This is a genomic window from Algoriphagus aestuariicola (genome assembly GCF_017254835.1).
Classification (GTDB): domain Bacteria; phylum Bacteroidota; class Bacteroidia; order Cytophagales; family Cyclobacteriaceae; genus Algoriphagus; species Algoriphagus aestuariicola.
On the sequence record NZ_JAFKCW010000001.1, the window covers coordinates 1,566,436 to 1,624,106 of the forward strand.

The 57,671-nt window shown below is 46.7% G+C and carries 36 protein-coding genes (2 of these 36 only partly in view); 13 read left to right on the top strand and 23 right to left on the bottom strand.

Annotated features, from left to right (window positions below):
• From madM to J0A67_RS06640, 7 genes are all read right to left on the bottom strand, one after another.
• Positions 1 to 198: the 5' portion of a malonate transporter subunit MadM gene (gene madM / locus J0A67_RS06610; protein WP_206568470.1), read on the bottom strand. Its footprint begins 564 nt before the window's first position; 198 of the gene's 762 nt are visible here — the first part of the coding sequence; its start codon is at positions 196 to 198; its stop codon lies beyond the left edge, outside the window.
• Positions 191 to 553 carry a malonate transporter subunit MadL gene (gene madL, locus J0A67_RS06615; protein ID WP_206568471.1) on the bottom strand — a complete coding sequence of 121 codons (363 nt, stop codon included), beginning with the start codon at positions 551 to 553 and terminating at the stop codon, positions 191 to 193. Before madL ends, madM begins: the two co-directional genes overlap by 8 nt.
• Before the next feature lie 17 nt (positions 554 to 570).
• Entirely contained in the window at positions 571 to 2,049 is a 1,479-nt protein-coding gene (locus tag J0A67_RS06620) for an acyl-CoA synthetase (protein ID WP_206568472.1), read from the bottom strand.
• Between the two features lie 129 nt (positions 2,050 to 2,178).
• The gene (pgl, locus tag J0A67_RS06625; RefSeq protein ID WP_206568473.1) at positions 2,179 to 2,871 is read right to left on the bottom strand and encodes a 6-phosphogluconolactonase; all 693 of its coding nucleotides are present in this window, start codon (positions 2,869 to 2,871) and stop codon (positions 2,179 to 2,181) included.
• Positions 2,872 to 4,254, bottom strand: coding sequence for a glucose-6-phosphate dehydrogenase (gene zwf / locus J0A67_RS06630; protein WP_206568474.1), 1,383 nt, complete (start codon positions 4,252 to 4,254; stop codon positions 2,872 to 2,874). It lies immediately after the preceding gene.
• 114 nt (positions 4,255 to 4,368) lie between these two features.
• The gene (locus J0A67_RS06635) at positions 4,369 to 5,028 is read right to left on the bottom strand and encodes an ROK family protein (RefSeq protein WP_206568475.1); all 660 of its coding nucleotides are present in this window, start codon (positions 5,026 to 5,028) and stop codon (positions 4,369 to 4,371) included.
• Between the two features lie 478 nt (positions 5,029 to 5,506).
• Positions 5,507 to 6,124, bottom strand: a complete 618-nt coding sequence (locus J0A67_RS06640) for an NADPH-dependent F420 reductase (RefSeq protein WP_206568476.1) — start codon at positions 6,122 to 6,124, stop codon at positions 5,507 to 5,509.
• 521 nt (positions 6,125 to 6,645) lie between these two features.
• Between J0A67_RS06640 and J0A67_RS06645 the strand changes: the two genes are divergently transcribed.
• On the top strand, positions 6,646 to 8,496 hold the full coding sequence (locus J0A67_RS06645; protein WP_206568477.1) for an FAD-dependent oxidoreductase: 1,851 nt from the start codon (positions 6,646 to 6,648) through the stop codon (positions 8,494 to 8,496).
• A 377-nt stretch (positions 8,497 to 8,873) separates the two neighbouring features.
• Here the strand turns inward: J0A67_RS06645 and J0A67_RS06650 are convergent, their stop codons facing one another.
• The 3 genes from J0A67_RS06650 to J0A67_RS06660 form a co-directional block, all read right to left on the bottom strand.
• A complete protein-coding gene (locus J0A67_RS06650; protein ID WP_206568478.1) occupies positions 8,874 to 9,737 on the bottom strand; it encodes a hypothetical protein in 864 nt (287 codons plus the stop codon).
• A 439-nt stretch (positions 9,738 to 10,176) separates the two neighbouring features.
• Complete coding sequence (locus J0A67_RS06655) at positions 10,177 to 10,785, bottom strand: DUF4468 domain-containing protein (protein WP_206568479.1); 609 nt, start codon at positions 10,783 to 10,785, stop codon at positions 10,177 to 10,179.
• Between the two features lie 237 nt (positions 10,786 to 11,022).
• Positions 11,023 to 12,315: a prolyl oligopeptidase family serine peptidase gene (locus J0A67_RS06660; protein ID WP_206568480.1), complete on the bottom strand. Its 1,293-nt coding sequence runs from the start codon at positions 12,313 to 12,315 to the stop codon at positions 11,023 to 11,025.
• A 331-nt stretch (positions 12,316 to 12,646) separates the two neighbouring features.
• Here J0A67_RS06660 and J0A67_RS06665 point away from each other — a divergent pair, with 331 nt between their 5' ends.
• Together J0A67_RS06665 and galE are read left to right on the top strand one after the other, a co-directional pair.
• The gene (locus tag J0A67_RS06665) at positions 12,647 to 15,790 is read left to right on the top strand and encodes a PKD domain-containing protein (RefSeq protein ID WP_206568481.1); all 3,144 of its coding nucleotides are present in this window, start codon (positions 12,647 to 12,649) and stop codon (positions 15,788 to 15,790) included.
• Between the two features lie 124 nt (positions 15,791 to 15,914).
• The gene (gene galE, locus J0A67_RS06670) at positions 15,915 to 16,925 is read left to right on the top strand and encodes a UDP-glucose 4-epimerase GalE (RefSeq protein ID WP_206568482.1); all 1,011 of its coding nucleotides are present in this window, start codon (positions 15,915 to 15,917) and stop codon (positions 16,923 to 16,925) included.
• Positions 16,926 to 17,046: 121 nt separating this feature from the next.
• Here galE and J0A67_RS06675 read toward each other — a convergent pair whose 3' ends face one another.
• The 7 genes from J0A67_RS06675 to J0A67_RS06705 all read right to left on the bottom strand — a co-directional run bounded on the left by J0A67_RS06675 (position 17,047) and on the right by J0A67_RS06705 (position 29,809).
• Positions 17,047 to 19,386: an ABC transporter permease gene (locus J0A67_RS06675; protein ID WP_206568483.1), complete on the bottom strand. Its 2,340-nt coding sequence runs from the start codon at positions 19,384 to 19,386 to the stop codon at positions 17,047 to 17,049.
• A gap of 437 nt (positions 19,387 to 19,823) precedes the next feature.
• A complete protein-coding gene (locus J0A67_RS06680; protein ID WP_206568484.1) occupies positions 19,824 to 23,093 on the bottom strand; it encodes a S41 family peptidase in 3,270 nt (1,089 codons plus the stop codon).
• Between the two features lie 841 nt (positions 23,094 to 23,934).
• Positions 23,935 to 25,164 (bottom strand): IS256 family transposase, encoded by a 1,230-nt coding sequence (locus J0A67_RS06685; RefSeq protein ID WP_206568485.1) that lies wholly within the window; start codon positions 25,162 to 25,164, stop codon positions 23,935 to 23,937.
• Between the two features lie 115 nt (positions 25,165 to 25,279).
• Positions 25,280 to 26,011: a phospholipase D family protein gene (locus J0A67_RS06690; protein ID WP_206568486.1), complete on the bottom strand. Its 732-nt coding sequence runs from the start codon at positions 26,009 to 26,011 to the stop codon at positions 25,280 to 25,282.
• Between the two features lie 257 nt (positions 26,012 to 26,268).
• Complete coding sequence (locus J0A67_RS06695; protein WP_206568487.1) at positions 26,269 to 27,105, bottom strand: toll/interleukin-1 receptor domain-containing protein; 837 nt, start codon at positions 27,103 to 27,105, stop codon at positions 26,269 to 26,271.
• A 233-nt stretch (positions 27,106 to 27,338) separates the two neighbouring features.
• A complete protein-coding gene (gene ggt / locus J0A67_RS06700) occupies positions 27,339 to 29,042 on the bottom strand; it encodes a gamma-glutamyltransferase (RefSeq protein WP_206568488.1) in 1,704 nt (567 codons plus the stop codon).
• Between the two features lie 107 nt (positions 29,043 to 29,149).
• A complete protein-coding gene (locus J0A67_RS06705; RefSeq protein ID WP_206568489.1) occupies positions 29,150 to 29,809 on the bottom strand; it encodes a metal-dependent transcriptional regulator in 660 nt (219 codons plus the stop codon).
• A 109-nt stretch (positions 29,810 to 29,918) separates the two neighbouring features.
• Here J0A67_RS06705 and J0A67_RS06710 point away from each other — a divergent pair, with 109 nt between their 5' ends.
• Positions 29,919 to 32,189 (top strand): TonB-dependent receptor, encoded by a 2,271-nt coding sequence (locus J0A67_RS06710; protein ID WP_206568490.1) that lies wholly within the window; start codon positions 29,919 to 29,921, stop codon positions 32,187 to 32,189.
• A gap of 170 nt (positions 32,190 to 32,359) precedes the next feature.
• Here the strand turns inward: J0A67_RS06710 and J0A67_RS06715 are convergent, their stop codons facing one another.
• The 3 genes from J0A67_RS06715 to sdaAB are packed head-to-tail and all read right to left on the bottom strand — an operon-like array spanning position 32,360 to position 35,740.
• Positions 32,360 to 33,679 (bottom strand): efflux RND transporter periplasmic adaptor subunit, encoded by a 1,320-nt coding sequence (locus tag J0A67_RS06715; RefSeq protein WP_206568491.1) that lies wholly within the window; start codon positions 33,677 to 33,679, stop codon positions 32,360 to 32,362.
• 3 nt (positions 33,680 to 33,682) lie between these two features.
• Positions 33,683 to 35,029 (bottom strand): TolC family protein, encoded by a 1,347-nt coding sequence (locus tag J0A67_RS06720; protein ID WP_206568492.1) that lies wholly within the window; start codon positions 35,027 to 35,029, stop codon positions 33,683 to 33,685.
• A gap of 33 nt (positions 35,030 to 35,062) precedes the next feature.
• Positions 35,063 to 35,740, bottom strand: a complete 678-nt coding sequence (sdaAB, locus tag J0A67_RS06725; RefSeq protein WP_206568493.1) for an L-serine ammonia-lyase, iron-sulfur-dependent subunit beta — start codon at positions 35,738 to 35,740, stop codon at positions 35,063 to 35,065.
• A gap of 165 nt (positions 35,741 to 35,905) precedes the next feature.
• Here sdaAB and J0A67_RS06730 point away from each other — a divergent pair, with 165 nt between their 5' ends.
• The 4 genes from J0A67_RS06730 (at position 35,906) to xylA (ending at position 41,347) form a co-directional block, all read left to right on the top strand.
• Positions 35,906 to 36,709 (top strand): aminotransferase class IV, encoded by an 804-nt coding sequence (locus J0A67_RS06730; protein ID WP_206568494.1) that lies wholly within the window; start codon positions 35,906 to 35,908, stop codon positions 36,707 to 36,709.
• 125 nt (positions 36,710 to 36,834) lie between these two features.
• On the top strand, positions 36,835 to 38,478 hold the full coding sequence (locus tag J0A67_RS06735) for a sodium/sugar symporter (protein WP_206568495.1): 1,644 nt from the start codon (positions 36,835 to 36,837) through the stop codon (positions 38,476 to 38,478).
• Between the two features lie 6 nt (positions 38,479 to 38,484).
• Complete coding sequence (locus J0A67_RS06740) at positions 38,485 to 39,993, top strand: xylulokinase (RefSeq protein WP_206568496.1); 1,509 nt, start codon at positions 38,485 to 38,487, stop codon at positions 39,991 to 39,993.
• 40 nt (positions 39,994 to 40,033) lie between these two features.
• Entirely contained in the window at positions 40,034 to 41,347 is a 1,314-nt protein-coding gene (xylA, locus tag J0A67_RS06745; RefSeq protein ID WP_206568497.1) for a xylose isomerase, read from the top strand.
• 170 nt (positions 41,348 to 41,517) lie between these two features.
• Here the strand turns inward: xylA and J0A67_RS06750 are convergent, their stop codons facing one another.
• The 3 genes from J0A67_RS06750 to J0A67_RS06760 form a co-directional block, all read right to left on the bottom strand.
• On the bottom strand, positions 41,518 to 44,202 hold the full coding sequence (locus tag J0A67_RS06750; protein ID WP_206568498.1) for an ABC transporter permease: 2,685 nt from the start codon (positions 44,200 to 44,202) through the stop codon (positions 41,518 to 41,520).
• A 5-nt stretch (positions 44,203 to 44,207) separates the two neighbouring features.
• Positions 44,208 to 44,549 carry a PadR family transcriptional regulator gene (locus tag J0A67_RS06755; RefSeq protein ID WP_206568499.1) on the bottom strand — a complete coding sequence of 114 codons (342 nt, stop codon included), beginning with the start codon at positions 44,547 to 44,549 and terminating at the stop codon, positions 44,208 to 44,210.
• A gap of 202 nt (positions 44,550 to 44,751) precedes the next feature.
• Complete coding sequence (locus tag J0A67_RS06760; protein WP_206568500.1) at positions 44,752 to 45,792, bottom strand: zinc-binding metallopeptidase family protein; 1,041 nt, start codon at positions 45,790 to 45,792, stop codon at positions 44,752 to 44,754.
• Between the two features lie 303 nt (positions 45,793 to 46,095).
• Here J0A67_RS06760 and J0A67_RS06765 point away from each other — a divergent pair, with 303 nt between their 5' ends.
• The 5 genes from J0A67_RS06765 to J0A67_RS06785 form a co-directional block, all read left to right on the top strand.
• Positions 46,096 to 50,193 (top strand): hybrid sensor histidine kinase/response regulator transcription factor, encoded by a 4,098-nt coding sequence (locus tag J0A67_RS06765; RefSeq protein WP_206568501.1) that lies wholly within the window; start codon positions 46,096 to 46,098, stop codon positions 50,191 to 50,193.
• A 636-nt stretch (positions 50,194 to 50,829) separates the two neighbouring features.
• The gene (locus J0A67_RS06770) at positions 50,830 to 53,985 is read left to right on the top strand and encodes a SusC/RagA family TonB-linked outer membrane protein (RefSeq protein WP_206568502.1); all 3,156 of its coding nucleotides are present in this window, start codon (positions 50,830 to 50,832) and stop codon (positions 53,983 to 53,985) included.
• 26 nt (positions 53,986 to 54,011) lie between these two features.
• The gene (locus J0A67_RS06775; RefSeq protein ID WP_241265078.1) at positions 54,012 to 55,664 is read left to right on the top strand and encodes a RagB/SusD family nutrient uptake outer membrane protein; all 1,653 of its coding nucleotides are present in this window, start codon (positions 54,012 to 54,014) and stop codon (positions 55,662 to 55,664) included.
• A 29-nt stretch (positions 55,665 to 55,693) separates the two neighbouring features.
• Positions 55,694 to 56,971 (top strand): glycan-binding surface protein, encoded by a 1,278-nt coding sequence (locus J0A67_RS06780; protein ID WP_241265079.1) that lies wholly within the window; start codon positions 55,694 to 55,696, stop codon positions 56,969 to 56,971.
• Positions 56,972 to 57,203: 232 nt separating this feature from the next.
• Positions 57,204 to 57,671: the 5' portion of a hypothetical protein gene (locus J0A67_RS06785; protein WP_206568504.1), read on the top strand. The gene runs 150 nt beyond the window's last position; 468 of the gene's 618 nt are visible here — the first part of the coding sequence; its start codon is at positions 57,204 to 57,206; its stop codon lies beyond the right edge, outside the window.

The following is a 57,671-nucleotide window of genomic DNA, read 5'->3' on the forward strand; positions in this document are numbered from 1 at the left end:
CAGTCCTTTTTCTCCCCCTCCAAAAACTCCTCCGAGATAGCCAAAGAATAGCGCTAGGAAGATGGCCAATGCAGAACCTGGAATTCTGGAATTCAGTACTTTCTTGGAAAACCAATCGGTGATCCAAGTCAAAGTTCCAACGAGCAAAAAGGCGACGATCAAGCCATTTTTATCCAGCACTTGCATCAAATCATTCATGGGCGGCTGGAAAAGATTTGGTTAAGATTTTAAAAACCCAGAATGCAAGCAAAACAGGCACAATGCCCGCCAGGATGGCCAATGTTCCAGCGGAAAGCGCCGATTTGACATTGAGGCTGGCAGCCATGGCAATGACAACGGGAATATAGAGCTTGTTCCAAAATTCGATTCCAAACTCAAATTCCTTTTTCCACCATCCGTTTTTACGAAAAGTCTCTGCCAGTAACAGAAGAAAAATCATCGCAAACCCCACTCCGCCCACATTGGCATCGATTCCCAGCCAAGTGCCAAGAAGTTCCCCAGCCCACATGCCTAGTAAAAAAGAAAAGGAAAGTACAGCAAGTCCTTGGATCATTTCGGAGTCAGTTAGGGTTAAAACAACTTTTTGAGGTCGTTTTTGACCACCTTGCCCATGGCGTTTCTGGGCAGCTCGTCTAGGACAATGTATTTTCTTGGAGTCTTATAGGCGGGCATTTGGGCTCGTAGCCATTGGTTGATTTCTTTGGGATCAGTCGATTCCTTCAGGATCAAGGCGGCAGAAACCAACTCTCCCCATTCCTCGTCCGGGATACCAACGACCCCGCAATCATTGACCGCAGGATGCTTTCTTAGGATTTCCTCGATCTCCAAGGCCGAGATTTTGTAGCCGCCTGATTTGATGATGTCTATCGAATCCCTTCCTAGGATGCGGTAATATCCATCTTCAATGACAGCCACATCCCCGGTTCGGAACCAGCCGTCCTGTGTAAATGATTTGGCGGTAGCTTCCGGCTTACCCCAATATTCTTTAAACACAGATGGACCTTTGATCTGAATTTCGCCAGGCTGACCGATTTCTATTGTTTGGTTCTTCTCATCGACTAATCTGGCTTGCACTCCAGGCAAAGGCTGCCCAATATATCCTGCGCGTCGTTCTCCTTCATAAGGATTGCTGATGGCCATTCCGATTTCCGTCATTCCGTACCGCTCCAGAAGGTAATGCCCGGAAATTCCCTTCCACTTTTCCATCACGGAAACGGGCAGGGCTGCAGAGCCTGAGACCATCAGCCTAAACTTAGCCATGCAATCCCTGAGCTGCTGCTGCTCTTCTTCTATACAGGATTCAAATTCCGATATCAGCTTGAAGTATATGGTAGGCACCGCCATAAAGACATTTACTTTTCCTTCCAAAAAAGTATCAAATACCTGCTTTGCATCGAATGGATGAAGGAATTGGAGAGTTGCACCAGCCCAAAGAGCAGAGGAAACCACATTGATAATTCCGTGTACATGATGGAGTGGGAGAAGACAAATCGTATGATCCTCCGGAGACCATTGCCAGGCATTAATCAAGGTGCTGACCTGAGATTCGATGATGTTATGAGTCGTAAGAACTCCCTTTGGCAGGTTTGTGGTGCCGGAGGTATATAGGATCATGGCACCTCGTTGACCATCTATTCTTGGAAGTTCTTTTCCGGAAGAAGCCGAATCGATCTCTTCAAAAGTCAAGAATCGAATGTTTTTTTCCTCGGCGTAAGCCTGAAGTATCTCCACATATTCTGGCCCCGCGATGATGATTTTCGTTTGAGTATCTTCGATGACATAAGCCAAAGAAGGTAATGGGTATGTGATACAAAGGGGAACGGCAATGCCTCCAGCTTTCCAAATTGCCCATTGGATTTTGACATAATCGAAGCCTGGCGAAACCATGAAGGCTACTCGTGCTTCAGCCAAATCAGATTTTTTTCCCAGGAGTATCGCGGCGATTTTGTCGCTTTCCGCTTGGAGTTGTCTATAGGAATAGCTCCCTTCCGGGTCTATGATGGCGGTTTTATCGGGAGAGGTTAGGCTTTGGGCAAATAGGTTCAGCATTTATGCGGCAATTTCCCCTTAAGATACCCATTAAATGGAATTTTGAAAGTCGAAGTAGCCAGCAGCTAGATGAAGGAAAAGTCAGGCAGTTTTCCAAAAGAAAAGGCTGCCATGTGACAGTCTGTTTGATTAATTGATAGAGACAGCAGCGCTCTCTTCGGTCAGGATGATTGTGTGCTCCTGGCTGATATTTCCCGCTGGAATGGCGGGATCTTGGTGTAGGAGTCGGTTCAACATTTCAGCTTTTTCCTCTCCGGTGATCACCCAAAGAATCTTTTCTGCTTGGTTGATCAAGGGATAGGTGAGAGTCATCCGATACCGGCCCTGGTAGGGATTGCCGGTCAAAGCTACGTCTCTATCCACCACCTGAAGGACCTCGTCACCGGGGATAAGGGATGCCGTATGCCCATCGGTGCCTATCCCCAAGTGTATCAAATCAAGTTTTCCGGTTTCCGTAATTCTTCGGATGCTCTCTGAGTACTCGAGGCAGGCTTGGTCAAGATCCTCAGCGACGACATGCATGGGGAAGATATTCAAGCGGGTAGGCAACTTGGTATCTTCTATGGATTTGAACAATTGGGTCAGATTTCGATCCGGATGCCCGTCTGGGGCGATCCTCTCATCAACTTGAAAAAGAAAAACCTTTTCCCAGGGCAAATCATGGGCAGCAAGTGCTTTGATCATTTCCCAAGGCGTTCGGCCGCCGCTGATGGCCATCGTGAAAATGCCTTTTTTTGCAATGTTTTCTCTGATCCTGTCCGCGATGTAGTCGGCTGCTTCTTTGGCCACTTCACTTGCGGACTGAAATGTTCTGATTTCCATTTATTTACTTTTTGTCACTACTGGATTGTTCCAACCACCAAGAGGCAAAATTTGCTCGTTTACTACCTCCGGTCCCCAAGAATTAACATCATATGTATAAACGGGATGGTCGGAGGATAAGTATTCATCAACGATTTTCCATGCCTCCTCTACATAATCTTGGCGTGCGAAATGGGTGGGATCGCCTGCCATTGCATCCGTGAGCACCCGTTCATAGGCTTCTTTCTCATTGGGAAAGGGAGTGGGATTTCCTTGGACCTCGGTCAGCACCGATGCCATATCTTCTCCCGGTGCCATAATTAGCATTCCAAACGCGACTTTTACATCCGGACTTATGCGAAAGCGTATATGGTTGGGTTGGGTGGCAATGGTGGAATATGCTGACGGCAAATGCTTGAATTTGACGACGATCTCGGTGCAGGTTACCGGGAGGTTTTTGCCCGCTCTGATGTAGAAAGGCACGCCTTGCCATCTGGGTGAATCGATATGCAGTCGCATTGCCGCGAAAGTCTCTGTTTTGGAGTTTTCTTTCACGGCTTTTTCTCCGAGATATCCCTCATATTGGCCGCAGATGACGTCTTGGGCTTTGAGGGGAGCGATAGCTTTCAACACCTTGACTTTTTCGTCACGGATAGACTCGCTGTCCAGAGCCTTCGGCGGCTCCATGGTCAGGTTACACAGGATTTGGAAAAGGTGGTTTTGGATCACGTCGCGAATCGCCCCGGTGACGTCGTAGAACGCACCTCGGCCTTGGATTCCAAAGTCTTCGGCCATCGTGATCTGTATGCTCTCGATGTGCTTTTTGTTCCACACCGGTTCGAGAAGTGAGTTGACAAACCGGAAGAAGACGATATTGTTGACTGGTCTTTTGCCCAAGTAGTGGTCGATCCTGTAGATCGCGCTCTCGGCAAATTTTGCCAAAAGCACCCTGTTCAATGCTTTGGCAGATTCAAAATCAGTCCCGAATGGCTTCTCCACGATGACTCGTGCGCCTTTCGCACAGCCCGAGTGGTCTAGCTGGGCGATGATGGTTGGGAAAAGAACGGGCGGGATGGCCAGGTAGTGGGTGGGATTGTTTGCTTCTCCCAAGGCTTCCCGTATTCTTCTGAAAGTCCCTTGATCCGTATAGTCGCCGCCTACGAAAGCGAGAAGACTACAGAATTTCTTGTAGGATTCCTCTTCGAATTGCCCGTGTTTTTGGATGCTTTCCTTTGCACGGGCACGGAGTTTTTCAAGGTCATATTCACCCCTCGCCACGCCAATGATCGGAGAGTTTAGATTTCCCCTCTTTACCATCATGTGAAGTGCCGGGAATATTTTTTTATAAGCAAGATCTCCGGTTGCACCGTAGAAAACCAAAGCATCTGATTTGACTTGACTCATGAATGAAAGCGTGATTAAGACTTGGAATGGGTTGAGCAGTTCCGGAATGATTTCAGAGTCCGGAATTCGATTTTATTGAAATGTGGATTTCGGGAATTTAGTTTCCAGCAGCCATCAAAACTTATAGGATTTTTCCCAAAGCCTGAAGCCACCAGTAAATGCGTTTTTGTTGGATCCAAGGCTGCAATCCTCAGGGATCTCGTCCAGCAGTTTGGAATTGCCTCCGCCCAGGACAATGTGGTCGGGCTGGAAGCAGCGTCTGAAGTGGGAGATCGACTGATATACGAGTTCTTTCCAGCGTTTCTTTCCGAGTTTTTTCAGGGCATCGTTGCCTACGTGGGTTTCAAAAGTCCCTTGCTTAAATGGGAGGTGCCCACCTTCCATGGGGAGAATAAGTTCTTCGAAAACCAAGGCTGTTCCGAGCCCCGTGCCGAATCCCATAAAAAGTAATTTGCCGCCTTCGTAGCTTCCCAAAGCTTGCATCGCGGCGTCGTTGATGATTTTGACAGGACAGCCAAAAGCAGCCTCGAAGTCATAACCTTTCCAACCTTCGCCCATATTGACGGGATTTGCGACGATTTTTCCCTGCTTGACCACGCCGGGGAAACCTATGCTGATACGGTCGTACTTCCAGTCTTTAGAGGCTTCCTTGACTAGGGGGATCATTTCTTCTGGGGTGAAATCTTTGCCTGAGGGTATCTTGATTCGTTCGGGCTGCCCCGTCGCCAGGATTTTTATGTTTGATCCTCCGATGTCAATTACGAGTACGTTCATTTTTTACAATTACAATAGGTAGTTAGGTTTGTTTGTGTTTGAAAGACAATCTCCCTCGGAAAGCGGCTTCAATCCAAAGAAAATTCCCTCCATGTGTTGATGTTTTTGATACAGCTATGCGAAATGCGGACTAAAGATAAGCAATACTTTCACTCGAAAAGGCCATTGCTTAAGGCTTTTTGACTTACATTAATTGGTGTTTTTTGGATTTTATCAGAACATTATTCTTCTGTTTGTGAGGTTTTTACATTTCGTTTCTGCTGGATTTGCCTTTTGCAATAAAATATAGTAGTGCGGAGGGAGAGGAAAAAATGGGGTTTTAACTGTAATAGCCTGTTTTTTTTGTTAGGTCGGTATCGTCCTAAAGAATTTTTTTGAAAGTGTTTATCAATCCACGGACAAAAGGAAAGTCGCCTTTTTGTGTTTTGGTTTAATGGCGTGCGAAAAGCCATTTGGAAGCGGGGATAATGAAACCAGCTTAGACTGAAATCAATTTGAAATGATAGCAAGAATTCTCCTTTTTGTTCCAGCAGATTTCCTTGCTCAGGTGATAGAATGCCTCAAGAAGGGGAGCGTTGACCATCCTTCCGACGTCAATCGCCCTAAAGCCAATAAGCTCAATCAGCCTTTTGAGTCGTAGCCTTTCCTGTTCGTGGTCTCCGCAAAAATAGGTTTCCTTGATAATGCCGAGAACGTCAGAGTTGGGATAGTCGATTCCCAGGTTATTGAAAGCTTTAAAAGTGGCTGCTTTTGGCGCGGCTTTGATGATTTGAGTTGTATTGGTATTTGCAAGTTTTTGCTTGTAGCTGGCATTGGTGCAATCTACGATGATTTTGTCGTCCAGATCCACATTTTTGAGGGCAGCGCAGATTTCAGTAAGGTGCTCGTTTTCACTGCAGATAAGAATGATTTCTGATTGGATTATCGCCGATTCAAAAGGGCAAATCCTATGGTGTAGGCGGTTCAGCGCTTTCCACTCATTGGCTTCCGTGTCAAAGTCACTGCAAACTCCGAAGACTACGGAAAGGCCCGCGTCCAGATACTTACTTCCCAAGGTTTTTGCCAGACTAGTTCCGCCAAGTATTCCAAGTTTCATACAGCTCAAAATTGTTTTTCATGAATCTGTTCAGTTCGAAGTTTTCTTGGGGAGTAAAACAGGGAGGGAGCGATAAACCAAGAAGTCGAAAAGAGCAAAAGAAAAGTAGGTTAAAAATCTATAGTGTCAAAATATAATTCCGAAAAAACTTATTAAATGAAATATTATTCATTTTACTGGTTTTGAAACACAAAAAATAGTCTTTAAAATTCTGTTTTTCCGACTTATGGTTTTTGAGCGAGAGGAAGAATATCGCAGCCAGACAATTCAACATGGGAAAACCTTATATTTTCCTTTCCAAATTCTCATAGGTAGCTTTTGGTTATCGAAGGCATTGTTACAAACTTCGACAGGAAGACAAAGCATACGGACCATTATAGTTTTCCATGCATCTAGGCATCCTTGGAGAATAGCGGAGCCTCAAAGAGGTAGCAAATCTTATACCTTGATAGATATATAGGTGTTCATCGGAGCCTGACAGTTATTTTTGTCTACAAGCCCAACTCAAACCCAAAAGAATCATGCCCAAAAAACTTCTGCTACTCCTCTTTATGGCCTTTTCCCTAAATGCAGTTGCACAGGAAGAATATGACTTGATCATCGTCGGGGGAGGAGCAAGTGGCACTTCGGCCGGGATTTCGGCTGCCAGAATGGGAGTCAAAACTATTATCATTGAGCCCGGTACTTGGTTGGGAGGAATGTTGACTTCGGCTGGCGTGTCGGCAATAGACGGGAACCATCGCTTGCCTTCCGGGATTTGGGGGGAGTTTAGATCCAAGTTGATTGAGCATTATGGTTCTCAGGCGGATTTGTCCACCGGCTGGGTTTCCAATACGCTTTTCGAGCCGAAAGTAGGAAATGAAATCTTTCAAGAGCTGGCCAGAAACGAGCAGAATTTGCAGGTTTCCTTTGAGAGCAATTGGAAGGATGCTAGCTATCAGGATGGAGTGTGGAAAGTGAGCTATGTGAAGAATGGAGCTGAGCTCCATTTGGAAGCGCCTATCCTGATCGACGCTACAGAGTTGGGGGATGTGGCCGCATCCTTGGGCTTGCCCTACAGACTGGGCATGGATGCCAGGGATGAGATAGGTGAGGAGTATGCTCCCGAACAGGCCAATGACATTGTTCAAGATTTGACCTATGTGGTGACTTTGGAGGATTTTGGGCAGGGCAGCGACCACACGATTCCCGAGCCTGCGGGCTATGATCCTGCGGAGTTTGCCTGTGCCTGTGCCCATGCCGATCCGATTTCGGACAACGATCCTACGCTGGATTGCGACAAAATGATCAGCTATGGCAAATTGCCCAATGGAAAATATATGATCAACTGGCCCAACTGCGGCAACGATCACTATGTGAATCTGGTCGAAATGACCCCAGAGGAAAGGGCAGTGGAAATCGAAAAAGCCAAACAGACCAGCCTCCGATTTGTGTATTACATACAGCATGAGTTGGGCTATAGAAATCTGGGGATTTCCGAGGACGAATATCCGACTGCAGACGGTTTGCCCATGATTCCCTACCACAGAGAGTCCAGGAGATTTTTGGGGAAAGTCGATTTTTCCCTGCCTTATGTTAGAACTCCCTACGAAGCTGCCAGTCCGCTCTATCGCACAGGCGTCGCTGTGGGAGACTATACCATCGATCATCATCACAAAAAAAATCCCGAAGCTCCGGCCATCGATTTTATCAAAATCCGGGTGCCATCCTATACCATTCCCCTAGGAGCATTGGTGCCAAAAGACCAGCCCGGCTTGATTCTCGCGGAAAAAAGCATTTCGGTGTCCAACATCGTCAATGGTGCCACGCGGCTTCAACCGGTGGTGTTGGGAATCGGGCATGCGGCTGGATTATTGGCTGCCGTCTCCGTCAAAAGTGGCAAGACCTTGGACCAGATTTCGATTCGGGAGGTACAGCAGGCGCTATTGGATCAGCAGGGGTATATCATGCCCTTTATGGATATGAATCCGGCGGATCTCCACTTTCAGGCGATGCAGCGAATTGGCGCCACGGGAATATTGAAAGGAAAAGGAGTTCCTTATCTATGGGCAAATCAAACCTGGTTTTATCCTGAGATGGAAGTGACCGAATACGAGTTGGTTTCAGGTCTTAAAAACTACTATTCCCAATTGGATGGGTTTTGGGGAGCATCTGGGGATTACCTGAGCTTGGATAGGCTTGCCGTGTTTTTGAAAATGATAGATTCTAGCCTGTCTTTGGAAAGCTTGGAAAAGAGCTGGATCCAATCGGATTTGGTGGGTGATTTTAAAGGCGAGCGGAAGCTGAACAGAAGGGAAGTTTCTGTTTTGTTGGATCGGGTGCTGAATCCCTTTGCGATTCCAGTGGATTGGGAGGGGAATCTTATTAGGTGAGCGGGAAAAGGCGTTTTACTGCCAATGGCTATCGCGGACTATGCTTAGGCAAGTGGTGAACTACGCTCAGTGGGGGATGTAAAGTGGGCATCGGGCTGGGCTGCTGAGAGTTTGCAACTACTCCCAAATATCCTTACCAATTTGTAATTGATTACTTTCCTTCTGGCTATTAGTGAATTAGAAATTCGAAGGAATAGAAAGGCGTAGTTGCAAACTACGACTAGGCCAGCGTTAAACTACGCTCAGAGGGGTTTTCAGAATTCATAATGGCGACAGCTTGGGGTAGTCCCGACGCCTAGGCAATCGCACAACCACGCCTGTTCAAGGGGCAAACCACGCGCAAAGAGGGACTTAGAATAGTTGAATACCCGCAGCAATCAACCTTCTATATGCCCGTATAGTTTGGGGAATTTTTCCGTTAGCGCTTTAAGAAAGTTGTTAGCTGAGTCCTCACGACTTGTGCTAAAAACAAATAATGCATTGGGGTAAGCGTTTCCGTAGACTATTCCTAGCCTGTATGCTTCAGCAAGGGACTGAATATGGAGCCTCTCAAGTTTGGTTGGCGACTCTCCGCCTATAACAATCTTGAAATCTGGAGAACTGCTAATTCTTGTGACTGATGATTTTCTGTTTTGAATCGCAATCTCACTTAGCTGGGATGAAATCTGATCCATCCTATCAATAATGTATTTTTCAGCGTCAGTAGCTGCTATTTGCTGCATTATAGAACTTTTTGCTGCTCGATATATTGGATTGTCGTGATTGGTGGCTTCAAAATCAATTGAGTTTACAGCGTCCAGAAATCGCGGCTTGAGGTTTTCAACTCCGCTCATTGAGTCATCATAAAACAAAGTTCTTTCCGCCTGAATATCAAAAGGAAGCTTGGTTTCATTTTCTGCCAATGAAATTACTGGAAGTCTCCTAGCATGGCGAACAGCTAATTCATACATCACATTTGGGTTCAGTCCTGTCAAATTAGCGACTACGAGGTCTGCCTCAAGCAACCTTTCAATAATCTGATTTGAAATAGAGCCGCTATCGCTTATATGATGGGCAGCTTCGACATGATATTCCAATTCTTGCAAAACCGGCTTAATTACGGCGTCAATCAATCCATTGGCTTTTATGTAAACCTCGCTCCCAACATTGCCTATGGGGGTGATTACGAAACATCTTTTTTTTGAAACTATGGATTGTAGGACGTTATTCTCGCTTTCTTCTTGTGCCGATCTCTTCGTCATATTAATACTTGGTTGAGGGTAAATCTAGCTTTTATCTTGGGAACTAAAAAACCAATCTTTCTAATTAGACTAGTCGGTCTAAGTCTAGGTATGGTACGTTAATTAGTTGATGGGATGGTGATCAATTCTTTCAAAAGAGGAAGTGAAATTGAATTAATTAAAAGATTAGATTTTAAGTGTCTTGATTTCACAAGGATAGTTCAGAAAACTCTTATTTCGGAAGATAGTACCTACGCTCTGGGGGTGGGTAATCTTTTTGGGTGAGTTCCCCCACTGGGAGTAGTTTGCAACTACTCCCTAATATCCTTACCAATTTGAAATTGGCCTTACCTTTAATTCTGATGATTTACGAATTGAAGATTCGATTGGATAAGAAGGCGTAGTTGCAAACTACGTCTAGGCAAGCGCCTAACTACGCTCAGAGGGGCATCTGCAGCTTTTACCAGTCATCACTTTTCAAATCACCTGAAACGACACCATTTCTCAGTGCGTTCTCTAAAGCTAGAAAAGTCTCATCGGCTTTGAGATGTGCTTTGACAAAGGCTTGTCCATGGAAGTTCTTTTCACCTCCCTTAGGATTGAAAGGATATGATCCACTTATTGGGTAGTTTGATGGATACATGTTGCCATCAAGATCATAGGATTTCACATCGTAGTTGGTAAGCGTAATGATTACCCTTGCTCGGTTGTCTTTAACATCAATTCTTAGGATGTGGATCACACTGAAGGATCTTGTGACTAGACCACTGCCGGTGTGCACATTTGGGAAAATTCCTTTTCCTATGATTGTTCCGTTTTCTTCGTTTTTATCCTGAATCACGGAATTTGCATCATTGTAGGTGTGAATGAAGTAAGATAAAGCTCGGTTATAAATCTCTTCCTTCGTTAGATTAATGTCTTCAATTACCGCTACATACGAGAGGTTTCCAGTATTGTCTATCTCATAAAGCCCTTGAATTTCATCAAGTTGTGTCTTGGTTTTCGATGATTGGGAATAGACAGATGTTGCTAGAAGAAGCAGGTTTGCTGTCAGTAGAAGGTGTTTCATGGGTGCATAAGAGTTTTGGGGCGATATTTCAGCAATTGTGACGTGGATTAAAATACCCAGTACTGGGTATTTTTCAAAAAAAGCCTACCAGATCGCTCCGCAGGGAGTAGTTTTTAACTACTCCCTAATATCCCTACCAATTTGCAATTGGCTATACTTTTTACTTCTGCTGATTAGCGTATTTCAAATTCGATTGGATACGAAGGCGTAGTTGCAAACTACGCCTAGGCATCTTCCTTACTTCCTCTTCCTCTGCCCAGCCATCCACTCCATGATGGTGACTGGCCTGCCTTCCAGCATGACGGGTGAGCCATCGAGGTCTTTTCTGGCTACGTTGGCATGGGAGTAGATCCAAGACCAGTGGCCTGGGTATCGGAAGTCATCCCCACCATAAAAGCCAGTAATGTCGGTGACGTTGTCGTAGTAGGAGAAATGGACGTTTTTGGCACCTGCCTTATTCAATCGCTCGAATAGAGGAACCACGGTTTCATCCGGTTTGGTGGTCATGTCGTCTTTGGAGTGCACAAACCACATCGGCACATTTTTGATTTTCTGAACCATCGCATCGCTGATGAATTCATTGTTGTAAGCCAAGGCACTGATAAAGCCTGCGGCAAAATAATCGGGATGTTCCAAAATCAACTTTAGGGACATGTAGCCGCCATTGGAGCAGCCACCCACGTAGATTCGGGTAGGATCTACATTCGGGTTTTTGGCTACAAAATCCTGAAACAGCGCAAACAAAGCCTCATTGTAGATATCGTTCGTCTGTCCTCGGGTCATGCCATCTGCGGCCTGCATCCAGAAAGTTGGTGTTTGTGGCACCAGCACATAAGCTCCCTTTCCGAAAAGGCTCTGAATCTCCGGAGAAGCATAATTGAAGGCTTTGTTTCCCAAAAGCGGAATAGTCGGGTCATTGCCTCCTTCACCGCCTCCATGTAGCCAAATGATGAGCGGAGCTTTGGCAGTAAGTCCTTTTGGCGTAAATGACGCGTAGGGCAGGGTCACATTCCCGTGGGTAAATTTCCCTGTCAAATCAAATTCATCCACGATAGGAAGGATTCTTCCTGCTTCCTGATTCCAGATCTTGCCGGATTTGGTCTCCATCACCGTCACGGCATAGTCAATCCATACATTTCCTCCTCGGTTGCCCATTCTGAGGTATTGGATCGGTGAGCCAATGGGTGCGATTGGGCTGACCGCCAAAACCAAAGTAGCGTGATTGCCTTCTTCTACGCGATTTCCATTTTCATCCGAAACGTAGGAGTAGACCACGGCTCTTTTGCCGGCAGTAGAAGCGGTCGGAATCTCTCCGTCTTTGGAGCTTCGGTTGACGTAAACCTCAAAGTCGGCGGCATTGATTTCTTTGACCGGCTGGTCTAGATCCAGGATGATTTTATTGACAGCAGGTCCCCAATCAAAGCCTTCGATAATCAGCTTGTATGAGCCCGCGGGTGGGTTGACTTCCTTTGCCAAAACGACGAGGGGCATCAGCAAAACGATCCAGAGGAAGTATAGGATTCTTTTCATATAGGTTTTTGGGTTTGAAATGATTGATACTGTATACTAGGTATTTATCAGTCCTTATTCAAAGAGAATTTATTTAGGTGGCAAAAAAACAAGCGAGGTCATAAATCGATAAGGGAGCTTTGACATAAATGCAAAGCTAAAATCAGTTTGGATCGCTGGAAGAACTCAAATCAGAGGGCTTTGCTATAAGCAACTCTGAGGCTAAAGTGCTCAATCTGACGACAAAGCCGACCGTGGATGTGGAATTTACGTTTCTGCTTTTAACATCTTTTTCAGAAGAATATTTTTTACTCTTCGCTATATTGAAATTCTTAATTCTCGTCACCCAACCATGACTAAAAAGCTACTTCGGCTTCTTCTTCTATTTTTTATGGCGAGTGCTAGTTTCTCGGCTTTGGGGCAGATTTCCACTGTTGGCAAGGAATTTTGGGTGGGATTTATGGAAAATAACAGGGTAAATAGCGGAGGTCAGGCTGGTCCAGGAGCGCCTGACTTTGCTGTTTTGGTAGTCACAGCCAATGAAAATACGACTGGCGCCATAGAATACCTCGGTCAGTCTTTGCCATTTAGCCTGAATGCAGGCCAGCAGTTTGCCGTGCGGGTTCCATCCCAAGACTTGGATTTGCTGCACCGCAATTCCGGAGTAGTCGAAAACAAGGGAATCCATATCACCGCCACTGGAAATATAGCCGTTCATGCCTTCAACGAACGGGTGCGGAGTGCGGATGGGACCGTGGTGCTTCCTGTTGGTGCACTGGGCAGGGACTACTACGTGACCTCGCACTTTGAATTGCTTACCGCACCAGTGACTTACGATGGGAACATCAACAATGAGAGCCTTCTGCTGGTCGTAGCCACAGAGGATAATACAGAAATAGAAATCACTACCAGTGTCAATACAGTAAGCGGCAATCAGGCAAATGTCCCATCCACAATTACCCTCAATCGCGGCCAAAGCTATCAGATCAAAGCCCGGGGTGACCTTACTGGCTCAAGGGTACGAGTGATCGGGGACAATGCCGATGAGTGTAAAAAAATCGCTGTTTTCGGTGGCAATAAATGGACCTCAGTCGGGAATTGCGGAGAGGCAAACGACCACCTTTTCCAACAAGCCTATCCGGTCAATACCTGGGGAACGAGCTTTGTCCACGTAGGGCTTTTGGGACGATCCTCTGGGGAGCTGGTCAAAGTCTTGGCAGCTGAGGACGGTACTGAGGTGTTTGTGAATGGAAATTCTAGAGGCACTGTCAATCAGGGAGAGTTTTTGACCTTGGAGTTTAATGCCGATGAATCAGGGAAGATCGATACCTCCAAGCCTTCATCGGTTTCAGTCTTATCCAAAAGTATGGCCTGCAACAATCCCAGTGCGCCAGGTGCTTCAACTGGCGATCCCTTCATTATCACCTACAGCCCCAGCGAGCAGTTTCTGACCAATTTGACATTCAATTCTATCGATCTTCCTTCCATTGTCAACCACTACGTGAACGTCGTGGTGAAGACAGGGACGCAAAACGGCACAGTCCTCGACGGACAGAATATAGGGAATCAATTTTCAGCCTTGCCCGGGGATGCAAGTTTCCAATTTGCCAGGATCAATATTTCCCGCGGGGTGCATAGCCTCAGAAACCCGGATGGGTTTGCCGCCTATTCTTATGGGTTTGGGGAACTCGAGTCCTATGGATACGCGGCAGGTGCTGCACTGGACAATTTGAAGTTTGAGGCGGAAGTGGATTATGACTTTGAAGTGGAAGGGGAAAAAATAGCCTGCCTCAACCACGAGGGAATCTGGGCCCTCAGCTCAACCAATCCAGATTTCACCTACTTTGTTTGGGATTTCGGGGATAGTTCTCCGACTAAAACGGGACAGGAGGTACCCCATACTTTCAACAAGGCAGGAACCTATGAGGTGAAAGTTTTAGCAGCACTCAGCCCTAATTCTTGTGAACAGCAGGAGGAAGTGACTTTCGAAGTGGAAGTGATAGAAACAGAGGCGTTGTTGGAAGGCGAACAATCCGTCTGCCCTGAAGTGGAGCAGGTGATGTACAGGGTAAGCGGGCTCTTGAATGTTGCCAGAAAAGAATTCGAAGTCGAGGGAGGTGTGATTGTCAAGGACTATGGAGACTCCGTACTTGTCAACTGGGGGCCAGCAAATTCGAATGCCAAGATTCGCCTGATTCCCTATTCTGAAAATGGTTGCCCTGGCGCAGCGCTTGAGTTGCCGGTGACGATCAATCAGAGAATAGTGGTAGGAGCAGCGAGTGGAGAGCTCGAGGTTTGCTTCGACCCTGCTGTTTCCCATAGCTACTCGGCACCGATTACTGTCTCAGGCAGAGGGTACGAATGGACTGTGACCGGTGGTCAAATTTTGTCTGGGCAGGGGGGAAGCGAGATAGAAGTAACTTGGGATCAGCCTGGTATCATCGGAACGGTCGAATACACCGCCTATAGCCTTGTAGATGCCCAATGCGAAGGGAGGGCTGAGGCAATCCAAGTCAAAGTGGCGGGTGAGTTTGTCGTTGAAACAAAGACGCTTAAGGAAATTACCTGCTCGGGTGACAATTCTGGCAGCATTGCCTTGGATGTACGCGGTGGAGTAGCGCCTTATCGATATGAATGGCTTCATGATCCGGCCCTGAATTCGGCAGAGGCTTTGGGACTGATTGAGGGTGTATACCAGGTGAAAGTAACTGACCAACTGGGTTGTACGCGTCTGATTGACAATCTTATACTCACGGCGCCGGAGCCCTTGGAAATTCTGTCTTTGGCTCCAACGGCTGTCTCCTGTTACGGAAAAGCAGATGGAACGGTAAATTTGGCCATCGCTGGAGGAGTGGGGCCTTATACGTTTGAATATTCCGGTCCCCGGGTTTTTTCTGGTCAGATTTCGCTGAGTGATATGCCATCCGGCAACTATGACTGGGAAGTAAAAGATGCCAATGGCTGCATCATTCCGGTCACCTTTGAGATCATTTCCCCCATTGCCTTGGAAGCAGATGTCCGTCTGGAAAAAGCCGCCTGTCCGGGAGGTTCTAATGGAGAATTGTTTGTCCTGCCCAAAGGCGGTTTGGGGCCCTTTATTTATCTATGGAAAGATCCCGGTCTCAGCGGAAATCTGGTTACCGGCTTGGGAGCGGGGGTCTATGAATTGGAGATAAAAGACGCCACAGGCTGCATCAGCGTTGGCAGGGGAGTAGTAAGAGAAGCCGCTCCGGAGGTCCGTATGCCCACGGGTTTTGACCCAAGACAAAGTCCCGGAGTCTATCGGGGTGTGACTTCCTGCGAAACTAACTTTCGGCTTTGGATCTATAACCGCTGGGGCCAATTGATCTACAGTGGAACAGAGGGGTGGGATGGAAGAGCAAATGGAGAGGATGCGCCAGCAGGCACCTATACTTACTTGGCGAGATACGATTTCGATTTGGAGGGAGTACCTCAATCCAGCGAATTCAGAGGTGGATTTACCCTCATCCGCTAGTCAAAATTGATTCCCTTGACGGTGATTTTTTAATCATAAGTCAGCTGCTAAAAACTCAATCCAAAAACTGCGTCTAAATTGGAGGATTTCAATAGTTTTGCTTCCGAATGATTTTTGACCTCACATGAAGAAGATTTTGATTACCGGCGGGGCTGGTTACATCGGTTCGCATTCTGCCGTTGAAATGTTGAAAGCCGGAATGGAACCGGTTATTTTGGATGATCTATCAAATTCGGACATAAAGGTCTTGGACCGTCTCGAAGAGATCACTGGAAAGAGGCTCGCTTTCTACAAAGGAGACTGCAACGACAAGTCCATGCTTGATTCGATTGCTAAGGAACATAAGCTGGAAGGTGTGATCCACTTTGCCGCATTCAAAGCTGTGGGAGAGAGCACGGCCCAACCCTTGAAGTACTACCGTAACAATGTCGGTTCTTTGGTTGTGCTACTGGAATTTATGAAAGAGCAGGGGATTAAAGACCTGGTCTTTTCATCTTCCTGCACGGTTTACGGGCAGCCTGAGGTGCTTCCCGTGACCGAGTCTACGCCAAGGCAGGAAGCGGAAAGCCCCTATGGAAACACCAAAAAGATTTGTGAGGACATCCTGGTTGATTTTGTAAAGAGCAAGCCAGGCCTGCGAGTCGTCGCACTACGGTATTTCAATCCTGTCGGTGCGCACACAAGCGCAAAAATAGGCGAACTTCCTCTGGGGGTTCCGGCGAATCTCGTTCCCTTCATCACCCAAACGGCTGCGGGGATTCGTGAGAAATTGACGGTCTTTGGAAATGATTATGATACTCCAGATGGCAGCTGTGTAAGAGACTATATCCATGTTGTAGATTTGGCCGACGCACACGTAAAGACGCTTAGCTTTCTTCAAAGCCAAGAGGATAATTTTTATGATGTTTTCAATGTGGGAACCGGAAATGGAAACACGGTTTTGGAGGTGATCCATGCCTTTGAAAAGGTTAGCGGACTAAAACTCAACTACGTGATCGGACCTCGCAGGCCTGGAGATGTGGTGAAGACCTGGGCGGATACGACCAAGATCAACAAAGTATTAGGTTGGAAGCCCAACTACTCCCTTGAGGATTCCATGCGGGACAGCTGGAATTGGCAGAAGGGCCTTGCCTAAAACCTCAGAACCGGGATAAAATCCCGGTTTTTTATTCTAACACACTTAAATGTGACCGAGGAAGTTTAGACACTTCCCAAGTGGGTAATTCATTGCCATTCCCACTAATGGACTTCCTTTTTTACTCTGCTTTTAAAACTTTTACAGGTTCAATTTGTCCTGCCCGAATAGTTTGGGATAGGACAATCATAAGCCCGAGCACAGCCACCAAAGCAAAGCCTATACTTATATTTAAAAAACTCAAGTTAACCAGATTGCTGCCCAGATCCTGTCTAATCAAATCACCGACAAAAAAGCCAGCCGGAACACCAATAAGGCCTGCAATTAGCATAAGAATGCCAAAATTTCTGGTGGCTGTCCACACCAATTTTGCGTTGCTTGACCCCATTAATTTTCTTATGCCCAGTTCTTTAGTGCGTATTTCTACGGAGTAGCTTGCTACACCTAAAATTCCCAAACCGGCGATTATATAAACAATGAGGGCAAGGCCTCCAAAAATGCCGATTCTATCACCACTGCTCGATCCTGAATAATGGTGTTCTTTTAAATTGTGAAGATTTGCTGTTTTTTCAGGAAAATTTTTATTCCATAAGGTTTGAATGGCTTCGGCCGCAACCAATTCTGTATCCGGCTTTGTTTTTATGATAAGGGTGGATATTTCATTTGGCAAATACCGATACATTAAAGGGCGTTGTTCATCAATAATTTCATTGGGCATGATACCAATAACTTGTACGTAGGCAGAATCCAGCATTAGATTTTGCCCCACTAAAGTCTCTGATTCAGATTTCAATAATTTTGCAGCTTCTTCATTCACCAACACATATTGCTCTGAACTTAGAGGCATATCATCAGGAAAATTCTCTCCTGATATTAACCTGATACCTTCAGTTTCAATTGTTTTTGGGTCGATACTTACATAATTTATTTCCAGAATTTTATCATTTAATGATACAGAAGATTTGCCCAGTTTCATGGGTTTATGATACCAGTTTGTTGCCAGAGTAGTTTCTACTTGGCTTAACCGGTTAATATCGTTTAGCAGGTTATTATATTTTTCGCCTTTCAAATCAAGTGTCAGGACATTAGCTGGCACAGTTGATTCTATGATGGCACTGCTTTTTAATTCATAATCGGCCAGCATGACCACCTGTATCATAAGCATGATGGTTACTGAAAATTGTAGGACAATCAAACCTTTGTAAACAGCTACACCCCGGAACAGCTTTATATTCTTCATTTTACGCAAAATCTGGGTTGGCCGAAACGCTGACAAAAGCCAAGATGGAAATGCCCCAGCGACGAGACCTGTGATAATTGCGTAGGTTAGCAAGCCTAGAATTAAGGTGACATCCAGAGAAAAAGCCACCTTGAAATCCGGATCTGGTATGTAGTTCATTAAAATCATAACACACGGCACTGTAAACAACAAAGCCAACAGGGAAACAAGGGTCGATTCAATTAAAAATTGACCAATGATTTGTCTTCTTGTGACTCCTATCGTTTTGCGAACACCTACTTCTTTCGCACGGGAGAAGGCACGCGCCAATGCCAAACTGATATAGTTGAAAGCAGATAAAAGGGTTATGGATAGAATCATTAAAAGCTGCAATTTTATACCCTCCCAGCTTCCTCCCGCATTGGCGTCATTTTTAATGTCTTTGTATTGAGGGGTAATATCTTCTATGGGTTGTGCCAAAAATTGAAGATTGCTCTTTTCCAATCTCCGATTATAATTTTGAAGCGTTGTATTGAGCTGCTTTACATCATTTTCTGAATTTAATCGGGCGTAAATCGTTGAACTCTTAAAGTCTCCCCAACTTTGGGAAATGTTACTGATTGCACCTTCTTTCTCCAGCATTTCAGCAGAATTAATGGATAGCATTGCCTCAAGGGGCAAATGTGTTTCTAAAGGTGGGTCCTGGATAATTCCCTCAACTGTATAAGAACCTAAATTTTCAATTTGAACAGTTTGCCCTAAAGCATTGGTGTTTCCAAATATCTTCTTTGCTGCTTTTTCAGTTAAAAATAGGCTGGTATTATTGGTAAGGCTTTGTGCATTACCTGACAACAAATTGAAGCCAAAAACATCGAAAAAAGAAGGCTCTGAAAATACAATGTCAAGAGGTACATCACCTTTATCTGTTTGCAAGTTATGTTTTCCTGCCAGTCGTACTTTTACTGTTTTTTCAACAAAAGAGATGTTTTCCAACAGAGGCGCCAATGGCAATGGAGCTGTTGCCCACTTGGTTTGTTCCCCCTCATTTGTTTCCTGCGTGAGTATCCGAACTAGGTGATTTAATTCGGGATGAAAATGGTCTGTATCGAGCGTGGCTTTGATGAATGTGAAAAGAATAACACCAACCGCCATACTCAGGGACAAACTCAGGATATTGATCAATGAAAAAAGTTTGTTTTTCCAGAGTATGCGTTTAGCGATTTTTAAATTGTTCTTTAGCATGAATCAAAGGGTGAATTTTTTATGAAAAACTGGCCAAAAACTGAAGTGGGGGATGCCTCTCAATTCCTTTGGCAAAGTTGGTGCCTGAAAACAACCCGTTAATTATCAATATTTTATAAATTTTTTTATTAAAACGTGTTCGATTTTAGACACCCTGATGTATCGATTTGATTCTGTCAAGTAAAAATGTTTTCACCCAAAAAAGAGATTACATCTGTTCAGTCTGACTACCTCTGATGCTGAACCGATCAGATGGTCCGCAATGAATTTCTTGAGTTGAGGCATCACATCTTCGCCTGGGGACTTAACCAATAGTAAATTGGTATTAATAAAAAGGCGTAGTTAAAAACTACGCCTTGGTAAACGTTCAAACTGCACCCAGTCCTAACTATCATTTGTCTACACCAAGTAGGGGAATTGGGATTGACAGATACAATTTAATTCTTCTTCATTCCTTTTGCCGTCCTGTCTTCATAAGCAGGAGCAGGAGTCATGGTAGATGGATGGGAAGGAATGAGTTTCAATACTTCTTGCACCACTCTTTCCATCTGAGGATCCCGCCCCTGCATCATCAGGTTGGGATCATCCCATACGACGATGTCAGGGCTTACACCTTCTCCTTCCCAAAACCAGTGTCCGGCATTGTCATAGAGTCTAGCGTCCGGTACAGTGATTCCTCCACCGTCTATCAACTGATGTCCCGTAGCCGGTCCAACCAAAATCCCAAGTGTATTTTCACCGACTATCGGTCCTGCCTTCAACACTTTGAAAGCCCAAGGAAGTCCATCACCGCCGGATCCTGCCCAACCATTGATCAGCATACCCATCGGGCCGGTATTGGCTTTGATCGGGTTGGTATGGTCACGGCCATGTCTCCAATGAAGGTTATAGGTTACAGGTCTTTGAAGCAATTCCAAAAATCTGTCTGCCAATTGCCCTCCGCCATTGAATCTTTCGTCGATGATAAATCCTTTTTTGTCCAGTTGGCCATAATACATGCTGACCAGTTCACGCTGACCGTCACCTCCTGTATTGGACATGTAGACATAGCCAAGCTGTCCGTCGGAAAGTTTTTCGACTAACTTCCTGTTGTTTTCAAGCCACTCCAGATACCGGAGATTTCCCTCCTCAGCAGGAGTCAGACAGGTGATGACCACGTCTTTGCTGGATTCCGAATTGCCGCTTTTCTGCCCGACCGTCAAGGAAACTGTCTTTCCGCTCAAACCTTCAAATGCCGCATACGGATCTTTGTTTGGATCGAGTTTGATGCCATTGACAGCTAGGATATAATCCCCTTCCTTCACCTCGACACCAGACCTGTCAAAAGGCGACCTTACTTCGGTATTCCAGGCAGCGGGTTTTACAATCCTCTTGATCTTATATCGGTCTCCGTCTTTTGCCCACTCGATTCCAAGAAATCCTGTCATCAATGGGGTCACTGATTCTACATCACCGCCATTGGTGTACGTGTGTCCTGCGGCAAGTTCTGCCTGCATGTTGGATTGGATGTTGGTGATGTCCCAGCGGGTTCGGGCATCTTTGATCAAGGCTCCATAACGCTTCCTCATATCTTCCCAATCCACTCCCTGCATATTGGGATCGTAGAAGAAATCCCTGTATCGTCTCCAAGTATCATTGAAAATCTGATTCCATTCTTCCCTAGCCACCCAATTCATCACAAGTCCGTTGGTAGGGATCGGCTTTTCCATTTTTTGACCGGCATTTGCAGCGATGATCCCAAATTGTCCATTGCTGGAAATCAAAATGGATTTGCCGTCAGCAGATACTTCATAATTGTTCACCTTATCCAAAATGGTTTTTTCCTCCCTCTCCTTGATATCATAAAACATCAAAGTTGAGCCATTGTCTCCCGAGCCGGTTCGAGGATATCTCATAAAAACCAGTTTGTCGTCGATGGCTGTCATCTTCCCAAAGTTGCCTGGCTTGACAGGAAGGATGACCACTCGAGACTCCAATCCATCAAAATCAATGGATACCTGAACGCCATTGGATTTCTTCTCTTCCGGTTTCTTTTCGTCGGGCTTCTTTTCCTCAACTACCGTAATGGAGTCATTTTTTGGTGCCAAAAGGGAAGCCACAGATTTGCTCAAGCTGATTGCCCCGATTTGGGTCGCATTGGGATACACCCATGTACCGTCACCCAAAGCTGAGTAAACAGGTTCCATATTCCGGTTGGTCTGGAAAAAGAGGTATTTCCCATCTTTACTAAACACCGGTGAATCATCCGAATAATAACCTGAAGTCGCCTGAGTCAATTTGTTTCCTTCTACATCATAGATGAAAATGGCCGTATTCGCATTTTCGAGTCCTATCGGAAATGTAACAAACTTAGAATCCGGAGACCAAGAGATCGGGAATCCCGGCGCTCCCCCGTGTCCAATTACCCAATGGGTATTTCCTGCTTTTTTGATCTGTCCCGAGACGGCATCTACCACTGAGATATCATGCTTTTCATCAATGAAAGCTAATTTTTTGCTGTCAGGAGACCAATGCAGGGTATATCCAAACCCACCTTTTCGGTCGGTAAGTTTTTTGGCTTCTTGATTGCCTTGGGTATTTTGAAGGTATATTTCATATTCACCTGAACGGTCGCTCCAATAGGCGATAGATTTGCCGTCAGGAGACCAAGCCGGACTGTGGTCCAAAGCACCGCTTGATTGGGTCATATTGAGAGTGAAGCCTTCCTTCGAAGGGACATTGAACAGCTCGCCTCTTGCCTGAAAAACAACCCTTTTGGCATCAGGGGAAACGGTCATATTGGTGATGTTTTTGCTCACATCTTTTTGTTGGGCCATTTCTACCGAAAGGTCACTGACCACATGGACATCTACTTTTTTGTAGTTTTTGGTAGCCAAGTCCATGAGGTAAAGGTCACCCCCCATTTCAAATACCAATTCCTTCTCACTTGCGGATAGATAGGAAATATCAAAATCCTTGAAAGTGGTCAGCTGTGTCAAAGCTTTGGTTTTGGTATCATAAGACCAAATATTCAGTCTCATATCGGGGTTTTCATCCGAAAGGAAATAGACCGTATTGCCCGACCAGGCAGGTTTGCCGTCAATAGCTATCCTGTTGGTGACATTTTCGACCTTTTTAGAAGCCATATCATAGATCAGGATATCAGAGTTGTTGCCGCTGCGGATTCTTTTGAAAGGATAATTTTCAGTGATTTTGGTGATGTAGGCCAATTGCTGTCCATCAGGTGAAAAACTTGCCAATTCGCCGTAAGGCACAGGCAACTTCTCAGGAAATCCACCTTCTTTGTTGACTAGAAAAAACTGGTTCAACAACCTTCTTCCGCCCAATTCTCCAGTCGACCCGATGAGCAATTGCTTCCCGTCTGGATGCCAGTCGATCATGCGGTCCGGGAAGGACTTGTACGTCACCCGGGTAGGTACGCCACCGGTAACCGGCATCATAAATACATCAAGATTGCCATTATAGCTCGCTGAAAATGCGATGGATTTTCCATCAGGGGAAAATCTCGGCCATGATTCTTCACCGGGCGAACTTGTCAATTGGATGGCCATGCCTCCCTCTTTGGGAACTGTCCAGATATCTCCTCCAAACACAAAGGCAATATGCGTATCGGAGACGTCCATGTAGCGCATCAATTTCGCATTAATCTGGGCGAAGGATGGCAAAACTGTACACATGAAAAAGAGTAAGGTGAAAAGGTTTTTCATAGTGGTTTGGGTTTTGTTAATTTTCAAAAGTTAAAAATTAAACCCGGCTTTTTTCCAAACCTTGTTTTGAAATAGGGTAATTCTGGGGTAGAAAAAATAAAGACCCCAAAGGGGCTCGGAACCCATAATTATCACCTCAAAGCACATAATTATCAGTTCTTAACTGAAATGCCCAGGCTAAAAGGTGAAGATGATCGGCTTGGAGATTTGAGGAATTGGTGATTGGCTGGCAGGTAGAAGATTCGCCAAATTGAAAATTGGTTAGGATAGGAGGTTGTTTTACAAACTCATCTAGTCCCGATTATCATTTGTCTACGGCCAATTGGAGATTTAGCCAATTGCAAATTGGTATGAATAAAAAGGCGTAGTTTCAAACTACGCCTAGGGCAACGTCTAAACTACGCTCAGTCGGGGGTGCCTCATCAAAAGCTTTTTGGATTTTTTCGAGACTTGCTGAATACTCATTACTTGCGTTTGAATTCATTTCGGTCTGAGTGTCACCTTGAAAATTTCTGGTTTGACATTTTATTGAATTAAATCCTGTGATCATGAAAATAAATAACAGCAATGTTTTTCTATGGAGTTTCATGGTAAACTTTATGATATTTTTCTAATTTTTAAATAGAAGATTTCGATATTAATTGCTAGGGTAGAATAGTAGGGTGTAGTTACAAACTATACCTATTCTGGATAATAATTTGTCTAAGTCCAGAAGGGGAGTTGGGCTGTTGTGGAGCCTAGAATGAGGACTTAACCAATTGCAAATTGGTATTGATATAAAGGCGTAGTTTCAAACTACGCCTAGGAAAACGTCCAAACTACACTCAGTGGGGGGTGTTCACTAAACTGTGTCAGTTTGGTTAAATCGATCTTCGAAGTAAGCAATTAGATCTTTCCGAATAGATGGCCAGGCGAATATGGTTCCGTTCCATTTTGTTTGTGCATTCATGGATGCCAGGTAAATCTGTTTCAAGATCGCATTTTCCGAACTGAATGCACCTTTGGTTTTGGTGACTTTTCTGACCATCCGATGGTAGCTTTCAATTGGGTTGGTCGTGTAGATAAGCCTTCTTAACTGGGGAGGATATTTGTAGAAGTTGGTCAGCCTGTCCCAGTTCCGATGCCATGATTTGAAAACCACCTTGTATTTACTCCCCCAGGTTCCTTCGGCTTCTTGCAGGTAATGAAGCGCCATCTTTTCATTATCGGCTTTGTAGATTTTCTTCAGATCCTTGACCATCGGTTTCATGTCTTTTTCACTGATGCATTTCATCGAATTGCGCATCTGGTGAACCAGACAGAGCTGAACGTCAGTCTGGGGGAAAACATCTTCAATGGCCTCAGCAAACCCGTTCAGGTTATCTATACAGGCAATCAGGATATCCTCAATACCCCGCTGCTTGAGTTCGTGGAGTACCTGGCGCCAGAATTTGCTGGATTCATGATCCCCAAAATAGACTCCTACCACTTCTTTTTCTCCTTGGGTAGTTACTCCAAGGATGGAGTAAACCGCCTTGGTCTTTACCGCTCCGTCTTCCCTGACTTTGAAGTGCATCGCATCCAGCCAGATCACCGGATACAGGCTCTCCAAAGGACGATTCTGCCAGGCTAATATCTGTGGGAAAATCCTGTCGGTAATTGCTGTCAGAGTCCCTTCAGAAACTTCTATCCCATACATCTCTCCAACATGATCCTGAATGTCCCGATAACTCATCCCCCGGCTGAACAGGGCAATAATCTGATGGTCAATGTCAGAACTGATCTTATGCTGTCGCTTCTCCACGATCTGTGGTTCGAAACTGGAATTGCGGTCCCGGGGAGCCAAAACTTCAAAGCCGCCCAACGAGCTTTGAAGTTTTTTGGCTCCATGCCCATTCCGCCTATTCTTGCCGGCTTTTCGGGTTCCAACCAGATGATCGTCCAACTCTCCTTCAAGAGCCGATTCGATGATCATTTTCAATAACGGGGTAAAAACTCCATCCTTACCCGCCAATGGCTTGCCTGAGCGAAGCGCATCTCCGGCTTGCTTGGCAAAAGCCTTGAAATCAAACTCTTCTTTGTCTTCTTTCATAGTCAAAATTTAATGGTTTAAATTTTGACACAGTTATTTGAACAGTCTCGGATATTAGGGTGTAGTTTACAACTACACCCTAGTCCAATGATAATTTGTCTGCTCCGAGAGTAGGTTACTTTATTTCTTTGGCGAGCTCTTCAGGCCAAACGATAAATTTACCATACTGCCCGGCTTTCGAAATTCCTCCTAATTCAATCCCTTTTTTTGTAGCAATCCAATCTTCCTCTTTTTTGTACATCAGTTTATTATCAGATAGACACTCATTGATTTTTCGACTACTCAATCCAGTTATTTCCGACAATTCTTTCGTGGTTTTAAGGCTAGTTTTTGAATAATCTTTGACTCTTTCATTTAAAGATGATTCTATTTCAATTTTTGGCTCGGAAGGTTTTTTTTCGACTTTGGTTACTGAAACTCTTATCTCCTCACTAATTGTTAACAATCTGGTAGCTTCAGTGTAAATGTCCTTATATAAATCTGGATCATCTTCTTTTCTTACGAGTATCCCCATTTCATCATTGTTCTGTTGAGAAAAAGAATACAGATTCATTGAAGTTACAATTGCTTCATTCTCATTGATATAACATTTGGAATGTAAAGTTGGGCAAATACTTGTTCTAACTCCAACCTGACTTTCTAACCAATTGCTTTCTTCTAATTGAAGTTTGCTCTCTCGATATACTATTCTGATATCTCTTTTTTGAATATTTAAGTTTTGAATATGATCTTTTATTCTCTTGTGGAATTGCAAATAGGGACTGATTAATATTAACCGATCAGAAGTCCTTTTTATTAATTCCTCAAGATGATAGGAAACTCCGGTTGTGTTTAGAAATTTGACCATTTGTTACTGTTGATTTGTTATAAAATTGAAAATTAAATATTGCGTTTATTAATTTGTGTTTAATTATAAATTAAAAAGATGTTTGGATTTCAGCTAATTGAAAATTGGTAGTAATATAAAGGTGTTTTACAAACTATGATTAGACAAACGTATAAACTACGCTAAGTGGGATTGGGTCGCCTTGACATTAGGTGATCAACTGGTGCTTTTGATTTTACAAGTGTGCCCTGTGTTTTCTCAACAATAGTTGGCCAGAGTTAATTTATTTTTTCATCTAAACGCTTAAGAATTCTATCTCTTTTGCGTTCCCAGTTTGCAAACTTTATTTTGTCTTCAATGATGAATTTTTCTTCAAGTAAATCCTTTAGAAGGTTTAGTCCAATACAGTCATTTATATAAAGTCCTTGTGTTAATGGAATTACTCCTTCGATTTGATCAAATCTGAAGGGAGGAATAAGAATTGGAATATGTTCTTTTGACTGAACCCAAGTTGCCCCCATTTCACATAGGCAAACTGGACTTGAGTAAAAGTTCTCTGAAATAAGGAAAAGCACCAGAGTTTTTTCAGTTAATTCATTTTTAATTCGTTGAAGAAAGTTCTCTCCGAAACTGATTCCATATTCACCAAAAGAAGTACAAAAAATACTGGTACTATCGAGTCCTATAGTCTCGAGTATGTCGATTAATTCTTCAACTATTTCCGAGTCTTTTGATGAATGACTGATAAAGACTTTATTAACTGAAGAAATCCCTTTGGTTTCATTAGATGGTTCATCTTCCCCATTTAAATCTTCTTTGAATTCATCTATGTAGTTTATTATTAAATCTTTGGCAATTTTCAAATCCTTTCTAAACTCTCTTAGATCTTTAACTGAGTAATCCATTCCCCCGACCCAAATTCCTGGATTATAGAAAAAGTAAAGTTTTTCAAATTCCCTGATTTCATGAGATTCTGCCCCAAATACTTTTATTAATGTTCTTTCTGTCAAACTCTTCCAAGTCTTAAAATCAGGATCGGAGCTTGATTCCACTTTGATCTTCTCCGTTTTATTTAAGATTTTTTGGAGAAGTTCTATTTTTCTATTCGTTGTCATGTTTCAATTGTGGCCACTCCTTTTTTCATTCACTTATACTGTCTATTTTCCTTGTTTTGGCAAATAAGCCAATGTTTGTAGCTTGTTATTTTTCAATTCAAAGATGGAAGACAGGGAGTTTTAAATGAGAAAATCCTCCCTTTGTTTTTAGGCCAAATTAATACTTTCGTCCGAATTACCTGATCTCAGAAACTAAAAAAGCTATCTAATTTCCACTAAATGGCTTCTTAGCTTTAATACCCCGCTGCCTGTCCGTCTTTCCTTGATTCGGAGGCGCCGATATAGACTTTCCTGACTTTGTCATAATAGATGGCTTGGTATCCTCCGTAAGGTCCGATGCTGTACTCGATGCGGTGGCCCATTTCTTCCAGTTTGCGGATGACTTCGTAGTCGAATCCGCTCTCCAGGTTGAGCGAACCTCCATTGGTCATCTGCGATCCGGTGGGTTCGGACGAACCGTTATGCCTCATCCTCGGAGCATCGCCCGCTTCCTGCAGGTTCATGCCAAAATCTATCAGATTGACCACAATCTGGGTATGTCCTTGAGGTTGCACCGATCCTCCCATCAAGCCAAAACTGAGGTAAGGATCTCCATCCTTGGTGATAAATGCCGGAATGATCGTGTGAAAGGGTCGCTTTCCCTTGGCCAGGGAGTTCCAGTGATTTGCATCTTGGACATTGAACTGTTGTCCGCGATTTTGCAGGACAAAGCCTAGTCCATCCGGCACCATGCCCGATCCAAACTCATCGTAAATGCTCTGAATAAGGGAAACCATATTTCCGTCTTTGTCCGCAACGGTCAGGTAGGTGGTGTTGCCCTTTTCGATATCTCCGGCAGGATAGGAAAGAGCGGCTTTGTTCAGATCGATAAGTTTTCTGCGCTCCTCGGCGTAGGCTTTGGAGATCAGTAGGTCGACTGGGATTTGATTGAATGCCGGATCAGCATAGAACTTTGCTCGATCTTCGAAAGCCAGTTTCTTGGCCTCCGTGAGCACATGGAGGTATTCCGCACTTCCAAAGCCCATGGACTTGATATCAAATCCTTCGAGGATGTTGAGCATTTGAAGCACAGCAATCCCTTGACCATTTGGCGGAAGTTCCCATACATCATAGCCCCGGTAATTGGTGCTGACGGGTTCCACCCATTCCGATGAGTGCTTTTGTAGGTCTTCGTAGCGGAGATAGCCCTCATTTTCTTTCATAAACCGGTCAATCGTCCGAGCGATTTCTCCTTCATAGAAAGCCGATCTTCCTTCTTTGGCTATCAAAGCGTAGGTATTGGCGAGGTCGGGATTCTTGAAAATTTCACCTTTTTTAGGAGTGTTTTTGCCATTCGGCATGTAGGTTTTGCGGAAACCTGGAATGCCCTGCATCTCCGGCCACATGTGATCCATCTGCCAGGCAATCACCTCTGAGACCGGAAAGCCGTTGGTTCCATAATCGATGGAAGGTTGGAGGATCTCCTGCATAGAGAGCTTCCCAAAGCGCTTGTGCATCTCAAACCAGCCGTCCACGCAACCCGGAACAGAGACAGGCAATGGACCAAGCAAGGGAACATAATTCAATCCCTTTTCCTTGAAAACCTCCATTGTGAGACTCTCCGGAGCTCTTCCGCTACCGTTGAAACCGTAGAGTTTCTTGGTCTTAGCATCCCAAATGATGGCAAAGACGTCGCCTCCGATTCCACAGGCATTGGGTTCCACCAAGCCCAGCATCGCATTGGCAGCGATGGCGGCATCCATGGCCGAACCTCCCTTTTTCAAAATGTCCAAAGCAACTTGTGTGGCAAGGGGTTGGCTCGTGGCAGCCATTCCGTTTTGGGCCAAGACTTCGGATCGGGTGGTGAAGGTTTTTCCCGTGACTCGGTCTTGGGAAAAAGATACAACAGACACCAGCATTCCGGCTAAAAGTGCGAAGAGGAATTTCAATTTGCTCATGGGATCGGGATAAAAAAAGAACTCTAAGCTAGCCGGAAGGATGGACTTTTTGGATACAGGAAGTGTAATTTCTACCTTCCCGAGGATTTAACTACGGGCCAATTACGTCAATCCAATACTCTCACCAACAACCTCTCCGACACTTTTTCACTCAAGGTCTCTTGGGGATGATTCTGATAACTGACTACCAAGCTGAGGTCATAGGCTTCGCGCGACAAAACCTTCAACTGAGTTCCCAAGGCCAGTTTACGACTGTTTAAAAACTCCAAAAATTCCGTTGAGGAATTGGTCAAAGCAGTGAGTTGGACTGTCTGTCCGGGTTTACAGGAAGAAAGAGGGACATATGAAAATTCCTGAATTCTACCCTGATTGTCCGGAATCGGTGATCCGTGCGGATCTATGGTGGGAAAACCCAGCATTTCATCCATTCTCTGGAAAAACTTTGGTGCATGGATATGCTCGACCTGTTCGGCAATTTCATGTACTTCCTCCCATCCAAATCCCATCTTTTTCACCAAAAACATCTCAGTCAACCGGTGCTTGCGGATGATCAGCGCTGCCTCTTTTTGACCCTCAGGAGTCAGAATCAAAGGTTTGTATTTTTCATAGTTCACCCAGCCGCTTTTCTGAAGGCTTTTCACCATGCTGTTGGCTGTGGGAAGACTGACTTGAAGACCATGGGCCAGCTCGGAGAGATTAACTTCTCCCAAAGAATTGGAAAGATTGAAAAGTGCTTTGAGGTAATTCTCTTCGGTGGAGGAAGCCATACTTGGGTTGATTATCTGATCACCCAAAAATACAATAGGTTTTATTATAAAAACAAATTTGTTAGACCGATCTAACTTATTACTTTTGTAAATCTAATTCATCTGATTCATGTCAAAATTTGTTCTACTTTTCCTTTGCACATTTATTTATATCGGAGAAAGTATTGCCCAGCACAGCCTGGAGGGGCAAGTTTTGGTGGATTCACAACCTCTGGAATTTGCAAATGTGATTCTCAAAGGAACTGGTAAAGGAGGAGTGACTGATAGTCTGGGTTTTTTTCAAATCAATGATATTCCTGCAGGTTCTTACCAAATCCAGGTCTCAAGAATTGGTTTTTTGACAGAAAGTATTCAGGTTAAAATTCCAGATACAAAAACCAAACTTACCTTTGAACTCAAGGAACTGGACGGAAGTCTGGATGAAGTCGTCGTCAGCGGTACCATGCAGGAAGTTTCAAAATTGGACAGTCCTGTACCGGTTGAGGTTTACAGGGCAGCTTTTTTCAAAGCAAATCCAACGCCATCACTATTTGAGTCTCTCCAAAATGTCAACGGCGTTCGGCCTCAAATCAACTGTAACGTCTGCAATACCGGAGATATTCACATCAATGGTTTGGAAGGACCTTATACCATGATCCTGATTGACGGGATGCCAATTGTCAGCGGATTGGCGACAGTTTATGGCTTGACCGGAATCCCCCAGTCATTGATAGACAGGATCGAAGTCGTGAAAGGTCCCGCGTCGACCTTGTATGGTTCGGAAGCAGTGGGCGGGTTGATCAATGTGATAACCAAGCGGACGGAGGTTGCGCCGGTTTTGGCGGCGGATGCTTTCGTTACGGGTTGGGGAGAGGTCAATGCAGATTTGGGGGTGAAAAGTACCTTTGGAAAATCTGTTCAGTCCCTCACCGGATTGAATCTCTTTTGGTATGATCATCCAATTGACAATAACGGAGATGGCTTTACCGACCTCACCTTGCAAAAAAGGTTTTCCCTGTTTCAAAAATACCAGGTTCAGCGAAAAGCCGGGCGGGTATTTACCATGGCCGGCCGCTATGTAAATGAGGATCGCTGGGGAGGTCAAATGGAATGGACCGAGCAGGATCGGGGAGGAGATAAAATCTATGGAGAAAGCATCCGAACCCGACGATGGGAGGCTTTTGGGACTTATCAATTGCCGGTAAGAGGCTTGGTGAATTTTCAATATTCCCTCAATGGCCATAAGCAGGATTCCTTCTATGGAGACATTCCCTACTTTGCGGATCAGAAAATCGCATTTGGGCAGCTGACTTGGATGAAAGAAGCCGGAAAAAATAACCTGCTTTTAGGTGCTGCTTATCGCTATACTTATTATGATGACAACACTCCGGCCACTGCACAAAACGGCACCGAGAATTTTCCATCGGAGATTCACCTGCCAGGAGTTTTCGCCCAAAATGAATTTAAGATTTCCCAGAATCAAAGCCTTTTAGGTGGGATTCGGTACGATTACAACAGCTTGCACGGAAATATTTTGTCTCCAAGGCTGAATTATAAACTGGTCTCCGAAGATAAAAGCACGGTTTTTAGATTATCTATTGGAAATGGTTTCCGGGTAGCGAATGTGTTTACCGAAGACCATGCCGCATTGACGGGTGCCAGAGAGGTTGTGTTTGCGGAGGAACTTGCCCCTGAAAGAAGTTGGAATACCAACCTGAATCTGGTCAAAAAGGTCTATTCAGACCGCGGCAATTACTTTGGATTTGACGGTTCGGTTTTCTACACTTACTTCACCAACCGGATTGTGCCGGACTATGAAACCAATCCCAACCAGATCATCTACGCCAATTTGGATGGAAGTGCAGTTTCTAAGGGAATCTCTCTGAATTTCGATGCCGCCTGGAACTCCGGGTTTAAGGTTTTGGCAGGAGCGACTTTGATGGACGTAAGTTTGGAGGATGATGGTCAGAAAGTCCGTCAGCTCTTGACAGAGCGATTTTCGGGAGTTTGGACGATCGGATATCAGTTTCGGAAAATCGGAATTTCAGTGGATTACACAGGAAATGTGTACAGTCCGATGCGATTGCCGCTATTGGGGGAATTGGACGACCGCGCGGAATATTCACCGTGGTGGAGTATCCAGAATATCCAATTGACCAAGGCTCTTGGCGAAAAGTGGGAAGTCTATGGTGGGGTGAAAAATCTGCTGAACTTCACACCTCCAGCTAACAGCATTGCTCGTGCTTTCGATCCATTCGACAAAAATGTAGTTTTCGACGGGCAAGGTCAGGTAATACCGACCCCTGAAAATCCCAAAGCCTTGACTTTCGACCCGACTTACGTCTTCGCTCCAAATCAGGGGATCAGGGGATTTTTGGGTTTGAGATTTACTATCCTCTAGAAAAATATACTACCGAGCCTAGGTCCCGAAGGGCTACGAAGGACGAACAAACGCATGCCCTCCGATTTTTCTTCAGCTTTCTCAAAGCTTTCTGTATCGCAGCAAAAGCCAACAAAGGAAAAAGCCCGTGTCGGAAACTCGACACGGGCTTTTGGCTATTAGTGGTTAACTCAATTTGATCCTGGGGCACCTGCTTTTGGTTCGGAGCCCATTTTCTTTACAAGGTCTCCTTCTTTCAGTTCTTTGCTGACTACGAAATAGGGGCCAGAGATCACTTCATCACCCTCTTTTAGGCCTTCCAGCACCTCAATGTTTTCATAATCGGAGATTCCTGTTTTGACGGTTCGGATCTTGGCTACGCCATTTTCGCTGACGAATACGAGTTCCTTGTTTCTGGTCGTTCCGCCTGCCAAGGTGTCCACTTGGGTTTCACGCGTGGTGACCGCAGCAAGTGGGATAGCCAAGGCGTCATTTTTGGATGTCGTAAGGATTTCTACCGAAGCCGTCATTCCTGGACGGAACGGGTATTTATTTCCCTGCTTTACCAAATCCTCATAGGAGCTGTTGAGGATCCTGATTTTTACCTTAAACTCGGTCACGGCATCCGCTGAAGCCTTGGTATTCGCCGTGTTGGCGATGCTGGTGACGATACCTTTGAACTTTTTGCCCAATGCGGAATAGGAGTCCACATCGATCAGCGTGGTATCTCCCAAACTGAGACGAACGATATCGTTTTCGTTGACATCCACCCGCACTTCCATCTTGGATAGATCCGCAATGGTCATCATCTCCGTACCGGCCATTTGCTGGGTTCCGACGACTCGTTCGCCCTTCTCTACCAAAAGGCTGGAGACAATCCCAGAAACTGGAGAATTCACGTTGGTGAGGCGGAGATTTTCTGAGGCTTCGTTCACGGAAGCCTGGGAGCTTTTCACGATAAATTCGGAGGCTATGACATTCTGCTTGGCTGCCTCGAGGTCCTTTTCCGCCGAGATGTAGTTTGCACGGGCGGTTTCAAAATCCGCATCAGAGATGGCTTTTTGCTCATAGAGCGTCTTCTGACGGTTGAAATTGAGTTCTGCTTGTGTAAACTGGGCTTCGGAACGCTGAAGGGCAGCCTTTGTTTGGGAAAGATTTGCCATTTGCTGGTTGAGGTTAGCGCGGGTTCTTTCCAAAGCGGAGATGAAGTTGTCGGGTCTGATTTTCACCAGCAGCTTTCCGAGCTCGACGGAGTCGCCTTCGGCTACGTTGAGTTCGATGATTTCACCTGCGACGTCCGGGGAAAGTTTGACTTCCACCTCTGGTTGGATTTCACCGGAAGCGCTTACTTTTTCGATGATGGAAGTTTTTTTCACGGTGGCGAATTCCACTTCGGTTTCTTTGGCGCCACCGATCCATCCGGCTGATCTGCCGATGATCGCGACGACAATGATGAGTCCCACTGCGCCCAGCAGGTAATAAAGGAGTTTGTTGGACTTTTTAGTAGCCATGGTTTAGTTGAGGTTGATGGGGTTACCGAGATAAAAATCAAGAACTTTTACTCTGAAGATGTAGGTGTATTTTGCGTTTAGCAGGTCCGCCTGCGCGTTGAACAGGTTGTTTTGGGCCACTTGGAAATCGACCGAGTTGATAGCGCCCAGATCAAATCTCTGCTGCGCAATACGGAAGGTCTCTTGTAGGCTATTCACTCTGGTGACGGAAGCCTTGTAGGAAAGATCCGCGGCAAGCGCGCTGTTGTATGCAGTCTCGATATCAATTCTAAGTTGGTTTTTGGCTTCCAACTCAGCCACTTCTTGAATGGCCGTTTGGGCTCGAGCTCTTTGTAGGCTCGACTTGTTGTTGAAATTGGTGAAGATTGGAATGCTCAAGTTGAAGCTCAAAGCTTGGGAAAGGTTGTCTTTGAACTGTTGGGAAAACTCCGGTCTGTCCATGCCAAACACTTGGTCCACATAGTTGGTGAATACGTTGGCGCCTACTCCCAAAGAAGGGTAGAAGGCGCCCTTTGCTATCTTTTCCTGATACTCAGCACTGAGCACATTCGCCTCTGCCGCCTTGATCTCAGGCATGATGTTCACTGCCGTTTCGTAGATTTCCTCGCTTGTCTCAGCAGCCATCAGTCCCTCCTGCATTTCAAATTCCGGCTCGATGACGCTGAAATCGTCGGAAAAGGGAATTTGCATGGCCTGGGCCAAGTTCAGCTTGGCGCTTCGGTAGCTATTTTGGGCGTTGATCACCTCCAATTGGTTGGTCGCATTCTGGGACTGAAGATCCAAATAGTCGGACATTGGCAATGAGCCCGCATCCACCAGTTTTTTGGTTCTGGTCATCTGCTCGGTAGTTGTCGCAAGTTGGTTTTCCGCGATCTTCACCTGTTCGCGATTGAATACCACGTTGATGAACAAGTTGATAACATTGAGCGTGATGTCGTTTTTGGTAGCTTCCAGATTGTACAACCCCGCCTCCAGGTCAGTTTTGGCTTGGGCAATTGAATTGTTGATCCTCATCCCTTGGAAGAGCGGTACATTGGAGCTTGCCGAGAAATTGACGTTACCAATCCTGTTTGTTTCAAAGAGGTTGGTTACCGGGTTGATGGAGCGACCCCATCTCACCCCATAGCTGGATCCAGTACTAAGGGAGGGGTAGCGCTGCCCTTTGTTTTGTAGTAGCGTTGCCTCTGTGATTTCCTGGTTTAGTTCGGTACGCTTCAGAGTCAGGTTGTTTTCCAAAGCAATGTCTATGGCGGTCTGAAGGTCGTAGGGGCCTGGGGGTACTTCCTGCTGCGCATTGGTAAGACCCGAAAGTCCACATAAAAACAATACTAGCGTAAAAATCTTTCTCATAAGTATTAGTTGGTTTTGCCGGGGTTTTTGTGATTAAAGGTCAATATCGGGAATGTAAATCAGTTGGGAAATCCAGGGAAGCGACTTGAGATAGCTGGTCGTGATCTCCCGGATTCCCGAATCCATTTCAATCACGTGGCAGGCAACGTCGTTTTTACCTTTGCGAGAGACCGACATGGTCGCAATATTGGTCTTTTCTTGGGCGATGACGCTCGAGATAAAAGCAATGGCTCCGGAGATGTCCTCGGCTTTGATAATCAGCGTATGGTTTTGGGCCGAAAAATTGGCGACGAATCCATCGACTTCGGCAATATTGATCACGCCTCCGCCGAGACTTTCGCCCACCACTTCGATTTGTCTGTCTCCTTTTTTGAGGTTGAGTTTAATCGTATTGGGATGGTGGATGGAGGAGTTTCCTATGGATTTGAATTTGTAGTTCAAGCCTCTTTCAGCAGCGATTTCCAGCGCATTTTTGATTCTGGAATCGTCGGTCTTGAAGTCCATCAATCCACCCAATATCGCCCGGTCACTGCCGTGGCCTTCGTAGGTTCTGGCAAAGGAATTATAAAAGGTGATGGAAGCTTCCTCTGGTATTCCGCCCAGAACTCGTATGGCTGCTCGAGCGATTCTAACGACCCCTGCAGTATGAGACGATGAGGGGCCGATCATCACCGGACCTATCATATCAAATACACTGCTTTTGTTTGCCATGGCGACTTCTTGTCCAATTTTGGTGCTAACACTTTTCCTGACTCAAGAATAAGTTATTTTTTGTATTGTTTCGGCATTTTGGTGGCGTTAAGGTGCTTTTGTTTACTACTTTTAACACCTTCTTTTCTGAACAATTACAATATCTGATCGAATTTGAACACTTTTATGAGCGAAACTGATACAGTTTACGTTTTCGATTCTCCAACCTCCACCTGGCTCCCAGCTTCCGAGTTTCCTGTTCCCAATCGCGCCATGAATTTTGGCGATGGCTTGTTTGAAACGATGGTGTTTGACGGGGAAAAAATCCGCTTTTTTGATTATCATATTGATCGGCTCCAGCGGGGGATGCGCATGCTGAAGATAGCTGGATTTGGATCGCGGTTTTTGGCTTTACAGGATTGGATCAAGGAAGTGTATCCAGGGCAAAGACTTCGAATACGTTGGAATGTATTCCGCACCGGCGCGGGAAAATACACTCCCATATCCAATGACGCAGTGCAGACTTTGCATATTCAGGTATATTCTCCTTCGCCTCAAGTAAAACCCAAGACTTCATTTTCTGAACAGGTGGTGCTTTTTCCTTTTCCCTGGAGTCCATGCAAGACCCTCAACGCGCTGCCCTATGTGCTAGCCGCTCAGGAGCGTGAGGAGCGGAAGCTGAATGAGCTGATTTTGACCGATCACAAGGGTGAGGTGGCAGAGGCGAGTTCATCAAATATTTTCTGGAGAAAGGGCAAGAAGGTATTTACTCCAGCATTGGAATGCGGATGTATAGCAGGCGTGGCCAGGAGGGCTATCATGGAGAAAGTGCCTAGGATGGTCACCCAAGGTGTATTCCGGCCAAACGAACTTTTGGGCGCTGATCAAGTCTGGGTTTCTAATGTGACGGGTATTAGTTATTTGGAAAAAATCGATTCGATGGAATTTTCTACCGAGCTATGGGAGCCTTTGCTGGAAATTTTTGAATAAATCCGAGCTCTCCGATTTTTTTGCTGAGACCTTTCGACCAAACCCTTATATTTATCGACCTTAATTTGTAAAATTTAAACTAAAAGCTCTCAACATTACCCAAAACCACCAACCTAAGCTCTAACATGCTGCTAGAACCCATTGACCTCATTGTCTTTTTTGGCTACTGTTTCCTGATTATAGGAATGGGCATCTTTGTCTCCCGGGAGAAAAAGGGCCACGTCAAAAACTCCTCCGACTACTTTCTGGCTTCGAAAGCCCTCCCTTGGTGGGCGGTAGGAGCTTCCCTTATCGCTTCCAACATCTCCGCCGAACAGTTTATCGGCATGTCCGGATCCGGTTTTGCCCTCGGCCTGGCGATCTCCACCTACGAGTGGATGGCTGCGGCGACCCTGCTGGTAGTGGCGATCTTTTTCCTGCCCGTATATATCAAAAAGGGCATCTACACCATGCCGGGCTTCCTCCTAGACCGATACGACACCCGGGTTAGGACGACCATGGCTGTTTTCTGGCTTTTACTTTACGTCTTTGTGAATCTGACCTCCGTGTTATATCTGGGGGCGCTCAGTTTGAATACCATCCTCAATGTTCCTATGGTCTACGGGATCATCGGTCTAGCCCTTTTTGCCATGATTTATTCCATTTACGGAGGCTTGAAGGCAGTGGCTTGGACGGACGTGATCCAGGTAGTGTTTCTCATCGCTGGAGGGCTTGCCACTACCTATATCGCATTGCAAATGGTAGGCGCTGGAGACGCTTGGGAAGGCCTGGGAATCCTTCGCAAGGAAGTTCCCGGACATTTCTCCATGATTCTGAGCAAGGGTGAGATGATGATCCCAGATGGTAAGGGCGGTACCAGAGATGCCTATCTTGATCTTCCCGGCCTGTCGGTATTGATCGGAGGGATGTGGATCACCAACTTGAGCTATTGGGGATTTAACCAGTACATCACACAGCGGGCACTGGCCGCCAAGAGCTTGGATGAAGCACAAAAGGGGATGATCTTTGCGGGCTTTCTCAAGCTCCTGATGCCTCTAATTGTCGTTATCCCAGGGATTGCAGCTTTGGTAATCGTTAACAATGGGCTTGACGCCGGATTCATCAGCTCTATGCAGGATCCAGCGACCGGAATTATCAAATCTGACCGTGCCTATCCTACTTTACTTCAAGTTTTGCCAGTTGGTTTGAAAGGCTTGGCATTTGCCGCTTTGACTGCTGCAATCGTTTCCTCTCTGGCTTCCATGGCCAACAGCACTTCGACGATCTTTACCATGGATATTTACAGCAAGTATTTCGGTAAAGGATCCTCTGAAGCAAATCACGTGAAAGTAGGTCGGATCACCGCGGTAGTAGCATTCGTCATTGCGGCGATTGTTGCACCTGCACTGGGACAATTGGATCAGGCTTTTCAGTTCATCCAAGAATATACCGGATTTATCAGCCCAGGAGTATTTGCGATTTTCTTTTTTGGGGTCTTTTGGAAGAAAACAACCTCTAATGCGGCTCTCGTTGGAGCAGGATTGAGTATTCCCCTTTCAATAGTATTAAAAATTGTATTCCCGGACTTGCCGTTCCTTGATCGAATGGGTGTCGTATTTCTGGTATTGGCAGCCTTGATGATCATCATCTCCTTGGCGGAGGGCAAAGGCAAAGACCATCCTAACAGCATCGATATCAATGCCGATCTTTTCAAAACCAGTACTGGATTTAAGATTGGCGCTATCCTGATCGCGGGTATCATCGCGGCACTTTACACTATTTTCTGGTAAAAAAGAATGAGAAGATTACTATTGGGCATTGACATAGGAAGCTCCTCTGTCAAAGCTTCGCTACTTGATGCAGAAACAGGAAAATCCATTGCTTCCAAGGCATTTCCCGAGGAGGAAATGGGGATCGACGCACCTGAAACCGGCTGGGCGGAGCAAGATCCCGACATGTGGTGGAGATATGCCAAAGACACCATTGCATATGTTCTTAAGAAAGCCACGGTAGAAAAAGGGGAACTCAAAGGAATAGGAATCGCCTATCAAATGCATGGATTGGTGTGCGTCGACAAAGACCATAATGTCCTCAGGCCTTCCATCATCTGGTGCGACAGCCGAGCCGTGGGTATCGGCGAAAAGGCTTTTAAAGGTCTCGGTGAAGATTACTGCTTGCCCCATCTGCTGAATTCTCCCGGTAATTTTACGGCATCCAAGCTCCGTTGGGTCATTGAAAACCAGCCCGATATAGCTGCCAAAATCCATAAGATTATGCTTCCGGGCGATTTTGTCGCGATGAAACTGAGCGGGGAAATCCTCACCTCGGAGACTGGGCTTTCCGAAGGGATCTTTTGGGATTTCAAGGAGAATGGCCTGAGTGAAAAGCTCCTGAAGCAGATGGAAATTCCCATGGATTGGATCCCGGATGCCGTTCCTTCTTTTTCCCTACAAGGAAAAGTGACCGAGGCTGCGGCCAAGGAGACGGGATTGGAGGCAGGCGTACCGATTTCCTATCGTGCGGGTGACCAGCCCAACAATGCCTTTTCACTCCAAGTTTTAAAACCGGGAGAGCTTGCAACCACAGCGGGTACCTCAGGGACCGTCTATGGCGTCTGCGATACCCCGCTCTACGATCCACACTCCAGGGTCAATACTTTTGTCCATGTCAACCACTCTGCCGAAAAGCCTTCCTACGGTGTGCTGCTCTGCGTAAACGGAACCGGCATCCTAAACTCTTGGCTAAAGAAGGTAATGGGAGGGAAATGGATCGCTTATGAGGAGATGAACTCCATCGGCAACGGTGCACCTATAGGCTCAGAGGGTTTGGTCTTTATCCCCTTTGGAAACGGAGTCGAGCGAATCATGCAAAACAAACCCGTAGGCGCTCATCTACTCGGACTCGATCTCCTGAAGCATGACCGCAAGCATGTGGTGCGATCAGCACAGGAGGGGATAGTCGCCTCCCTGACCTATGGATTCCGAATCATGAAAGATATGGGTATGAACCTCAAGACCGTAAAGGCCGGTCGGGCAAATATGTTTCTCAGTCCTTTGTTCAGAAAGACGTTTGTTCAGATGAATGAGGTAAATTTGGAATTGTACGACACCGATGGGGCTCAGGGCGCGGCTAGGGGTGCCGGAATCGGCGCAGGGGTGTTTTCCTCGCAGTCAGAAGCTTTTTCCGGCTTGGAGTTGCTGGAAACGCTGGAACCAAATCCGATATTTAGCCAGCCATATATGGATGCGTATTTTCATTGGGAAACCAAACTGAACGAGATATTAAAATCCGGAATCGCCGGATAAAAACATACAAACCTATTTTACCTAAATAACCAATTAAACTATGTCCAAGACCTATTTTCCAAACATCGGCAAAATCAAGTTTGAAGGCCGAGAAAGTGAAAACCCATTAGCCTTTCGTTTTTACGATGAAAACCGTGTCGTAGCAGGCAAAACGATGAAGGAACATTTCAAATTCGCCATTGCTTACTGGCATTCCTTCTGCGCGACTGGTGCGGATCCTTTTGGCCCCGGCACCATCAAACATGCCTGGGATGAAAGTGCGGATCCCATCCAGCGCGCGAAAGATAAAATGGACGCGGCTTTTGAGTTTTTTACCAAGATCGGGGTAGAATATTACTGTTTTCATGACATCGATTTGATCGATGAAGGCGTGACGCTAGAGGAATACGAGGAACGTATGAAAATCATCACTGACTACGCGCTGGAAAAACAGAAGGCGACAGGGGTGAAGCTGCTTTGGGGCACTGCCAATGTCTTCAGCAACCCTCGCTACATGAATGGAGCCTCAACCAATCCAAACTTTGATGTACTGGCCTTCGCCGGAACTCAGGTGAAAAATGCGATTGATGCGACCATCAAGCTGGGTGGTGAAAACTACGTCTTCTGGGGTGGCCGGGAAGGCTACATGTCCTTGCTCAACACCGACATGAAGCGTGAAAAGGATCACCTTGCGAGATTCCTGACTATGGCCCGTGACTATGCGCGCAAAAACGGATTCAAAGGCACTTTCTTCATTGAACCTAAGCCAATGGAACCGACCAAGCACCAGTATGACTACGACTCTGAAACCGTGATCGGCTTCCTGCGCCACTACGGATTGGATAAGGATTTCAAACTCAACATCGAGGTAAACCACGCCACGCTTGCGGGCCACACTTTTCAGCACGAGTTACAGGCGGCTGCCGATGCAGGGATGTTGGGCAGCATCGACGCCAACAGAGGTGATTACCAAAACGGTTGGGATACCGATCAGTTTGCGCTAAACCTTCAAGAACTTGCCGAGTCACAATTGGTGATTTTGGCCGCTGGAGGTCTGCAAGGAGGAGGGGTGAACTTTGATGCCAAAATCCGTAGAAATTCCACCGATCCAGAGGATTTGTTCCTGGCCCACATCGGTTCCATGGATGCTTTTGCAAGAGGCTTGTTGATCGCTGCAGATATCATGGAAAAGTCCGACTACCTGGAAAGAAGAAAGACTCGTTATGCGAGCTATGATGCGGGAAAAGGGAAAGATTTCGAAGAAGGCAAGCTGACGCTGGAAGACTTGAGAAGCCATGCATTTGCATCCGGTGAGCCAGCTCAGATCAGTGGCAAGCAGGAATACTTCGAAAACCTGATCAATCGATTCATCTAAAAATAGAGATACAAAAAGCAAAATCCCGGGGCGATCGCTCCGGGATTTTTTGTTAAAGCGTCTCATGGATTTCTAAAGAATGGCTCTCAAAGAGTCCGAAAGGCTTCGAGGATTGAAGTTGTTTCCTATACCGAATTTGATTGAAACGCTGTGTTACCAGCACCTTAAGGCTAATCCACCTTCAAGGTATCGGCAAACTTTGCTCTGGAGACTCGGACGGTCTGCGAGGAAATGGTAAGCGCCCCCAAAAGCAACAGCACCAATGATCCCAAAGCGATCGTCCCGAGGCCAAATTCGACTCGGTTTGGAAGATTTTCCAGCCAAAGCTTATTGATAAAGTAACTCAAGGGCGCGCCCAGGATTACGGATATTGCCAGCATTTGCAGGTAACCCTTGCTCAGCAGAAGGGTGATGCTAAAGCTGTCTGCACCCAGAAATTTTCGGATTCCCACTTCTTTGGTTTTTCGCTCGGCGGTGTAGGTGGTCATGCCCAATAGGCCGAGGCAAGCAATGAATATGGCAAGAAAGGAAATAAAGCCGAGGATAGACACCACGTCAAAAATGCCCCGGTGCGTAGCCTCGATCTCTTCATCCAGAAATTGATAGGAAAATGGGTGCACTGGATCCAGTTCTTTCCACTGGCTCTCAAGGGCTGCCACAGTCTTCATCAGATCGGAAGAGGCGACCTTTACATTCAGGTATTGAAACTCACCTGGATTGTATTTCATCATCATGGGTGAGATCTCATCCTCATTGAGCAAAAGCTTATATCTGAAGTCCTTCGCCACACCCACCACAGTCAGCAGCGGACCACCCCACTTGGATTCAAATTGCAACCCGACCAACGCATCAGCTGAGGAATGCCCTAAGTCTTTGACCATTGCTTGATTGACTATGATTTGGGTCTGGGCCAATTGCTCATTTTCCGAAAATCCAGATCCTGCAACCAATTCAATTCCCAGGTTTTCATGGAAAGCCCGATCCACATGGAGAAGCCCGACAGATCGATAGTCGGAAACATCGCCCATCACTCGCACCTCGCTGTTGTTGTTGATACCGGTTGCGGGAATGATGTCGCAAGCCGAGATGGTCGACACGCCGGAGATGCTTTCGTATTGGCTGCGAACCTTTTGGTGGTCCATTCCCTGAAGAGAAATATTGACGATGTTTTCGGATTTGAATCCGTAGTCGAAGGCCATGTAGTGTTTAAACTGACTGTAGATCAGGATTGATGTCGTAATAAAAAAGAGTGAAACCACGAACTGAGATACCCCCAGGAATTTGCGAAGCCGCAACTTGCCCGAACCTCCGAGGTCGGACAGACTCTTCAATGCTTTGATTGGCTGATATCCGGACAAAAAGAGGGCTGGGTAGATACCAGCAAGGATCCCTACGATGATTGCCAGCAGGATAAAGCCTACAAAAAGGGAAGGAACGAAGGGAAGTTTGAAGTTCAGGAATTGGTTTACCCAAAGTCCCTTAAATGAAGGCACCAGAACCAGCAAGAGAATGAAGGCGATGACCAGAGACAAAAGGGCCGTCAGGATAGATTCGCTCAGAAACTGCACGACTAGGTTTTTGCGGAGTGCTCCGGTGACTTTTCTTATGCCGATTTCTTTTGCCCGTGTCAATGCTCTGGCGATCGATAGGTTGGTGTAGTTGAGGCATGCCGATGCGAGAATGACCAGAGCAAGAGCGATCAGGAAATAGTAGCCCAGTAGCGGCAATCTGGCTTTGCTGTCGTTGTTGACTAGTCCCAGAGCTACATCTCCAAGCGCTTGCGGGACCATCTTGAATCCAACGGTATGATCCGCTTTGATCTCTTCCGCTTTACGCTTTACGATGTCATCTAGGGCAATGCTCAGGTCTTCGGGCTGCTTGCCCTCGCTGAGAAGCGCGTAGGTGTAGGTTTGGAAGAAAAACTTCCAGTCATCCCGCCGATCTTCAAGTTTGGTGGCAGAGATAAGGGAGGGCATGGTACTGCTGGAAACCAACACATCAAATTCAAGGTGGGAGGTATACTTGGACTGGTCTATCACTCCAGTGATGGTAAAGTTGCCCCATTCCAAAGGTGACGTTCCGGTCGTGTCACTTCCCTGCGGCAGTTTCATCTTGCGATCCAGAAACTGAACCGTTTTTCCAACTGGATTTTGGTCGCGAAAGAGAAAACTTGCGAGTTCCTGGCTGACTACCATCGAGTAGGGTTGAGCCAAGGCTGACTTGGGGTTACCGGATTCAAGCTCAAAGCTGAACACCTCAAAGAATTCCGGATCCGCAAAGTGCCCGTTGATTCCTTTTGATTTTTCCTCAAAGGTGATGTCTCCACCAACGGCTGGAACCAGTTTGGTGGTGGTTTCCACTGCGGGATATTCCGCTAGCTCAGCGGCTAAAGGCTGTGGAGAGGTAGCATATTGGTTTCTTGATCCTTCGTAGTCGGAGAGGACTCGGAAGATGAGTTCCTTCTTTTCGTGAAACTGGTCGGAGCTATTTTGCTCGGCCAGCATCATCAATATCAACATGCTTATCGACATGGCCAAAGCTAGCCCAAAGATGTTGATGAATGAAAAGGTCTTGTATTTGAGGATATTGCGAAATCCTATCTTGAAATAATTGCGGAACATAATGGTGTGGTTTTGGTTTGTGGGAAGGCCAATGGGCTTAATAATTCCGGGGCGAAAGAGGAGCGCGACATCCGCGAAAAATCGAAGATTTGCCGTTGTCCTACCGGATGCTTTGACACGGGTGCGATAAAGTTCGATCAGATCTCCCTCTATGCTATCCCGAATCTCAGGATCGCAAAAGGCACGGAATATCCGCATGGGAAACCTGGGCGGGAGAGTAGTGTCTTTCTTCATCGCACTTAAAAGGCTGTTTTAAGATTCCAGACCACATCGGGAATGGCCTGCCACAGAGTCTCTCGGGTCGTCTTGGTATAGGCAAGCGCATCTTTCCCATGTGCGGTGAGTTGGTAGAATCGCTTGGGCCTCCCTGCCCGTTCCTGATTTCCCTGTTCCTCAGAAGACTTCAGGAATCCTTTGGTTTCTAGGCGTCTCAAAGCCGCCTGCAAAGCACCCACGCTCACACCTCGTTTGAGACGATCCTCCATCTCCGATTTGATTGCCAGTCCGTAGGCTTCCTGATAAAGGATTCCCACGGTGAGCAATACCAGTTCTTCAAATTCGCCCAATTGAAATTTCTTCATAGCCCGTTAATAAATTCCTAATTGTAGTATTCAACCTCGTGCCAAGCGTCAAAAAACGGCTACAGCGTGGAAAAAGGCGATTTTCAAGGAATTGGGCTGTTCAATAGCGTACAGCCTTTTGTTTGATTGCGACCAAAAAATCTGTGACGGGCGAGACTATCGGGGATTCAAGCGGATGTGTAAACGCTGAATCTCAGATCATCTATCTCTTGATGAGCCGGTGAATGGTGTTCATCTTTTCCAACACTGCAGGACTCACCACAAATGGATAGGCATCGGGCACACCCATGGATCTGTTTAGGCTATTGATAGTAAAGGAAACCGGCATCCAAGCGTGGAAGATTTTTTCAAATTTGGAAATGCTATACGGGTCGGTTTCAATGGTTCCTCTCAAAATTTTGGATTTCACTTTTGGTCTTACCGAAAGGCCAAAATAGTAGGCCGTTTCTGCCATGTCGAGAATATGGAGATAATGGGCCCAAGTTTCGGCCCAGTCTTCCCAAGGATGGGCGCTTGCATAAGCACTGATGTGGCTGTTTTGCCAATCAGCCGCTGCTCCCTGTTCATAGTATCGGCTCAAGGATTCCCCGTAGTTGGTTCTTTCATCCCCAAAGACATTTCTGAAGCTGGATTGTGCCTGCTCCCTGCCTGCAACCAACTGGTCCCAATAATAGTGGCCGACCTCGTGTCTGAAGTGTCCAATCAACGTGCGGTAGACTTCGGACAGCTGCGTTCTGATCTGCTCTCGGTGAACTGAATCCGCCTCGGAAAGGAGTATTGTGACGACCCCGTCTGCATGGCCGGTCATGACCTTAGAATCGTTTGTCTTGGAGATAAAGTCAAAGCAAAGGCCTCCCTCTGGTACGAGCATCTTGCTGGACAAAGGAAGTCCTAGTCTAGCCAGCTGGTACACGAGGCGGTGTTTGGCGACTTCTAGCTTTCGCCATTTGGCGGTGTTTTCGCTGTCCGAGAGATCGGGAATGGTTCTATTAAGTGCGCAGGCAATACAGAATTCGTCTGAGCGGTCGGCCGGAATCAGCCAGTTACACACTCCAAATTCCAGGTTTTTACAATACTTGTAGGCTCTGCGACTTTTGTCCGAAATCATGGGAATCCGCTCGGGCCGAAAAGTCAGCATATCCAGTGCTGTCACGGAAAATCCACATTGATGTCCGCATTTTTCACAGTAGGTGTTTTCGAAAAACAGTGGATTCGAGCAATTGGCGCATTCAAATAGTTTCATAGCAGTGTGGAGTGGCGTTTTTGAGGCTGTAGGTCTGGTTTGCTTTAGGAATGCGGATTTTCTTAAGGGAAATTTTGCAAAAGGAATATTACCAGTTTAACAGGGTGACAAAATATGCGCCACGATCACGGAGGAGTTGAGTCTGTTCGCTTAGATGGAAATCGGGGGTATCGGTTGTTGTGTAAAATCCAGCCGGCATTTCTTTGCAAAGAGTTTTTTGTTTCTTTGGGAACAAGTTAGCCACTTGAATCAAGGTGGCGATTTAGTATGAAATGCGGCTATCTAGTCGGCCTTTGTTGAGTTATGAGCAGTATAGGAAGGAAATTGTTGATGGGCTTAGGCTTGGTGTGGAGCTTTTGTTTCCAGCCTGCCCATGGACAATCGCGACTGGATGAGCTGGTTTTTCGGGGTCTTGACGAGGATCTGGGGCTATCCAGTTCCAATGTGCTCGCCATCCTGCGCGACCCCAATGGCATGATGTGGTACGGGACGGCATTTGGCCTGTACCGGTACGACGGCACAAGGGTCAAGTCTTTTTTCAGCACCAAGGACACAACTTCGCTTTCCCATAACTCGATCGCCAGATTGGCCCTCGGACCGGATAATATGCTTTGGGTAAAGAATGTCAACGGCACTTTCGATGTGTATGACCAGGCCACTGGCAAGTTCACCCGGGGCACCCTGCAATTTACAAAGCGATATAGCCTGGCCTCAGATTCGATAGGGCAGGTAATGAGGGACCGGCAGGGAAGGTTTTGGTTTACCCATATGGAAAAGGGCATCAGCATCTTTGACCCGGTAAAAAAACACACTAGCTACCTGACTGCAGAAGGTAAGACGGGGACTCTTTCCTCAAATAAAGTCTCCGCAGTGGCGGAGGCCCCAGACGGGATGGTTTGGGCGGTCAATCAATCGGGTGTGATCGAGCTAATCGATCCGAATCGACTTATCGTGACCAAAACCCTAAGGCTTCCTCCTGCGAAAATTCCCGAACTGGCCAGTTACGAGCTGGTGATCGACTCGGATGGAGACGCTTGGGTCTTTGATCCGGAGCACGATCTCGGGGTATTTTGGGTGGACGGGCTGAGTCACGAGGTAGCGGTATGCAGGGAAAATGAAGGCACACTTCGGTTGAACAACAACATGGTCAAAGCGGTCCTTGAAGCCCAGAAAGGCCAAATATGGTTGGGTACGGACCATGGTGGCATTAACCTGATCGACAAAGGAGAGCGAAAGGTTCGTTTTTTTGACAACGAGGGAAATCCGGATTTGGCTCTTCCACATAGCGTGGTATACGCCCTTTATAAAGATCCCGAAGACATCATCTGGGTGGGTACCCATAAGAGAGGGGTGGCCTACTACCATAAAGGCTTGCTGCGCTTTTCGCATGTGCGTAAGAATTTCTCTGAGGCCAACTCTTTGCCTTTCAATGACATCAATGCATTTGCGGAGGACAGCCTAGGCAATCTCTACATCGGCACCAATGGGGGAGGTTTGATCTACCATAATCGTAAGAATAACACCTTCCGCCAGTACCGCCACGATCCCAAGGACCCCAAAAGTCTCACAGGGGACGTGATCGTGGATCTGATGATAGACCATGAGGGCATTCTTTGGATTGGAACCTACCTGAACGGCTTGGGGAAATTTGACGGTAAGAGTTTTACTAATTTTTCCTACAGCCAAGAGCAAACAAATGGAATACCGGGACCTAACATTTGGAAGCTTTTCGAAGATAGCAAGCATAGAATCTGGATAGGAACGCTGAGATCCGGTATGTCAATGTTGGAGTCTGATCGGCAGACTTTTCACAATTTCCCCGCAGGAAGCGAGCCATTTAGACCACACAACCAATACATCACCGGGTTTGCCGAAGACCGCTCTGGCAATCTTTGGGTGGCGGGCGGTACCGGCCTCAACGTCATCAATTATGACAGAAAGAGCAGCACATACTATTCGGAGGGCCAAAGGGTCGGACTGAGAGCGTCCAGTACAACGGAGATTTTTGCCGATGGGGAGGGTGTCGTATGGGTGACCACCCAAAACGGTTTGCATTATTTTGACGCTAGGGATAGCGTTTTTGTCCACTTCGGACAGGAGGAAGGCTTGCCCACCGGTTATCTGGTGGACTTGCTGGATGATGAGCAGGGCAACCTCTGGATCGGCACACAGGCCGGCCTCTCTTATGCCCAAATCGACCGAAAGGCCAAGCCTTTTGAGATCGTGTTTCAAAACTTTGACCAAAAAGACGGGCTGCAGGCTGCGCTTTTCAACAAAAACTCAGCGATAAAAACCCGCAGCGGCGAGTTTATCTTTGGTGGGCCAAATGGCTACAACATCTTCAGGTCCGAAAATTTTGCCTTTGAGCAAAACAATCCCCCGGTGGTCTTTACCGAGCTGCAGCTGTTCAACAACCCCGTGGAAGTGGGGGATGAGGTAGATGGCCGTGTCTTACTCAATCAGTCCTTGGAAAACACCGACAAACTGGTGCTGAATCATGATGAAAACATGTTCAGCATAGGCTTCAGCGCGCTGAATTTCCTATATCCTGAGAAGAACAGATACCGATATAAATTGACCGGCTTCAACGAGGACTGGATCTATCTGGACGATGACTTGGCCAAAGTGACCTTTACCAACCTCGATCCCGGCAACTATACGCTGGTGGTGCAGCCCGGAACGGTGCTGGGAGGATGGAGCCAATCGGAATACAAACTCGACATCGTCATCGAAGCTCCCTTTTGGCGAACGCCATTGGCCTACTTCGTCTATCTTGTGTTGATAGGCGCGGCTATTTATTTTTTCCGAAGCCAGCTGCTCAATAGGCAGAGGGAAAAGTTTGAGAAGGAAAATGCTCTTCGGGAAGCGAAGCGAGTGCAGGAATTGGATAGGCTGAAGACCAAATTTTTCACCAATCTGAGCCATGAGTTCCGCACGCCTCTCTCCCTCATTCTGACACCGACAGAACATCTAATCTCCAGCTCCGGCGACTCGACGCTCAAGGGTCAGTATCGCATCATACAGCGCAATGCCCGCCGCCTGCTAAAGCTGATCAACCAGCTCCTAGACGTAAAAAACGTGGACAAGGGCGCGCTGGCTTTCCATCCTTCGGAAGGCGACATCGTCCAATTTGTCAGGGAGTGCATCTCGGACTTTAGGGAGCTGTCCGAAAACCAGCACATCCACCTACATTTTGAGTCTCGAATGGATTCCCAGCAGGCGATCTTTGATGCGGATAAGCTGGAAAAGATCATCTTCAACCTCTTGTCCAATGCATTTAAGTTCACGCCAGAGGACGGCAGTATAGGCGTTACCTTGGAGATGCTCTCCGAGCACGAGGACAAGGGCATCCTGTCCCTGGCCGTCTCGGACTCCGGGGTGGGAATTTCACACGAAGATCAAGAAAAGGTTTTTGATCGCTTCTTTACTACCGAGGGCCACGGACAGCAACTGAACCAGGGAAGTGGAATCGGCCTCTCGCTGGCGCAGGATTTTGCCAAGATCATGGGGGGACTGATAGCGCTGGAAAGCACACCAGGCAAAGGCTCTACTTTTACGCTAACGATGCCGATAGGATTGATTTTGGCGGATGAAGACGAGGAAAAAGAAGAAATGACCGGAGAGTTCACACGGGACAAGAAAGACAGTATTCTAATAGTAGAGGATCACCGCGAGTTTAGAAACTACTTGAAGGATTGTCTTTCGGAGTCGTATCATATTCTGACTGCCGCTAATGGGGCAGAAGCTTGGGAGACGGCTCAGGAGCATATTCCGGACTTGGTGATCTCCGATTGGATGATGCCGGTGATGGATGGGAAGGAGCTTTGCCAGAAAATCAAGGGCGATATACGAACATCCCATATCCCGGTGATCTTACTCACAGCCAAAAAGTCTGAGGAAAACCATTTACGCGGCCTTGATAGTGGTTGCAATTTGTACCTCACGAAGCCTTTTAATTTGGAAGTGCTTCTACTGAGCGTGAAAAACCTGCTGCGCGAAAGAAGCCTAGTGCAGGAAAAAAACCGACAGAAAATCCAGATCAATGCCTCCGAGGTGGAAGTCGTTTCGATGGATGACCAATTGATCCAGAGAGCCGTGGAATTGGTAGAGCGGCATATTCAGGATGAGCAGCTGTCCGTGGAGTTCCTGAGTGCGGAGCTGGCCATGAGCAGGGTGCAACTCTACAAGAAGCTCCAATCCCTAACTGGAAAAAGCCCCATCGAGTTTATTCGTCTCATCCGGATGCAACGGGCCTCGCAGCTGTTGCTCAAAAGTCAGTTGAACGTAAGCGAAGTCGCATTGCGCGTCGGCTATATCAATGCCAAGTATTTTTCGAAGCACTTCAAAGGAGAGTTTGGCTGTCTGCCTTCAGAATATGCGGCGAAGACACTAGTACAGTAATCGTACCCTGTTTTTATTTTTGAAATACTGCAATTCGACAGTAGCCTCCTGAAGAGCTTCGTTTTTTTTAGACACCCTTATCCGAAACGGCGGGCAAAGCGGTCGGCAGATGTCGACTTTCTTTAATGATAGATAGCCTTCGAAAGGGAAGGCTGGCTTGTCAAAAGCCGTACTCTTTGGACTGCCTTAGCCAAGTCTGAACTATTCAATAGAGACGCTACGGAAATCTTTTTAACTGATTCAGGGAATTTTTGGAAAAAACCCGGTAGAAAAACAGGATGGAAACTTCAAAATTCAGGCGTACGGGCGGTTTTTTTTCCAGTTAACATTTGATACCCTAATTGAAAACATTTGGACACCCTGAGAAAAAAAGTCTCCAACTACATTTATTCGGATCAAAGCAATAAGCCCAAAACCTCGATCCTTCAAAGACTTTCGATTGCCCGCCTAGGGCCGAACCGGCGCAGCCCGGTTCTGGATATTGAAGGAAAGTCTCCTGGTAAATGGGTTTGGTGCCGCGATTTTTTCTAACCAAAACCAACTCAGTGAAAACACGACAGAAACAATCCCGCTTCAGGAAATCTCCTTTTCCTTCTCCTGCCTATTATTCTTTTTCCAACAATTAAACCCTCAATGATGAAAAAACTATTACCGCTATGGCTAATGCTCTTGGTAGGTGTGGTCCAAGCCCAGGTGACCGTGCGTGGCACGGTCAGATCTGCGGGTGACGGACTAGGCCTGCCCGGTGTTACGGTTTTGGTCAAAGGAACCACGACCGGGATAGCCTCCAACGGAGACGGAACCTATTCCATCTCAGTACCCAGTTCCGACGCTGTGCTCGTGTACAGCTTTATTGGATTTAAATCCCAAGAGATTTTGGTCGGAAATCAGTCCGTCATCGATGTCAATCTGGAGGAAGACATGTCTTCCCTCGATGAGGTCGTGGTCGTAGGCTACGGCACCATGAAGAAACGAGACATGTCCAGTGCCCAGGTTTCCGTGAGTTCGGAAGATATCGAGCGTACGGTAAACACCACAGTGGAGCAGGCCCTACAAGGCCGTGCCGCCGGGGTGTATGTAACCCAAAACACCGGAGCTCCAGGTGGGGGAATTTCCGTAAATATCCGCGGTGTCAACTCCATCGGTGGTACCAACGAGCCGCTGTATGTAATCGATGGAGTACAGATCCAGCCCCAGACCGTGAGCTATGGCAATACCTCTGGAACCAACCCGCTGGCCGGCCTCAACCCGAGCGACATCGAATCCATGGAGGTGCTCCAGGGTCCTTCGGCTACGGCGATTTACGGTTCTCGGGGTACCAACGGGGTCATTATGATCACGACCAAGCGCGGTAAAGCCGGGTTGACCAAGATCAGCTACAACTATCTGTACAGCTTGCAGGACAAGCCCGACAACTTAGACGTCATGTCTTTGAACCAATATGCTACAATGGTCAATGAGATCAACGAAATCACGGGCGGTACGCCTCCGGCAGCATTTCTTGATCCGAGTCTACTTGGCGAAGGGACCAACTGGCAGGATGCTCTCTTTAAAACTGCCGGACTAAACAAACACACCTTGACGCTTTCAGGCGGAAATGAGGCAACGCAGTTCTACATCGCTGGCGAATACTTCAATCAGGAAGGGGTGGCCATCGGTTCTTCTTTTGACCGCTATTCCCTTCGCACCAACATCGACAACCAGACCAGAAAGTGGCTGAAAATCGGACTGAACATGCAGCTCTTCCACACGGACGAGCAGCTGGCGACCGGAAGCTCTGACGTGATCAACAATGCGATCCAAATGGCTCCCAATATCCCGGTGACCAATCCTGACGGCTCTTGGGGCGGCGCGGATCCGATCAATGGGTCAAGTTTGCAGTTTACTCCGCCCAATCCAATCGCACTGGCAAACCTGCTGGACAGAAACTACATGAGAAGGGGAGCCTTGGGTGGATTCAATGTCGAAATCGGCATCATCGAGGGGCTGAAGTTCCGCACCATGCTCAATGGTAACGTGAACTACAACAACGGCCACTTCTTCACGCCTACCTACACCTTGGGTTCCGTGACCAACGATGTAAATACCCTGAACAAGAATACTGATACCAGCTTTGGCTGGAACTGGAGCCAAATCCTGACCTACACCAAGACTTGGGGCAAACATGCCTTGGACGTGATGGCCAGCCACGAGGCTCAAGCCAACAAATACGAGTTTTTGAACGCCGGTAGGGTAAACTTCCCTTCTAACGACCTGCCTGAACTGGGCTTGGGTTCGGCTACCGGCGCGACCAACAGCGGCGGTGCGGGCCACTGGGCCATGGAGTCCTTCTTCGGCCGGGCCAATTACACCTTCGATGAGAAGTACATCATTTTGGGTGCTTTCAGAGCAGATGGTTCTGCAAACTTCGGCCCTGAAAACCGCTGGGGTTATTTTCCATCCATGTCCGCCGCTTGGAGGATTTCCGAGGAAAGCTTCTTGGAAAATGCCACTTGGATGGATGAGTTGAAACTTCGTTTTGAGACCGGTCTAACAGGTAATCAAGGGAATGCGAATGCAATCTTTGCTCCGCTGAGCTCTCCGAGCATCCCGACACCTTGGGGCGGTGGCTTCCTGGTTTCCCGTTTTGGAAACCCTTCCCTGAAGTGGGAAGAAACCTCTACGATCAACTTCGGATTCAACCTGAATATGTTTAACAATCGGGTTCAGATCGAGGCGGACTACTATGTGAAAAAGACCGACAACCTGCTACTGCCTAACCCACTGCCTTGGTATATGGGAACTTCGGCAGAAGGAAGCATCGGCACGCCGACCGTAAACATCGGTGCCTTGGAAAACAGAGGTTACGGAGTCACCATCAACACGATTAACATCGACAACCGCGCCAGTGGTTTCTCTTGGACTTCCAACTTCAACTTCTCAGGCTTCCGTACGGAGGTGACCAAGTTTTTCAGCGAAACAGCCTTTATTGACCGCACGGCTTGGTATATGAACAATTTTACACAGCGGGCGATACCTGGACAGGCTCCATGGTTGTTTTATGGCTACAAGTATGACGGGCTATTTCAGTCTGTGGAGGAAGTGGAATCCAGCGCCCGTCCTGTCGACAATACAGGGGCACCACTTCCTGTAGGTCCGGATGGAGTCTATGTTGGGGATATCAAGTACGCCGATATCAATGAAGACGGCGTGATCGACGAGCGCGACCAAACCTTCATCGGCAATCCTTGGCCGAAGTTCACCTTTGGTACTACCCAGCAGTTTTCGTACAAAAATTTCACGCTTGATGTCCTTATCACAGGGTCGATTGGCAACGATATATACAACTACAATCGATACTATAACACCAATCCAAACAACGTCAACCTAGGTCGAAACATGCTATTGGAGACCTATGATTACGCTCGTATCGAAATGGACGAGTCGGGAAATCCATTCCTGGTCAATCCCGAAACGGACATCCCCCGCATCACCGTCACAGACCTCAACGGCAACGGCAATAGACTTTCCGACAAGTTTGTAGAGGACGGTAGCTATTTGCGCATCAAAAACATTCAGCTGGCTTACGCTTTCCCTTCCGATTTGATCGGCAAGCAGAAGGTGATCCAAGGAGCGAGGCTTTCTTTTGGTGTACAGAATGCATTCACCTTTACCAAGTACAAGGGCTATGATCCCGAGGTGGGCGCCTATGTAGGCAACAACGTGTCTGCTTCAGACCAATTGATCGGCGTGGATTACGGCCGATACCCAATTACCAGAATGTACACTTTCAGCTTGGGCATTGACTTCTAATCCGAAACACAACGATGAAAACTAACATGAAAATCCGAAATAGAATCGCAGGAGCTTGCCTCTTGCTTGGCGGACTGGTAGGGTGTTCGGAAGAATTTCTGGATAGACCCCCATTGGACGCCATCGTAGATGCCAATTTCTACAAGACCGACGACCAGATCCTGGCTGCTTCCGCACCGCTGTACAATATCGTCTGGTTTGCCTATAACGACAAAGCCAGCCATGGGATCGGCGACGCCAGGGGTGGGATTTTGACCTCCGGCTCTTACCAACTGGAAAACGTCCGCTTCAACACCACCGGGGAAACTCCGGAAAACGGCGCCGCTTGGCGTGCTTTCTACAACGTCGTCGCCCAGTCTAACTCCCTGATCAACAATATCAATCAGTTTGTGGGTGAGGATGTGACCGAGCGGATAAAGAACCACGGCTTGGCCGAAGGGCGCTTCATGCGCGGTCTCGCCTATTCCTATTTGGTACAAAACTGGGGCCCGGTGCCGATCATTACCAACAACACCGCGCTGCTTCAGGATACGACTATTGCGAGGAATACCGAAGAGTCCGTTTGGCAATTTATCATCAAGGACTTCCGATATGCAGCCGAAAATCTCCCCGAGTCTGCCGTAATGCCCGGTCGCTTGACCAAATGGAGCGCCGAGGGCATGCTGGCCAAAATGTACGTGACCAAGGCAGGGGTGAGCGGTACTCGTAACCAATCGGATCTAGACTCTGCGGCTTATTTTGCCAAGAGTGTGATCGACAACAGCGGCGCGGAACTGGTAGCGGAGTATGAAGATCTTTTCAAAACCCAAAACAACGGCAACGAGGAAACCCTAGCTGCATTGCAATGGGTGTACAACGCCGGTCAGGCAGGACAGTGGGGAGCGCAAAACTCAGTACAGGCATTCCTGGCTTTTGGCTCAGAGATCACCGGATTCGGGGACGGATGGGGTGGAGATATCGGAGCTTCCAAGTGGATGTTGGACATGTATGACGATTTGGTCTTTGACAAAAGGAGAAAAGCAACCTTCATGTTCCCAGGCGACCATTATCCTTATATCACCCAGGTGCCTCCGGGAGGTTCAGCTCAGCAACTCCGCGTGCCAGCCAGAAGTCTCGACGGTGCCAGACCGTACAACAGCCGCGCTTGGGTGAAAAAGTACGTCGTGGGCAGACCCGAAGATAACGACGGGAAAGTGGTGCAGCAGGGCACCGAGATCAATACTTACATTCTACGTCTGGCTGACGTGTACTTGACCTATGCCGAGGCTGTGTTGGATAAAAATCCAGCCGAAGCCCTCAAATATGTGAATCTGGTGAGAGCACGCGCAGGGGTCAACGAACTCACTGCGGTGACTTGGGAAGATATATTTGAGGAGCGGATCAAGGAGTTTGCAATGGAGGGTCAGGCTTGGTACGAGTTTACCAAACTCGAGTACTATGATCCAGCCAAAGCCTATAGCATGCTGGAAGAGCAGGACCGGGGTACCTTCCGGATTTATGCAGACCAAATCCCCGATCCTACGATCTGGGAGATCGAGATCCCAGCGGATGATACATCGCCGAGATTCTTCCCGGTGAGCGAGGCGAATTTCAAGATTCCGATTCCATCCTCCGAGTTGGCCCGCGCCCCAAACCTGCGCAAGCCTGCTGTACCGTATGACTTTACTGCTGGCAATTGATTTCTAGGTTCAATCCAATCGACATTCACATGAAAATCATAAAACAAATCTATCAATCGAGTCCTTCTGTCTTGGTGGCGGCTGCGCTCGTAGGAACCGTTTTCTTGGGTTCCTGTCAGGAGGAAGATGAGATTTCCGTGGGGCCTCCTGCCATCGAGCGGGTGAGGACCACCGATCCCAGTACCACGGACAGCTCTTTCACTTCGGCTACGTTGGGAAGTACACTGGCAATCATGGGAAACAACTTCCTCGGAACCCAGGAAGTGTATCTCAATGACTACCCGCTGGGGGTCAATACTGCCTATGTAACCAACAACAGTGTGATCGTCACCATCGGCGACAGTGTGCCTACCGTGGCTACCGATCCGAATGTGCCAAACAAACTCCGACTAGTCACCAAAAGCGGAGAGTCTGTGATTGACTTCCAGACTTTGCCTCCGGCACCTCTTGTGCAGCAGGTGAAAAACCAGTATGTGAAGTCCGGGGACAAATTGACACTCTTTGGCCGCTACTTCTACTTTGTCGACACCGTCTATTTTCCTGGAGAAGATGTATTTGTGACTTCCGGATTCGAAACTAACTCGTCTGGCACGGAACTGTCCGTGACTGTTCCCGAAGGCATCGATTTCACCAATTCGCAGACCATTTCGGTAGTCACCCGAAGTGGCGGGTCTGCTACCAACAGAAACACCCAAATCTACAACGGGAAGGGAATGGTGGCCGACTTCGATACCGATGGCGCGCTAAAATACCCTTGGGACTGGGGCTGGGGGATCTCCGGCGACATGATCCAATCGAGTCAGCCCGGAATCGTGAGCCTCGAAGGTGATTTTGCGGGAATGAACCAAGCTTTTCCAGCTAGCTATGGCTGGAACAACGACAAGGTAATCAACTTGGCCAACTGGGGCGGAGAGCAGATTTTCCCCACTATCCCTGCGGAAGAATTTGACCCTGCGGCTCCCGCGGCCAGCTTTGATATCCGCTTCGACATTGCAGTCAATACGACGGAAAACATCAGCGGCTTGGTGGCTCAGGTTTGGTATCCGGATAGCAAAGGCAACGAACTAAGCTACGACATCCCTTTGTCAGACTTTATCAAAACCACGGATGGTAGCTGGTACACACTCTCCACAGCGATGAACCGGCTCACCAACGGCTCGACTCGACTGAACACCTACGGGGATTTTCTGAAAGGTGATGGAGGAGGAGTGAAGCAACTTCGCATACTGATCATCAATACTGCGACCAGCGACATCAAAGCTGTGATCGGAGTGGACAATATCCGCATCGTGAGAGCGGTAAATTAATTTCATAGACGGTTTGCATATCCAGTCTCCGAGGTGGAAAGTTCTATCTCGGAGATTTTTCACTCCTAAATTCGCCTATTCAAATCTCTTACTCTTATCGAGCGATAATCACTCTGGTTACTCGCCATCTTATCCTGATTGTGGTTTGTCCTTAGTTGCAAAAATGCAGGGGAATTTCTCAGGACATCCACTACATCGATTTCAGTATTTATCGGCTTTAATCCACACCACTTTGTCCAGTTCTACGAAGATTTTTCTTTTGATTTTCACCTTGATCCATCTCTCTACCGGAGCATTTTCTCAGTCTGAGAAAAGTCGAAAATATTTGGATATTAAGGAAGTACAGCTGAATGATTCCGTGTTGGTCGAGGCAATTTCCGCTTTGATCGATACGACCTTTGTGTCTGTTGGAGAAGCACCTTTCGATGCTAATATTTCTCCTTTTGAGCAAGGCAAAGGGTATGTTGAGCTGAAGGTTTGGAATAATCAACCGGGAGATATCCTTACAAAATACCAGGTTACGCCAACTCTTAATACGGTGGAGGCAGATCATTCCGATTCGGTCTATCCCCAATTTTTCGCCTACATTAAAGATCGCATAATACTGATCTATTGCATGACTTGCCTGAATGAAACCCAGATCGGAAACACATTAAGCGAAGAATCAAAAGTTGCTTTTCGGGAGCGATTGGAGCCATTT

Excerpts from the sequence above, each read along its gene's own strand:
- madL (WP_206568471.1), bottom strand. The coding sequence starts at position 553 with ATGATCCAAGGACTTGCTGTACTTTCCTTTTCTTTTTTACTAGGCATG.
- J0A67_RS06620 (WP_206568472.1), bottom strand. The coding sequence starts at position 2,049 with ATGCTGAACCTATTTGCCCAAAGCCTAACCTCTCCCGATAAAACCGCC.
- pgl (WP_206568473.1), bottom strand. The coding sequence starts at position 2,871 with ATGGAAATCAGAACATTTCAGTCCGCAAGTGAAGTGGCCAAAGAAGCA.
- zwf (WP_206568474.1), bottom strand. The coding sequence starts at position 4,254 with ATGAGTCAAGTCAAATCAGATGCTTTGGTTTTCTACGGTGCAACCGGA.
- J0A67_RS06635 (WP_206568475.1), bottom strand. The coding sequence starts at position 5,028 with ATGAACGTACTCGTAATTGACATCGGAGGATCAAACATAAAAATCCTG.
- J0A67_RS06640 (WP_206568476.1), bottom strand. The coding sequence starts at position 6,124 with ATGAAACTTGGAATACTTGGCGGAACTAGTCTGGCAAAAACCTTGGGA.
- J0A67_RS06645 (WP_206568477.1), top strand. The coding sequence starts at position 6,646 with ATGCCCAAAAAACTTCTGCTACTCCTCTTTATGGCCTTTTCCCTAAAT.
- J0A67_RS06650 (WP_206568478.1), bottom strand. The coding sequence starts at position 9,737 with ATGACGAAGAGATCGGCACAAGAAGAAAGCGAGAATAACGTCCTACAA.
- J0A67_RS06655 (WP_206568479.1), bottom strand. The coding sequence starts at position 10,785 with ATGAAACACCTTCTACTGACAGCAAACCTGCTTCTTCTAGCAACATCT.
- J0A67_RS06660 (WP_206568480.1), bottom strand. The coding sequence starts at position 12,315 with ATGAAAAGAATCCTATACTTCCTCTGGATCGTTTTGCTGATGCCCCTC.
- J0A67_RS06665 (WP_206568481.1), top strand. The coding sequence starts at position 12,647 with ATGACTAAAAAGCTACTTCGGCTTCTTCTTCTATTTTTTATGGCGAGT.
- galE (WP_206568482.1), top strand. The coding sequence starts at position 15,915 with ATGAAGAAGATTTTGATTACCGGCGGGGCTGGTTACATCGGTTCGCAT.
- J0A67_RS06675 (WP_206568483.1), bottom strand. The coding sequence starts at position 19,386 with ATGCTAAAGAACAATTTAAAAATCGCTAAACGCATACTCTGGAAAAAC.
- J0A67_RS06680 (WP_206568484.1), bottom strand. The coding sequence starts at position 23,093 with ATGAAAAACCTTTTCACCTTACTCTTTTTCATGTGTACAGTTTTGCCA.
- J0A67_RS06685 (WP_206568485.1), bottom strand. The coding sequence starts at position 25,164 with ATGAAAGAAGACAAAGAAGAGTTTGATTTCAAGGCTTTTGCCAAGCAA.
- J0A67_RS06690 (WP_206568486.1), bottom strand. The coding sequence starts at position 26,011 with ATGGTCAAATTTCTAAACACAACCGGAGTTTCCTATCATCTTGAGGAA.
- J0A67_RS06695 (WP_206568487.1), bottom strand. The coding sequence starts at position 27,105 with ATGACAACGAATAGAAAAATAGAACTTCTCCAAAAAATCTTAAATAAA.
- ggt (WP_206568488.1), bottom strand. The coding sequence starts at position 29,042 with ATGAGCAAATTGAAATTCCTCTTCGCACTTTTAGCCGGAATGCTGGTG.
- J0A67_RS06705 (WP_206568489.1), bottom strand. The coding sequence starts at position 29,809 with ATGGCTTCCTCCACCGAAGAGAATTACCTCAAAGCACTTTTCAATCTT.
- J0A67_RS06710 (WP_206568490.1), top strand. The coding sequence starts at position 29,919 with ATGTCAAAATTTGTTCTACTTTTCCTTTGCACATTTATTTATATCGGA.
- J0A67_RS06715 (WP_206568491.1), bottom strand. The coding sequence starts at position 33,679 with ATGGCTACTAAAAAGTCCAACAAACTCCTTTATTACCTGCTGGGCGCA.
- J0A67_RS06720 (WP_206568492.1), bottom strand. The coding sequence starts at position 35,029 with ATGAGAAAGATTTTTACGCTAGTATTGTTTTTATGTGGACTTTCGGGT.
- sdaAB (WP_206568493.1), bottom strand. The coding sequence starts at position 35,740 with ATGGCAAACAAAAGCAGTGTATTTGATATGATAGGTCCGGTGATGATC.
- J0A67_RS06730 (WP_206568494.1), top strand. The coding sequence starts at position 35,906 with ATGAGCGAAACTGATACAGTTTACGTTTTCGATTCTCCAACCTCCACC.
- J0A67_RS06735 (WP_206568495.1), top strand. The coding sequence starts at position 36,835 with ATGCTGCTAGAACCCATTGACCTCATTGTCTTTTTTGGCTACTGTTTC.
- J0A67_RS06740 (WP_206568496.1), top strand. The coding sequence starts at position 38,485 with ATGAGAAGATTACTATTGGGCATTGACATAGGAAGCTCCTCTGTCAAA.
- xylA (WP_206568497.1), top strand. The coding sequence starts at position 40,034 with ATGTCCAAGACCTATTTTCCAAACATCGGCAAAATCAAGTTTGAAGGC.
- J0A67_RS06750 (WP_206568498.1), bottom strand. The coding sequence starts at position 44,202 with ATGAAGAAAGACACTACTCTCCCGCCCAGGTTTCCCATGCGGATATTC.
- J0A67_RS06755 (WP_206568499.1), bottom strand. The coding sequence starts at position 44,549 with ATGAAGAAATTTCAATTGGGCGAATTTGAAGAACTGGTATTGCTCACC.
- J0A67_RS06760 (WP_206568500.1), bottom strand. The coding sequence starts at position 45,792 with ATGAAACTATTTGAATGCGCCAATTGCTCGAATCCACTGTTTTTCGAA.
- J0A67_RS06765 (WP_206568501.1), top strand. The coding sequence starts at position 46,096 with ATGAGCAGTATAGGAAGGAAATTGTTGATGGGCTTAGGCTTGGTGTGG.
- J0A67_RS06770 (WP_206568502.1), top strand. The coding sequence starts at position 50,830 with ATGAAAAAACTATTACCGCTATGGCTAATGCTCTTGGTAGGTGTGGTC.
- J0A67_RS06775 (WP_241265078.1), top strand. The coding sequence starts at position 54,012 with ATGAAAATCCGAAATAGAATCGCAGGAGCTTGCCTCTTGCTTGGCGGA.
- J0A67_RS06780 (WP_241265079.1), top strand. The coding sequence starts at position 55,694 with ATGAAAATCATAAAACAAATCTATCAATCGAGTCCTTCTGTCTTGGTG.